At 50.5% G+C, this 46,307-nt stretch carries 44 protein-coding genes, 1 tRNA gene, 1 pseudogene and 1 riboswitch; of the genes and pseudogenes, 29 read left to right on the plus strand and 17 right to left on the minus strand.

What is annotated here, in order from left to right; genetic code table 11:
- Nucleotides 1–45 precede the first annotated feature (45 nt).
- Together PLA01S_RS28975 and PLA01S_RS28980 are read right to left on the minus strand one after the other, a co-directional pair.
- Entirely contained in the window at nucleotides 46–957 is a 912-nt protein-coding gene (locus PLA01S_RS28975; protein WP_127595536.1) for a hypothetical protein, read from the minus strand.
- Between the two features lie 523 nt (nucleotides 958–1,480).
- Nucleotides 1,481–2,374, minus strand: a complete 894-nt coding sequence (locus PLA01S_RS28980; protein ID WP_127595539.1) for a hypothetical protein — start codon at nucleotides 2,372–2,374, stop codon at nucleotides 1,481–1,483.
- Nucleotides 2,375–2,737: 363 nt separating this feature from the next.
- Here PLA01S_RS28980 and PLA01S_RS28985 point away from each other — a divergent pair, with 363 nt between their 5' ends.
- Entirely contained in the window at nucleotides 2,738–3,370 is a 633-nt protein-coding gene (locus PLA01S_RS28985) for an NAD(P)-dependent oxidoreductase (protein ID WP_127595542.1), read from the plus strand.
- Nucleotides 3,371–3,436: 66 nt separating this feature from the next.
- On the plus strand, nucleotides 3,437–5,185 hold the full coding sequence (locus tag PLA01S_RS28990) for an NAD(P)H-hydrate dehydratase (protein WP_127595545.1): 1,749 nt from the start codon (nucleotides 3,437–3,439) through the stop codon (nucleotides 5,183–5,185).
- 65 nt (nucleotides 5,186–5,250) lie between these two features.
- Here the strand turns inward: PLA01S_RS28990 and PLA01S_RS28995 are convergent, their stop codons facing one another.
- Nucleotides 5,251–5,706, minus strand: coding sequence for a hypothetical protein (locus tag PLA01S_RS28995; protein WP_127595548.1), 456 nt, complete (start codon nucleotides 5,704–5,706; stop codon nucleotides 5,251–5,253).
- Between the two features lie 56 nt (nucleotides 5,707–5,762).
- Nucleotides 5,763–6,671: an SDR family oxidoreductase gene (locus PLA01S_RS29000; protein ID WP_127595551.1), complete on the minus strand. Its 909-nt coding sequence runs from the start codon at nucleotides 6,669–6,671 to the stop codon at nucleotides 5,763–5,765.
- Nucleotides 6,672–7,338: 667 nt separating this feature from the next.
- On the opposite strand from PLA01S_RS29000, the gene ssuE reads away from it, so the two are divergent.
- The 8 genes and pseudogenes from ssuE (at nucleotide 7,339) to PLA01S_RS29035 (ending at nucleotide 14,171) form a co-directional block, all read left to right on the plus strand.
- Complete coding sequence (gene ssuE / locus PLA01S_RS29005; protein ID WP_100540023.1) at nucleotides 7,339–7,884, plus strand: NADPH-dependent FMN reductase; 546 nt, start codon at nucleotides 7,339–7,341, stop codon at nucleotides 7,882–7,884.
- Nucleotides 7,885–7,956: 72 nt separating this feature from the next.
- Entirely contained in the window at nucleotides 7,957–8,547 is a 591-nt protein-coding gene (locus tag PLA01S_RS29010; RefSeq protein ID WP_127595553.1) for a P-loop nucleotide/nucleoside kinase family protein, read from the plus strand.
- 136 nt (nucleotides 8,548–8,683) lie between these two features.
- Nucleotides 8,684–9,451, plus strand: coding sequence for an AAA family ATPase (locus tag PLA01S_RS29015; protein WP_246059919.1), 768 nt, complete (start codon nucleotides 8,684–8,686; stop codon nucleotides 9,449–9,451).
- A 324-nt stretch (nucleotides 9,452–9,775) separates the two neighbouring features.
- On the plus strand, nucleotides 9,776–10,189 hold the full coding sequence (locus tag PLA01S_RS29020; protein WP_127595556.1) for a MarR family winged helix-turn-helix transcriptional regulator: 414 nt from the start codon (nucleotides 9,776–9,778) through the stop codon (nucleotides 10,187–10,189).
- Between the two features lie 82 nt (nucleotides 10,190–10,271).
- Entirely contained in the window at nucleotides 10,272–11,690 is a 1,419-nt protein-coding gene (locus tag PLA01S_RS29025) for an MDR family MFS transporter (RefSeq protein WP_127595559.1), read from the plus strand.
- A gap of 307 nt (nucleotides 11,691–11,997) precedes the next feature.
- Nucleotides 11,998–12,795, plus strand: coding sequence for a DUF817 domain-containing protein (locus PLA01S_RS29030; protein WP_127595562.1), 798 nt, complete (start codon nucleotides 11,998–12,000; stop codon nucleotides 12,793–12,795).
- Nucleotides 12,796–12,962: 167 nt separating this feature from the next.
- Nucleotides 12,963–13,097, plus strand: a complete 135-nt coding sequence (locus tag PLA01S_RS32925; protein WP_256720505.1) for a hypothetical protein — start codon at nucleotides 12,963–12,965, stop codon at nucleotides 13,095–13,097.
- A gap of 133 nt (nucleotides 13,098–13,230) precedes the next feature.
- Nucleotides 13,231–14,171 (plus strand): annotated as a pseudogene (locus tag PLA01S_RS29035) (GNAT family N-acetyltransferase).
- A 115-nt stretch (nucleotides 14,172–14,286) separates the two neighbouring features.
- Here PLA01S_RS29035 and PLA01S_RS29040 read toward each other — a convergent pair.
- Both PLA01S_RS29040 and PLA01S_RS29045 read right to left on the minus strand, forming a co-directional pair.
- Nucleotides 14,287–15,318 (minus strand): ribonucleotide-diphosphate reductase subunit beta, encoded by a 1,032-nt coding sequence (locus PLA01S_RS29040; protein ID WP_127595566.1) that lies wholly within the window; start codon nucleotides 15,316–15,318, stop codon nucleotides 14,287–14,289.
- A 592-nt stretch (nucleotides 15,319–15,910) separates the two neighbouring features.
- A complete protein-coding gene (locus PLA01S_RS29045) occupies nucleotides 15,911–18,244 on the minus strand; it encodes a ribonucleoside-diphosphate reductase subunit alpha (protein WP_127595569.1) in 2,334 nt (777 codons plus the stop codon).
- A 195-nt stretch (nucleotides 18,245–18,439) separates the two neighbouring features.
- Nucleotides 18,440–18,672: riboswitch (cobalamin riboswitch) on the minus strand.
- Between the two features lie 360 nt (nucleotides 18,673–19,032).
- Between PLA01S_RS29045 and PLA01S_RS29050 the strand changes: the two genes are divergently transcribed.
- Complete coding sequence (locus PLA01S_RS29050) at nucleotides 19,033–19,338, plus strand: MTH1187 family thiamine-binding protein (protein ID WP_127595572.1); 306 nt, start codon at nucleotides 19,033–19,035, stop codon at nucleotides 19,336–19,338.
- 108 nt (nucleotides 19,339–19,446) lie between these two features.
- A tRNA-Thr gene (locus PLA01S_RS29055) sits at nucleotides 19,447–19,518 on the plus strand.
- 91 nt (nucleotides 19,519–19,609) lie between these two features.
- Here the strand turns inward: PLA01S_RS29055 and PLA01S_RS29060 are convergent.
- Nucleotides 19,610–19,891 carry a tyrosine-type recombinase/integrase gene (locus PLA01S_RS29060; protein ID WP_127595575.1) on the minus strand — a complete coding sequence of 94 codons (282 nt, stop codon included), beginning with the start codon at nucleotides 19,889–19,891 and terminating at the stop codon, nucleotides 19,610–19,612.
- A 55-nt stretch (nucleotides 19,892–19,946) separates the two neighbouring features.
- Here PLA01S_RS29060 and PLA01S_RS33130 point away from each other — a divergent pair, with 55 nt between their 5' ends.
- A complete protein-coding gene (locus PLA01S_RS33130) occupies nucleotides 19,947–20,174 on the plus strand; it encodes an N-acetylmuramoyl-L-alanine amidase (protein WP_371860471.1) in 228 nt (75 codons plus the stop codon).
- Nucleotides 20,175–20,176: 2 nt separating this feature from the next.
- On the plus strand, nucleotides 20,177–20,362 hold the full coding sequence (locus tag PLA01S_RS33135) for a stalk domain-containing protein (RefSeq protein ID WP_371860472.1): 186 nt from the start codon (nucleotides 20,177–20,179) through the stop codon (nucleotides 20,360–20,362).
- Between the two features lie 714 nt (nucleotides 20,363–21,076).
- On the opposite strand, the gene PLA01S_RS33140 is transcribed toward PLA01S_RS33135, so the two are convergent.
- From PLA01S_RS33140 to PLA01S_RS29090, 4 genes are all read right to left on the minus strand, one after another.
- Nucleotides 21,077–21,289: an integrase core domain-containing protein gene (locus PLA01S_RS33140; RefSeq protein WP_127595578.1), complete on the minus strand. Its 213-nt coding sequence runs from the start codon at nucleotides 21,287–21,289 to the stop codon at nucleotides 21,077–21,079.
- The gene (locus tag PLA01S_RS29075) at nucleotides 21,204–21,761 is read right to left on the minus strand and encodes an IS3 family transposase (protein WP_246059923.1); all 558 of its coding nucleotides are present in this window, start codon (nucleotides 21,759–21,761) and stop codon (nucleotides 21,204–21,206) included. The genes PLA01S_RS33140 and PLA01S_RS29075 overlap by 86 nt, the downstream gene beginning before the upstream one ends.
- Nucleotides 21,677–22,075, minus strand: coding sequence for a helix-turn-helix domain-containing protein (locus PLA01S_RS32740; RefSeq protein ID WP_246059921.1), 399 nt, complete (start codon nucleotides 22,073–22,075; stop codon nucleotides 21,677–21,679). The genes PLA01S_RS29075 and PLA01S_RS32740 overlap by 85 nt, the downstream gene beginning before the upstream one ends.
- Nucleotides 22,076–22,593: 518 nt before the next feature.
- Nucleotides 22,594–24,402, minus strand: coding sequence for a laminin G domain-containing metallophosphoesterase family protein (locus PLA01S_RS29090; RefSeq protein ID WP_164817544.1), 1,809 nt, complete (start codon nucleotides 24,400–24,402; stop codon nucleotides 22,594–22,596).
- A gap of 889 nt (nucleotides 24,403–25,291) precedes the next feature.
- Between PLA01S_RS29090 and PLA01S_RS29100 the strand changes: the two genes are divergently transcribed.
- Entirely contained in the window at nucleotides 25,292–26,020 is a 729-nt protein-coding gene (locus PLA01S_RS29100) for an N-acetylmuramoyl-L-alanine amidase (RefSeq protein ID WP_127595590.1), read from the plus strand.
- Nucleotides 26,021–26,280: 260 nt separating this feature from the next.
- Here the strand turns inward: PLA01S_RS29100 and PLA01S_RS29105 are convergent, their stop codons facing one another.
- Nucleotides 26,281–26,613 carry a hypothetical protein gene (locus tag PLA01S_RS29105; protein WP_071222114.1) on the minus strand — a complete coding sequence of 111 codons (333 nt, stop codon included), beginning with the start codon at nucleotides 26,611–26,613 and terminating at the stop codon, nucleotides 26,281–26,283.
- Nucleotides 26,614–26,877: 264 nt separating this feature from the next.
- Here PLA01S_RS29105 and PLA01S_RS29110 point away from each other — a divergent pair, with 264 nt between their 5' ends.
- The 6 genes from PLA01S_RS29110 (at nucleotide 26,878) to PLA01S_RS32200 (ending at nucleotide 32,593) form a co-directional block, all read left to right on the plus strand.
- Nucleotides 26,878–28,623, plus strand: coding sequence for an ABC transporter ATP-binding protein (locus tag PLA01S_RS29110; protein ID WP_127595592.1), 1,746 nt, complete (start codon nucleotides 26,878–26,880; stop codon nucleotides 28,621–28,623).
- Nucleotides 28,620–30,425 carry an ABC transporter ATP-binding protein gene (locus PLA01S_RS29115; RefSeq protein WP_127595595.1) on the plus strand — a complete coding sequence of 602 codons (1,806 nt, stop codon included), beginning with the start codon at nucleotides 28,620–28,622 and terminating at the stop codon, nucleotides 30,423–30,425. The genes PLA01S_RS29110 and PLA01S_RS29115 overlap by 4 nt, the downstream gene beginning before the upstream one ends.
- A gap of 142 nt (nucleotides 30,426–30,567) precedes the next feature.
- Nucleotides 30,568–31,125 (plus strand): hypothetical protein, encoded by a 558-nt coding sequence (locus PLA01S_RS29120; protein WP_127595599.1) that lies wholly within the window; start codon nucleotides 30,568–30,570, stop codon nucleotides 31,123–31,125.
- A 211-nt stretch (nucleotides 31,126–31,336) separates the two neighbouring features.
- Entirely contained in the window at nucleotides 31,337–31,612 is a 276-nt protein-coding gene (locus PLA01S_RS29125) for a phage holin family protein (protein ID WP_127595602.1), read from the plus strand.
- A 115-nt stretch (nucleotides 31,613–31,727) separates the two neighbouring features.
- Nucleotides 31,728–32,246: a DinB family protein gene (locus tag PLA01S_RS29130; protein ID WP_127595605.1), complete on the plus strand. Its 519-nt coding sequence runs from the start codon at nucleotides 31,728–31,730 to the stop codon at nucleotides 32,244–32,246.
- Between the two features lie 191 nt (nucleotides 32,247–32,437).
- Nucleotides 32,438–32,593 (plus strand): hypothetical protein, encoded by a 156-nt coding sequence (locus PLA01S_RS32200; RefSeq protein WP_006208027.1) that lies wholly within the window; start codon nucleotides 32,438–32,440, stop codon nucleotides 32,591–32,593.
- Between the two features lie 51 nt (nucleotides 32,594–32,644).
- Here PLA01S_RS32200 and PLA01S_RS29135 read toward each other — a convergent pair whose 3' ends face one another.
- Complete coding sequence (locus PLA01S_RS29135) at nucleotides 32,645–32,875, minus strand: hypothetical protein (protein ID WP_071222107.1); 231 nt, start codon at nucleotides 32,873–32,875, stop codon at nucleotides 32,645–32,647.
- Nucleotides 32,876–33,451 carry a 5' nucleotidase, NT5C type gene (locus PLA01S_RS29140; RefSeq protein WP_071222106.1) on the minus strand — a complete coding sequence of 192 codons (576 nt, stop codon included), beginning with the start codon at nucleotides 33,449–33,451 and terminating at the stop codon, nucleotides 32,876–32,878.
- Nucleotides 33,452–33,740: 289 nt separating this feature from the next.
- On the opposite strand from PLA01S_RS29140, the gene PLA01S_RS29145 reads away from it, so the two are divergent.
- From PLA01S_RS29145 to PLA01S_RS29155, 3 genes are all read left to right on the plus strand, one after another.
- Nucleotides 33,741–35,993 (plus strand): ATP-binding cassette domain-containing protein, encoded by a 2,253-nt coding sequence (locus tag PLA01S_RS29145; protein WP_127595608.1) that lies wholly within the window; start codon nucleotides 33,741–33,743, stop codon nucleotides 35,991–35,993.
- A gap of 290 nt (nucleotides 35,994–36,283) precedes the next feature.
- Nucleotides 36,284–37,960 carry a glycoside hydrolase family 13 protein gene (locus PLA01S_RS29150; RefSeq protein ID WP_127595611.1) on the plus strand — a complete coding sequence of 559 codons (1,677 nt, stop codon included), beginning with the start codon at nucleotides 36,284–36,286 and terminating at the stop codon, nucleotides 37,958–37,960.
- Nucleotides 37,961–37,999: 39 nt separating this feature from the next.
- A complete protein-coding gene (locus PLA01S_RS29155; protein ID WP_127595614.1) occupies nucleotides 38,000–39,061 on the plus strand; it encodes an NAD(P)-dependent alcohol dehydrogenase in 1,062 nt (353 codons plus the stop codon).
- 129 nt (nucleotides 39,062–39,190) lie between these two features.
- On the opposite strand, the gene PLA01S_RS29160 is transcribed toward PLA01S_RS29155, so the two are convergent.
- The gene (locus PLA01S_RS29160; RefSeq protein WP_127595617.1) at nucleotides 39,191–40,039 is read right to left on the minus strand and encodes a hypothetical protein; all 849 of its coding nucleotides are present in this window, start codon (nucleotides 40,037–40,039) and stop codon (nucleotides 39,191–39,193) included.
- The gene (locus tag PLA01S_RS29165; RefSeq protein ID WP_127595620.1) at nucleotides 40,036–40,554 is read right to left on the minus strand and encodes a sigma-70 family RNA polymerase sigma factor; all 519 of its coding nucleotides are present in this window, start codon (nucleotides 40,552–40,554) and stop codon (nucleotides 40,036–40,038) included. Before PLA01S_RS29165 ends, PLA01S_RS29160 begins: the two co-directional genes overlap by 4 nt.
- A gap of 326 nt (nucleotides 40,555–40,880) precedes the next feature.
- On the opposite strand from PLA01S_RS29165, the gene PLA01S_RS29170 reads away from it, so the two are divergent.
- From PLA01S_RS29170 to PLA01S_RS29190, 5 genes are all read left to right on the plus strand, one after another.
- Nucleotides 40,881–42,131 (plus strand): MFS transporter, encoded by a 1,251-nt coding sequence (locus tag PLA01S_RS29170; RefSeq protein ID WP_127595622.1) that lies wholly within the window; start codon nucleotides 40,881–40,883, stop codon nucleotides 42,129–42,131.
- 521 nt (nucleotides 42,132–42,652) lie between these two features.
- Nucleotides 42,653–42,973 (plus strand): PadR family transcriptional regulator, encoded by a 321-nt coding sequence (locus PLA01S_RS29175; protein WP_071222099.1) that lies wholly within the window; start codon nucleotides 42,653–42,655, stop codon nucleotides 42,971–42,973.
- A 70-nt stretch (nucleotides 42,974–43,043) separates the two neighbouring features.
- On the plus strand, nucleotides 43,044–43,385 hold the full coding sequence (locus PLA01S_RS29180; RefSeq protein ID WP_100540048.1) for a DUF1048 domain-containing protein: 342 nt from the start codon (nucleotides 43,044–43,046) through the stop codon (nucleotides 43,383–43,385).
- Between the two features lie 168 nt (nucleotides 43,386–43,553).
- Entirely contained in the window at nucleotides 43,554–44,315 is a 762-nt protein-coding gene (locus PLA01S_RS29185; protein ID WP_127595625.1) for an ABC transporter ATP-binding protein, read from the plus strand.
- Nucleotides 44,316–45,065 (plus strand): ABC transporter permease, encoded by a 750-nt coding sequence (locus tag PLA01S_RS29190; RefSeq protein WP_127595628.1) that lies wholly within the window; start codon nucleotides 44,316–44,318, stop codon nucleotides 45,063–45,065.
- A 268-nt stretch (nucleotides 45,066–45,333) separates the two neighbouring features.
- Here the strand turns inward: PLA01S_RS29190 and PLA01S_RS29195 are convergent.
- A partial coding sequence (locus PLA01S_RS29195; RefSeq protein WP_127595632.1) for a WIAG-tail domain occupies nucleotides 45,334–46,307 on the minus strand: 974 nt, incomplete at its 5' end.

Raw genomic sequence — 46,307 nt, forward strand, 5'->3', positions numbered from 1 at the left:
AAGTCGGCACGGGCTGTATCTCGTAATATTCATATCGCTGCTATCTTATCTGGACCGCAGAGGGCTGTTGCCGATCTCCGGCTCGCCTGCGCCTGTTGTTTCGCTTAGAGGATCGTGGTCTCCCGTAGGATGAAGGAATTGTTCCATTAGCTCCGGGTGACCGGCATAGGGCCGCTCACGCCGCTGGCGGGTGGCCGTCACCCGGAAACCCGCTAGATACAACAAGCATTGGGTAGCCAAAACGTAAGGCGAGGCTTCGTTCCAGATCAGATTAAACAGGGCTGAGGCCACAATCAGCAGATGCAGCACGGTATAGATAGCGCCATGCGTTCTTCTTCTGGAATCCATCAACAGTCGGTAGAAAGAAATCGTGGCAATCATGTTGGAGAGCCATAGACACCATACTTCAGGGCTTGTCCAGGTAGAGGATTGCCTTAGTTCTTGGACGAGAAGCGTCGTCCACAGGATCGCGGCACCCAGTGAAAGGGCAGGTACGGCAGGTTTCAAGAGCAGCCACAATCCCATACCCCAACCGGGTTTCTCGAGCCGCCCAACCAGCTCGTCGCGCTCCTTCATAAGTCTGTTGATCTCGCGGTCCACCAGCTTGTGAAGCGTTGTTAGTCTGGATTCATCGCGATCACTTAGAAAGGTATCAATCTGTTCGTGGAGCTCCCGAGTCAACAGGTCAGCGGATTTGCATTCCTGCAGAAGCCGGATCAGCAGATCTTCGGGGACAGCCGTTCGGGTCGGTCGATTGATAAGGGTTCCCAGAGGCCCAGCCAGTCTGGTGTAAATCGTCAAGGACTGACGAATGCGAGCAAGCGAATCCTTGCGTGCACCCAATAGCCGGGATGCACTGTATATGTACAGGCCCGAAAATACCGCAGTGGCAAGAAGCACGGCCACGAGCGTGTCCGGTGAGCCAAAGATATCAACCATCCATTCCGTAAGGGACAAGCGGATCCCTCCTTCAATATTCTACCTTTCACTATTGCACAACAAGGGAGGGATTTCAAGGGAATGAATGACAAGGGAGAGAGAATTGATCAAGTTTCAATCTCTCATTTGCATAACGGAAACATTTTTGTGTTTGGATAACATTTTGAAGGGAAGTACATATCATATACAAACAAGATCATGCATTCCAGATGAAAGGGGAGAAGCCGCATGACGGAAGTACAGATAAGCAAGGCGCCATTCCGGCGGGTAAAAATCACGCTTGGATATGTACTGCTCCTCGTCTTAACGGCTTGATCATATACAAATGATGGACGACGGACAACCAAGGTGCTTTTAGTCGTGAATGTACCGAGTATACAGGAAACATGAGCGTAAAAGAAACTATTCCCCCGGTAAACATAAAATTGTGAAGGGCGGCAGGGATTAAGGTTGGCACCTTTCTATAGGAAAGCAGATACAAAAAAAACAAGGCTGCTCCAGGCAGCCTTAGTTGGTAAGGAAACGAAGTTCAAAAGTTGAATCAACGCTTAGAGTCATATAATGCCTTCCAGTACCTGTAGTCGTGAATGGCGAACCCGGAGAAGGAAGGGTGCTTTTCGGCTTTGGTGCATACCTTGCTCAGCTGTTCCTCCATATAGGACGTGCCTTCCTCAAAAAAGGTAATGTAAGCTCCCTCATTGCTCGATTTGGTCTCTACGGCAATCAGAGCTTCCTTGCCAAGTTCATCGGCTTCCTTAAGCTCGGCAGCAGCAACGTTATAAATGTTATCTGCTTGATCACGATAGGCCATAATGACGACCTGGTCGAACTGCTGGATCATCCACCGGCTGATTGACATCGACTGGTCCGGCAGCTGGTAGCCGTGCAGCCAGAATGTCATGTCGGAACCGATGGGCAGATTCAGTGTGTGCGCTTCATGGACCAGATAGCGGACGCTCGCTTGCCATTGCTTGACCAAGGAGGCCTGGTTTGTTTTCCACTCGCTCAGCACATGCGGCTCGATATCGACATGAATGCCGGTGAAGCGCTCATTCGGTGCAGCGGAAGCCTGATATTCAGCGGTCCACTGAATGAAAGTCTCCAATCGGTGACGCTCCGTTTTCAGTGCCCAGTTAGGCGCGCCGCCAAGGACATGAACCGCGATCCCCTGTTTACCTGCTTGGCGGATAAAGCTGCGGTAATATTCGGGCCGAACATCGCGGTTCATCTGCAGATAGAGCACATTGACTCCTTGATTGGCGGCAAAATCAAGAATGTCGTCAGCCGAATCTTGAATCTGCGGCGTATCCCAGAACCAGGTTGCCTTCTGGCGGGGTTCGGCCGAAGCGGCATCAGGCTGAAGGGACAAGCTGCTTAGCAGCAGCAGACTGCCTGCGAGACAGAGGGCCAGCCAGCGGACGTATTTTTTTTTCATAATAGGGATATTCTCCTTTACATTACGATTCCAGCATAGCTACATGACAAGTTTCGTCAAGAATATAAGAAGGGTATAAGGATTAAAGTTGTTATTCCAGATGTATACTTTCGTAAATATGCAGTTATGTATTCTATCGGTGAAAATAATATGGTGATACATAGGTCTAAAGGTCTATTATTTTGAGGAAAAATGAACGAATGGAGTTTGAAGAGGTCTGCATGGGGATAAGTAAATAGGAGGTGCGACAGCCCGAACGGCTATAGACGGCACCAGGTGTTTATAATACTACTTAAGATTCAAGAAGAGCCATTCATCACCAGGGGTGATGTAGTATAATTTTTAAGCGAAGGAGCGATGAACATGAAGGTAGCATTAATTGGAGCAAGCGGAACGATCGGGAGACGAATTACGGAGGAAGCGCTGCGCCGGGGGCACGAAGTCACGGCGGTATTGCGAAATCCGGATCGATTGGATTCAGAGCATGAGCGTTTAAACAAAGTCAAAGCGGATGTCATGGATCCTTCATCATTAGAAGAGGCGATTCAAGGGCATGATGCTGTCATAAGCGCTTTCGGTCCAAAGTTCGGCCGGGAAGAGGAACTCGTGGCAGCCGCACGGACGATTGTGGAGGGAACGAGACGCGGCGGCGTAACCCGTCTGTTGATCGTTGGCGGCGCTGGCAGCTTGATCGCCGACAGCGGCGTACCGCTTATGGATACCCCGGAATTTCCGGAGGAGATCAGGCCGCTTGCCCGTGCGCATGCGGATGCTTACGATCTGTACAAGGAAAGCGATCTGGATTGGACGTATGTCAGTCCGGCGGCCATCATCGAGCCAGGGAAACGTACCGGACAGTTCCGGATCGGCATGGATCGTCTGGTGACCGACGAGAGCGGAAGCAGCCGAATTTCGGTTGAGGATTTCGCGGTAGCCGTGATTGATGAGCTGGATGATCCGCAGTTTATTCAGTCCCGTTTTACCGTTGCTTATTAATCGACAGGCATCCTGAGTCGCCAGAGTGTTTGTGTGGGATATATCGAAGCAAAGGGGAGAGCTTGGATGTATGTTGTGACGTCTGAACAGATGAGGGCACTCGACAACCATACCATTCATCAAATCGGCATTCCAGCGATTGCGCTGATGGAAAATGCGGGTAAAGCGATTGCTGAGGAAGTCCTGAAGTTATGCCTGGAGCGTGATAGAGCGAGCCGTTCCCTTTGCGCAGCAGCTGCTGTAACAGCAGGAAAGGCTCCGTCCTTCATGCCGGAGGACGGGCGGGGGGAACAGCGGCTATCCTTACCGGAGGATTCGGCAGCGGCGGAGGCTCCTACCTCCGGGAATGACCGTGCTCTGGAGATGAGCCGCCCGTCGCCTGTCATCGACGGAGAGGCTCGGCTGCCCACAGCGCTGGCGGCGCGTGAGCACTGGCTCGCTCTGGTGGGCAAGGGTAATAACGGCGGCGACGGGGTGGTCGCCGCCCGGCATTTGCGTGACGCCGGTATACGCGTCACGCTGCTCTATGCCGCTGAGCCGTCGGCGTTAGCCGGCGAGGCGGCGGTGCAGCGGGATGCCGGGGCAGCGCTCGGCATACCGGCTCTGGTTCACGGCCGTGATGCCGTGGACTACGGCGCGTACACCGGCATCGTGGACGCGCTGCTCGGCACGGGCGCGACGGGCGCGCCCCGCGGTGCTTACGCCGCACTGATCCAGGCCGCCAATGACAGCGGCCTGCCGATTGTGTCCGCGGATATTCCGAGCGGACTGGACGCTGATACCGGCGCGCGGCACGAGCCGTGCATCTTGGCCGCGGTGACGGTATGCCTCGCCTTCCTGAAGCGAGGCCTTGTGCAGTACCCCGGCGCCGGGGCGGCGGGCCGGGTGGTGGTCCGCTCCATCGGCATCCCAGCCTCGCTGTGCCGGGAGCAGGGCGTCCGCACGCATCTGCTCACCCCGCATGTCCTTCGGACCGAGCTGGGTGCGGACGTATCGCGCCACCGCTCGCCGGACGGACATAAGGGCACCTACGGTCACGTGCTGACCGTAGGGGGCAGCCGCACGATGAGCGGCGCAGGCCTGCTCGCTTCCCGGGCAGCGCTCCGCGCCGGCTGCGGCTTGGTGACCTGGGCGCTCCCTGCAAGCTTGGTGCTGCCGCTGAGCGGAGCCGCACCCGAGGTGATGCTCGCCCCCGCCACAGGCGAAGAGAGCGGCGGCTACTGGGATGAGGCCTCTGCGGAGCAGGTGCTGGAACTCGCCAAAACCCGCGATGTGCTGGCCGTAGGTCCGGGATTAGGCCGTTTTGAAGGAGATGCCAGATGGCTTCGCCGGTTGTGGGAAGAATGGGAAGGGCCGCTGGTAGTGGATGCCGATGCACTGAATATGCTGTCCGCCGCCGGTGATTTCGGCACCTGGAAGCCGCGCGGTGCGGCAACGGTCCTGACCCCGCATCCGGGGGAGATGTCCCGGCTGCTGGGTATCCCCACCGCTGAGCTGCAGCGGGACCGGATCGGTGCCGCCGCAGGATTCGCGACCGAGCACGGAGTTACCCTCGTGCTCAAGGGGGCGCATACCGTCATGGCTTCGCCGGACGGACAAGCCTACATCAACACCACCGGAACCTCCGGCATGGCGACCGGAGGCACCGGGGACGTGCTGACCGGCATCATTGCCAGCCTGCTGGCGCAAGGATATGCTGGTCCGTCTGCTGCCGCGCTTGGCGTGTGGCTGCACGGCCGTGCCGGCGAGCAGGCCGCGCGGCACCGGGGACATCCCGCCTCGGTCATCGCCGGGGATGTCATCGAAGCACTTTAAAGCAAAGAGCAAGGGCCCTCATCGGAGGGCCCTTTTTTCATGGAAGGAAGCTGCAGGCTCTTGAATCAGATCACCCAGCACAACAGGGGAACGGCCAAGGCAAAGAACGGGGTGGCCAGAGAATTGCTGGAGAACGTATGCTTCCCCCACAAGAAGATCAGCAGGGTTAAGGCTCCCGCTGCTGCGCGAAGCCAGAGCTGCTCCGGATTCCCGCCTGTAAATAAGGCAAAGAACAGAAAACCGACCGCCCCGTACACGGCGGCTTGTTTACCCTTATGCAGGGAAGGCAAAAACGAGAGAATGGCATCTGCCGCAAGAGACGCGGTCAGCGCGTAACCGTATACCCAGTGCTCTTGCGGCAGATAGAGGCCTAACCATTCCGAAGCTCGATCAGCGCCGGATGGCCACACCCAATCGAGCAGGCTCAGCAGCAGCACAACGATGCCGGCGCTGGCCAGCTTGTTTAATGCATAAAACCCCATGTCCATCCGGCCGGACCGTTTGGGAATTCCCGTGTTCATGGTACACATCCTCTGCTTGTTATTCATAGCTCCTTAGAACGCTTATGGCACCGCTGTTAACTGGTTACCATCTGTCCCCCATTGACGTGAATAGCCTGACCCGTAACAAAAGAGGAACAGATGGACGACGCCAGGTATACATAGGCGGGTGCCAGCTCATAGGGCTGGGCGGCCCGCTTCATCGGTGAATTCGTTCCGAATACGGCCACCTCTTCGGCTGAGAAGCTGGATGGGATGAGCGGCGTCCAGACCGAGCCGGGAGCGACGGAGTTGACGCGGATGCCTTGATCGACGAGCGAAAGGGCCAGGGATCGGGTAAGGGAAACGATGGCGCCTTTGGTTGATGCATAGTCGATGAGCTCCTTAAATCCCTCATAGGCGGTAATGGAGGCCGTGTTGATGATCGACGCCCCGGATTTCATGTAGGGCAGCGCAGCCTGGATCATGAAGAAGAAGGGAAAGATATTCGTTTGATAGGTATGGTGCAGCTGTTCCTCCGTGATGTCCAAGATGCTGCGCTGTACATACTGGACAGCATGGTTGTTCACGAGAACATCGAGCTTGCCGAAGCGGGCTATCGTCTCGTTTACCACGGCTTCGCAGTTCCTTTTGTATCGCAGGTCGATCTTCATTAAGAGGCAGCGTCTGCCGAGCGACTCAATCCGTTGCTTCGTCACTTCCGCATCCGAAGTCTCATATAAGTATGGGATGACCAGATCGGCACCTTCCTTGGCAAAAGCAATGGCGGCCGCTTTGCCGATGCCGCTGTCCCCTCCGGTGACAATGGCGATTTTGCCATCCAGTTTACCGCTGCCCCGGTAGGCGGGATCCTCGCTGATCGGACGCGGCGACATCAGGCTTTCAAGGCCCGGCTGGCAGTTTTGATGCTGGGGAGGGAAAGCGATGGGCTGTTCCTTGCATTCGGTTTTGGAGCCTACGTATGGAATGGGCTGCTGGGGATTCATTTCATTCCTCCTTTGGTGTACAGGGTGTTTTCGTTAAACGCCGATGCTTTATCTCTATGCATTCGCCCAGTCGGGGGTGCCGTTTATGATCAGAATAGGAGAAAGGTCGTGCGTAAACGCGCGGGTTACAGATTTTCCACGCTCTTTTTCGAGTGAATGTGGTAAAATACTTCCAATTGCAGCGAATGACCAAGGGAGGACGGTCACCTGACAAAACCCGTCGAACGTTCGAATTCCGCCTGTGGGCAGGCCGCATTTTTACATACGGGTGTTATTGGGAATGGATGAGGAAGAGTGGCGGTAATATCGCCAGTACGCGAAGCCCTGAGCCGCTGCGAAATCCAGTATTCGGACACTCAACCCGGTTGAGGCGCTAAGTGTAATGGTTCACGAAAGGCTAAGGTTCAATTGCGGTGTGGCTGCATTGACAAAAGCGCGAACACATTGATACGATGATACTAATTCTGACAAGTTTGCTCTGATTTATATTGGTTAACATCGGATTTAAGAGCGACTGTTTACGGAAGACTTTGCCATACCTTGTAAGTCTTTTTTATCTAAAGATGCAGGCTATGGCCGTCTGACTCTAAGCCGAGAGGACCTTACATAGCGATCTTATGGAATGGATGAGATGGCGACACTATAAGATAAGCCGAGGTGAATGATTATGGCGAAAGCTGTTATTATTAACGGGAGTCCCACAGCCGGATCCCGATTGAATGCGGTTATGGATTTTGCGGAGCAGGCATTAACTGCTGCGAATTTCGAGGTTAGCCGGATCGATGTGGCCGGACTTCCGCCTGAGGATTTGATTCATACCAAGTTTGAGAGTGAGCATATTGTCAAAGCGAACGGGCTTGTGGCCGAGGCCGATGCCGTGATTGTGGCAAGTCCGGTTTATAAAGCTTCGTTTACCGGTGTTCTGAAGACATTTTTAGACCTGATTCCGCAAAAAGGATTGGCAGGCAAAATCGTGCTTCCCATGTTCATTGGCGGCAGTCTCGCGCATTTGCTGGCGATTGATTATTCGCTCAAGCCCGTGCTCTCCTCGATCGGAGCCCGTCATATTCTGGGCGGCGTGTACGCCGTGGATGCCCAGGTGGCACGTACCGAGGATGGCGGATTTGATGTAGCGGAAGTGCTTCAGGAACGCTTGACCTCCGCGATGGAGGAATTAATTGAAGAAACCCGTTACCGGACAGAACGTGTTTAAGGATGGCATGAGTGAACGGAAGGGATATGGAAGCGATATGGAAGCGATAGAGATCATATGGAGGGATACCATTTGCAAAAGCTAGTGTTTTTTGTCGGCGTGGCCGGTACAGGCAAGACAACCGTAGCCAAGAAGCTTGCAGTCCGCATACCGGCTGCATTTCTCGACCGTGATACGGTAGGGGGACGCTTTGTTGAGAAGTTCCTGGAAAGTAACGGACTGGATCCGAACGATCGCGACTCTTCCTTCTATAAAGAGAATCTGCGCGATCTGGAATATGATACGACCAAGGATATTTGCATCGAGAACCTGGGTGCCGGACAAAATGTCTTTATGATTTCTCCGTTTACCGCGGAGCTCAAGAACCGCGAATGGATTGAAGAGGTCATCGCATCCGCGGGATTAACGAAGAACGACGTTGACGTGAAGGTTATCGTGGTTGCGCTCAAGGACATGGATTTGCAGAAGGAACGGATCATTGACAGACAGACCGAGCGGGATCAGTGGAAGCTGGATCATTGGGACGACTTCAAGAAGCGCGTTGATTTCGTTCCGGAAGTGAACTGGGACATTCCGCAGACGTCCATTAAGGTTTTTGATAACAGCGGCGATCTGACGGAAGAGAAGGTTGAGGAGCTCTATCAATTTATCGTAAGCGAATAGTTTGTCGGAACAACAGCATTCGATATAGTTAAAAAAGTGCGTCATTCCAGGTGCCGGTGAGCCCTGTGATGGCGCATTTTTTATGTTATATAGTAGACTAGTAATTATAGGCTTCAAAATCAAGGAGGGAAAGCGCTTGGATAACGCTGCAATGCTTGCCTATCTACGAAGCGTTGTGTTAATGAGGGATCGTGTCCCGTCATTTCATGAATATCCTTTTAATTTGCCGGCTGTTGCGGCTTTGGACGGGCTCCATTTTCATCCCAAGGTCACTTATATCGTAGGCGAGAATGGTATGGGCAAATCCACGCTGCTGGAGGCGATCGCCACGGCCCTTGGGTTTAATCCGGAAGGAGGAACGATGAACTTCTCGTTCTCAACCGAGGAGACGCATTCCAAGCTTCATGAGTATATACGAACCGTTCGAGGCGTACGCAAACCGCGTGACGGGTTTTTCTTTCGTGCGGAGAGCTATTATAACGTCGCGACGAATATTGACCGGTTGGATGCCGAATGGAGCTTCGGCCCGCCCATCAAAGATTCCTACGGCGGCAAATCGCTTCACCAGCAATCGCATGGAGAATCGTTTTTTGCCACTTTTTTGAACCGGTTTTGGGGGAATGGCCTGTATATTATGGACGAGCCGGAAGCGGCGTTGTCCCCATTTCGCCAAATGGCGCTGCTCAGACGCATCCATGACCTGGTCCAGGAAGATTCGCAGTTTATTATTTCCACGCATTCGCCGATTGTTATGGCCTATCCCGATTCCGTCATCTATAAGCTGACTTCCGAAGGGGTGGAAGAGTCGAGCTTGGAGGAAACGGATCATTATATGATTACGAAGGAATTTGTGAATCGCCGGGAAGCGATGCTTCATGAATTGTTTGCAGACGATGAGGATTAGCCATAATATAAGGGTTCCGAAGGCATAAGCTGCTTACCGGGACCCTTTTTTGTATAACGGAGGATTAGAGTAGGTGAATCGTTTTGAAGGACATACCTTGAGGGGACGTTCCTGAAAGGTGTTTTCTTTATGGATTAAAGCAGCTGAATTCCCACTAATAAACTTTGAAATATCTAACTAATTTAGCGAAAAACCATGAATTAAGTAGGGAATTCAGAAATGAAAACATGAAAATGGTGTTTACAAGTTAGAATCATTGAACTAAAATAAGGTTCGAGGTGAAATGCCCTGGAGAACGGAAGAGAAGCAAGCGTAGAGAGACTCATGGACATGTATCGTGAGTTATCGGATAAAATGACGAGGCATCGGGTCGTATCTTTTTTGAGTCACTTGAGAAAGAACGATTTAACGATGAATCAGTATAAAATCTTAAGTTTGATCGAGCAGCAGGGTCCGCTGCTTCCCAACCGATTGGCTGAGCTTATGGAGCTTAAGGCTGCAACGATCACGTATTTGGTGGACGCTCTGGGACAGCGGGGATTGGTGGTTCGAACGCCAAATCCCAGTGATGGACGCAGCCACTATGTCAATCTTACGGCAGGAGGCCGGCAGCTTGTGCTCGATGCGCGCAGCGAGGGGGATTATGCCGTCATGGAATCCTTCAAGCAGCTGGATGAGGACGAGGCGGATAACCTATATATTTTGCTTCGATTGCTTGGCAAAAAATTATTTCCATAACCTAAGACCATGCTCTTTCGAATCCCGCCTCCAGCTCTGTTAACCAGATCCGGGCGGGGTTACTTTGTTTAGGAGGCTTCATGTGAATACACAAGATAAATCTTCATTTTGGCTTATTATGAGCGCTATCTTTTTCGGTAATTTTCTGGCGGTGCTCAGCATCACCACCATTAACGTGGCCTTTCCGGTGGTAATGGAGCAGTTCGATGCCACGCTGAGCACCACCCAATGGCTGATGGCCGGGTACCTGCTGGCAACGGGAATTGTGGCTCCTATCGTAGGTTACATGGGGGACCAGCTCAGTTATAAGAGGCTGTTTGTCCTCGCATTGATGGGTTTTACGCTCTCGTCACTGTTATGCGTCGTTGCTTGGAATATAGAGACCTTGATTGCGTTCCGGATTACGCAAGGCGTGTTCGGCGGGATGATTATCCCGATTACGATGACCATCATCTACCAGGTATTCCCCCGGGAGCGGCAAGCCTATGCCATGGGTCTATGGAGCCTGGCCTCCATGCTGGCACCGGTGATTGGACCGACACTTGGCGGATGGCTGGTACAATATTTTGGGTGGAAATCGATTTTCATTCTAAATATTCCGATTGGCCTGATCTCGATGGTCATCGTTAGCAAGTTCATTCCATTTTACCGACTGACCGGGAAGAAGACATTCGATTTCCTCGGATTCTTGACGGTGGTGGCCGGCAGTACTCTTTTACTGCTCTCCTTCAGCCATGGTAACGACTGGGGCTGGGGATCCTGGAAGACGCTGTCCCTGCTCCTCTCCGGGATCTTACTGCTGCTGTTCTTCATCAAGTGGGAACTGCGGATTTCATCCCCGTTATTGCAGCTTAAAGTATTCAAATTCCCCCGATTTCGGTACAGCTTAATCCTGAACTGCATCGTGACGATATCCCTGTATACGGGAACCTTGCTGGTGCCGCTCTATTTACAGACTGTGCTGAAGCTGTCTCCGATGGATACGGGACTGATCATGCTGCCGGGCGCGATTGTCATGGCAGCTGCGTCGCCGATTATCGGTAAATTTTATGATCGGATCGGTCCGTTCCGGCTGGTGATCACGGGAGTTCTCATCATTGTGGCAGCCACGCTCGCTTTCAGCGGAATCGGCACCAACACCTCGGTTATGTACATTGCCTTGCTGCAGTTGGTTCGCTGCCTTGGCATTGCTTTATGCAATATGCCGTTAACGAACGCAGCGATGAGCGCGGTGTCCAGCGAATATTCAGGTCACGCATCGTCCATCACGAACTGGGCCCGCCAAGGGCTCGCTTCGTTATCCATCGGCATATTCAGCGCGCTGGTGGTATCCAGAACGTCCTATTACATGGGCGTGGGGGCTTCGACCCAGCGTGCCGCGACAACGATGGGCATTGATGACGTGTTTATGATCGGAACGATGGTGGCGGTTATTGCCATACCTCTTACATTTTTGTTACGGGTCAAAAAGAAAAAATCGGCTCACCCTGTCGCGCTCTGACCCGGCGTTCGTCGGCCATGTGGAGAAGAGGATCCTTCGAGCTGTTGAAGCTTAGCGCAAGACAGGGTAACCCGAAAGGGATCAAGCGATTGAACGGGGTTGGTTGAACTCATCATTGGCGTTATGCGCAACCCCAAGCATGGTCAAAAAGGACGTAAACCGATGAGAGAGCGGCTGAATGGCCGCTCTCTTTTTTTCACCTTACGCCCGTCAATGGCTTGGACTAATTATGACAACGCTGTTCTTTTATTCCATTCGCGGTCTGTGGTAGGGTGAAGTATACGAATGCAGGTGGTAGGAGGAACTTATGGAATTTATACGGAAGCTGTGGATTTTCGGTTATCATCAGGCCTTGTCCTGCATATTTCCGGTTATAATCTTCGGCGCGCTGGGACTGACCAAGGTGGTTGAGATTCCCGGTTTGGCGCGGTATGACCTCATCCTTCTCATATGCGTCTTGGCCCAAATCGGGATGCTGGTGAGCAAGCTGGAGACATGGGATGAGCTGAAAGTCATCTGCGTATTTCACGTCATCGGTTTGATGCTGGAGCTGTATAAAGTGCATATGGGCTCGTGGTCTTACCCGGAGGAGGGCTGGAGCAAAATTGGCGGGGTCCCGCTGTACAGCGGCTTCATGTACGCCAGTGTAGCCAGTTATATATGCCAGGCTTGGCGTCGAATGAATTTGCGCATTACCGGCTGGCCGCTGCCTGTGCTGACCGTGCTGATCAGCGCAGCGATCTATGCCAATTTCTTTACCCATCACTACGTGTGGGATGCACGCTGGCTGCTCACGGCATTATTATTCGTGGTTTTTGGCAGAACCATGGTGTATTTTGACGTGGACGGAAAAACCCTGCGGATGCCGCTGGTGCTGTCGTTTCTGCTGATTGGCTTTTTCATCTGGATTGCTGAGAATATTTCCACATTTCTCGGAGCCTGGACTTATCCGGGTCAGGAGCGGACATGGAATCTGGTGCATATCGGCAAAATCAGCTCGTGGTTTCTGCTGGTCGTGATCAGTGTCATCATTGTCGCCCAGCTGAAGCATCTGAAGCAGGGCAGAGGACCGGCCAAAAACAATCCGAAGGGAACGGTCATGTGAATCCAGTTGAATTTGATCATTCATGCCAAATCATGTATCCTATGGTTAATTAGATGATGTAAAGCTTAAAGCTAACGTTGCGACTCGAGCTGTAAGGCGAGAGATTTTTGCATGAACATAGATGTTTAGCATAGATGAACCGCGCAAAGCAGAAGGGGGGTATTCACATGAAAAAAAGATCATTGGCGTCTTTGGCAAAAGGCATGGGATACTCCACCGCTGTTTTCTTTGATCCGTCCGATTATGGGAGAAGTGTGTCCAAAATCGGATATTCAGCGATCAAGGATCCTTCCATTCGGTGACCGGATGAGGATGCAGTGGAATTGAACACCACAGGTCGCTTGCTTGTGGTTGCATAGATCGGCATGTACACCACAGGTGCGCTGTGGTGTTTTTTTGCGTTTCTAAATGATTCGAACAAAGGAGAGGTATACCATGTTCATGCAAGGGAAACAGATTTATGTCAGGTCGGTAGAGGAATCGGATGTAGAGGCACTGCTGAAGCTTGAGGTAGATAACCGGGATTTTTTCCAACGGTTCACGGGCTTAAGAGGAGACGAATTCTACACCAGTGAAGGACAACTCGAACGGATTCGAAAGGCCCGGGAATCCAGCAAGGCGGATCAGGGGTATCTCTATGTGATTGGACTGCGGGACACCGGAGTGTTGATCGGCGAGATTATGCTGACCGAAGTGGTGCGGGGGAATCTGCAGAGCTGCTGGATCGGTTATTTTCTGGACCAAGACCATAACGGAAAGGGCTATATGACCGAGGCGGTTCAATTGGTAGTGAAGGTTGCCTTTCAGGAATTGAAGTTTCACCGGATTGAGGCTGGCGTGATGCCGCACAACCTGGGCTCGATCCAAGTGCTTTTGAAAGCCGGATTCCATAAGGAGGGCATTGCCAGGAAAAACGTAAAGATTAACGGAAAGTGGGAGGACCATCAGACGCTGGCTATTTTGAATGAAGCCGATGAGGAGCAGCCGTCTCCAATTCAGCGGTATAATCCGCCTGTTATCGCCCCGCCGATCGGGCCTTATACCCATGTAACCCAGGTTCCGAGAGGGGCCGGGCTGGTGGTCTTCTCCGGTCAGGTTGGAACCGATAGGGAGGGGAACTTGCCGGAAGATATGAAGCAGCAGGTGGAGAATACCTGGCGAACATTGAGCGGTTATTGGCTACGGAAGCGATGTCGGCGGATCATATCGTCAAAATCAACATTTGGGCGGCTCAGGAGGTCGACTGGGATCACTTCCACCAGGTATGGGAGAAATTCCACGGGGGGAAAGCGCCGGCCATGACGATGGCCTACGTGCCGGCACTGGCGATGCCGTCCATTCAGGTAGAGATCGAGGTATGGGCAGCGAAGGGATAGCACTTATAAACCGTAAGTAAGAGAAGTGGACTGTGGCCGATCATATGTAGTAATAAAAAAACCTCCGTAGATTCCTGTTAAGGGCTCACGGAGGTTTGTGTATATGGAGTGGAGCTTATAGATCGTCAAAACCGTTGTCGTCGCCAACTTTGCCGTAGTTACGGGATTTAGCTTCGAAGAAGTCGGTCTTCGTTGCGTTGAGGGCTTCATCGGAGAAAGGCTTGATCCATGGCATGCAGTTAACGTCCACGCCTTCGTAGGCTTTTTCCAGACCCATCATGGTGATGCGACGGTTCGCGATGTACTTGATGTAATCGCCCAATTCGTTCAGATCGATGCCGCGCACATTGCTGAGCGTGTAGTGAGCCCAGTTGGTTTCGAGCTCGACGGCACGGTCGATGGTGCGGTACAGGTAGTCGATGTTCTCTTTGGAGTTCAGCTCAGGGAAATCCTTGAGCAGCTGCTTGAACACTTCGGCGAAGAAGTAGCAGTGCTGGTTCTCGTCACGCTGAATATAGGAGATCATCTGGCTGGTTGCCATCATCTTCTGGTCACGAGCCAGGTTGTAGAAGAAGGCAAACGTACTGTAGAAGAAGATACCTTCCAGGATCAGGTCAGCTACCATCGCTTCGAAGAAGGACTGCGGCGACGGATTGTCACGGAAGTTTTGATAGATGTCCGAAATGAACTGATTGCGCTCCAGCAGAACAGGATCATGCTTCCAATATTCGAAGATTTCCTTCTGTTCCTGATCCGAAACGATGGAAGAGAGCACATAGGAATAGGATTGGTTGTGAACCACCTCTTGCTGACCGATGATGGCCGAGATGGCTTCGAGCGACGAATCCGTGAAGTAACGCTTCACGTCGCTGACAAACATCGTCTGCATGGAATCCAGAACAGCAAGCAGGGAGATGTTGATCTTGAAGGTGCGCTGCTCTTCAGGGTCCAGGCGAGGGAACTGCTGCGCATCCTTGGACATCGGAATCTCGTCTGCGATCCAGTGGTTTAGCAGCAGGACCTTATATAATTTATACATATGAGGCATCCGAATGTCGTTCCAGTTCAAGATCCCGGAGCATTCACCTTCAATGACGCGAGTGGAACGGTTGGGTGCTTCGGTGTTAAATATCTTTTGCATTTGCATGCCGATTTTCTCTCCTTGTATATCATGATAGGGCGGGGGAAAGAGACTTGCTAGCCTATTCGAGGGACGGGTATCCACTCTCCAGCCGCTGTTGTCCGCCCTTTGCTTGAATGTATTTAATGGTATCAAAGGGCTCCCAAAGGCGGACGTAAACTCTTCCGCTTGGATACCCTTACCCTTGTAGTCTTCTTTGTGTAGTCTATATCAAATGTGTAACGCGGAATGGCCCGCGTACAGCCGATAGATGTTTTGGTCCCTGCACCGCATGAGAAGCGATTCCCAAGGAGAGAGCGATCCCAGCAGGCAGTAACTCAATTAAACGCACGAAGTAACTCAAGGTCCCTGCACCGTACGAGAAGCAATTCCCAAGGGGAGAGCGGTCCCAGCAGGCAGCAGCTCAACCATCGCACGAAGTCACTCATTAGCCTCCGCACTAAATTCCAGCGTTCCCGAAGGGAGAAAGCGCTCCTAGCCACCAAAGTAACGTAGAAGCGCCTCATTCACACCATACACACCTTGTGGGTGTCCAGAGGGCAGAGCCCTTGGGGCCCTCCCTTGGAAGGGAGGGTTTGGGTGGGTTCGAAATTAATGGTTAGCTAGCACAGCTTTCGCACTCTTCAATCGTCAGCGCACGGCTGCGTACATAGTACGTGGACTTGATGCCGGCTTTCCAGGCATGCAGGTGCAGCTCCAGGAATTCCGAAGCCCGGATATCAGGGCGGACATACAGGTTAAAGCTTTGCGCCTGGTCAACGTGACGCTGACGGGCGGCAGCCATTTTGATGGACCAATGCTGGTCGATCAAGAAAGCCGTTTTATAGTACCAGATCGTTTTTTCGGACAGATCCGGAGCCGGGTTGGCCACTTTATAGGTGGTTTTTTCTTCATAAGACAGAAGTTCGTACAATGGATCGATGCTCGCCGTGGAACCCGCGATGATCGAAGTGGAGCCGTTCGGCGCGATGGCAAACAGCCATGCGTTACGGACACCGTTCGCTTGTACTTCTTGCTGCAATTCGCGCCATTGTTCGGTGGTTACGAATTTGCCTTCATGCTCGCCGTCGGTGTAACCGCGGAACGTGAAGTACTCGCCGCTCTCCCAGTCGGAGCCTTTGAACTTCGGATAGTGGCCTTTTTCCTTGGCCAGCTCCATGCTGGATTTAACGAGCAGGTAGTTGATGTGCTCATACAGGTTGTCATTATAGGCAACGGCTTCGTCGGATTCCCAGCGGATGCCTTCCAGCGCCAGCAAGTGGTGCAGACCGAAGGTACCGAGACCGACCGCACGATATTGGCTGTTGGTGTATTGAGCTTGCAGAACTTCAATATTGTTAATGTCGATGACGTTATCCAGCATGCGAACCTGGATCGGAACGAGACGCTCCAGCACACCGGCAGGTACAGCACGAGCCAAGTGGATGGAGTTCAGGTTGCAGACAACGAAATCGCCAGGGATTTTGGAAATCACGATCCGGGTTTGGCCGTCTTTCGTAACCAGCTCCTCTTGCTCAACGACCGTCGGAGATTGGTTCTGCATGATCTCGGTGCACAGGTTGGAAGAGTAGATCATGCCATGCGCAGAGTTCGGGTTCGCACGGTTGACCGTGTCGCGGTAGAACATGTACGGCGTGCCCGTTTCAAGCTGGGATTTCATGATGCGCTTCATAATGTCGATGGCTTGTACCGTAATGCGCGGCAGCAGCGGGTTCGCCACGGCTTCAGCATACTTTTGGCGGAATTCGCCTTCGCCTTGACCTTGATCATAGAAGTCTTCCAGACCCAGCGGACGGCCGTTCTCGTCTTTCCAGCCCATGATTTTCTTCACTTCATGCGGACAGAACAGGCTCCACTCTTCACGTGCTTCTACAGCCTCCATGAACAGGTCAGGCAGACATACGCCGTGGAACACGTCATGTGCTCTCATACGCTCGTCACCGTTGTTCAGCTTCAGGTCGAGGAAGGACAGAATGTCTTTGTGGAACACATCCAGATAAACGGCGATGGCGCCTTTACGAGTTCCCAATTGGTCTACGCTAACAGCGGTGTTGTTCAATTGGCGAATCCAAGGGATAACGCCGGAGCTGGTGTTCTTGTGACCGCGGATGTCAGAGCCGCGTGCACGGACTTTACCGAGGTACACCCCGATGCCGCCGCCCATTTTGCTGAGACGGGCGATATCCGTGTTGGAATCGAAGATTCCTTCCAGGGAGTCGTCCACGGTATCGATGAAGCAGCTGGAAAGCTGGCCGGCTACTTTTTTACCTGCATTAGACATGGTCGGCGTAGCAGCCGTCATGTACAGGTTGCTCATGGCCCAGTAGGCTTCTTTGACAAGGTCAAGACGCTTGTCGGCAGGCTCGTTGTGCATGAGGAACATCGCGATGACCATATAGCGTTCTTGCGGAAGTTCCATGACGCGACCGTCAAAGTCGTTTGCCAGGTAACGCTCAGCCAGCGTCAACAGACCGATGTAATCAAACAGCAGATCGCGGCTTGGATCGATGCATTCGCCGAGCTCTTCGATTTGTTCTTTGGTGTAGCTGGTCAGAAGATCCTCGCGATAGATGCCTTTCTGTACAAGCTCTGTAATGAGCGGATAGAAGGCACCGTACGGTTCCTCCGGATAGGCTTTGTATCGGCGGTTGGTGGCCGCTTTTTTATATAAAGAGGTCAGAAACGAACGCGCAGCTGCAAACTTCCAATTCGGTTCTTCCTTGGTTACAAGCTCAAGGGCGGACATCGTGAAGGCGCTGCTGATTTCTTCGCCGGTAACTTGCTCACCGCGCAATTTGGCATTGACGCCGCGAAGCAGACGCTCCTTATCGAGCATGTCCAATCCTTTTAGAGTCCGGTCGGCATAGACGGAGAGACGAATTTCATCAAAGGCGAGCTGACGGTTGTTCGGTTTAACTACGAGCTGGGGCATGAATAAATTCCTCGCTTTCTTCGGGGGAAATATGAAAAAGGACATCAAAAAAACATTTTCTAAAACCCGCGGGCAGGCTTGAAAATGTCCGTGCGCTGTGATTCGAAAATGACGTTTGCCATAAGCCCGTGAACGGGCAAGATGTTATGTACAGACGCAAGTTTAACGAACACTTACCTAAAACCCCGTAGGTTGGTGTCTATCTGTATATAGGCAGGTCTCCTGACTTGGGCTTCTTCCCTCGACATTGCCTTCCCCGGGACCTTGCTCCGGTTCCTCGGTGGCATATGTCGTATAGGGATGGCAGATGTTCATAAACAGCCTAAGAGCCCTTACAGTGGCGGGACCGTGATGGATTTACACCATGCTTCCCTATTAAGCCGGACTGCCTTATAGGTTGATCCGGCACCTACATACACTATATTTGGTTGTTGTTAATCTAATTTAACCCAATATATTGTGTTTGTAAACCATATTCTTAAAATTGAACGCAAAAAGAATTATAGCAAACGAGCGGTCATTGTGCCAGTTAAGAAACTGCCAAAAGGCCATAACATTTCCTGAATTGTGACCAAATGCGACCTTTTCTGCGCTGATACCACGTATATTATCGTTTTGACAAAATAAGATGTATTCGTATGGACGAGACGAGGAAGGAACACCATATCTTGTGTGAAGCTAAAGGCGGACGGACTTTGATATGAAGGGCTAGAATTGTTATGATAACTGTATCCGGAAGTTTAAAGCATTCCATATAGATGAGATGGGAACGAGGGAGGTTTTAAAAGATGGCTATAGCGGAGGTAACGGTGATTCCGATCGGAACCGCAACAACGAGTTTGAGCTCTTATGTTGCCGAGATGCAGCGTATATTGAAACAGCAGGATGGAATATCCTATGAGTTGACTTCGATGAGTACCATCATCGAGGGAGAGCTTAACATGATCTGGCGGGCGATTGAGGCTTTACATGAAGCGCCTTTTCTGTCCGGTGCCCAGCGCGTATCGACTTCCGTGAAGATCGACGACCGCAGGGACCAAGTTTCCTCGAGCAAACAGAAGATCCAGTCCGTGCAGGAAAAATTGGGCGGGTAATGCCGCCATTTTCGGAGGATATTTCCGTAAGAAAAGGACTTGCATTTTGTTGCTGAAGTATTATAATAATTTTTGTTGTTTCTTGAGGAATAACATCGAACCACATTTGCTGGTGTAGCTCAGGGGTAGAGCAACGCACTCGTAATGCGTAGGTCGGGGGTTCAATTCCCTTCACCAGCATCGTCATAAAGTCAATAACGGCGCGGTTTTCCGGTATTCGGGAGCTGCGCCGTTTTTGTTAAATAACCTACTTCTAACATTTTTCTAACCTTTAGTCGAGTAAAGTGAGCTTTTCGTCCTCGATTTGGTTCCCTAAGATCGAGTCACCGATTGTATTAAGACCAGCTTCTTGCAAGTTGGGTAGCACGTGGGAATAGGTATCTAAAGTTACATTAATAGAAGAATGGCCCAGACGTTCCTGAACGATTTTAGGGTGTATACCTGCTTTTAGAAGAAGCGTAGCGTGGGTATGGCGGAGGTCGTGAAATCGAATTCTCGGAAAATCCGGGTGTTCCTTAATAATTGTATCCAGAATGCTATAGTAATTCCTCATGAGGTTTCGCGGTCCAAGAGGGGTACCCACACTTGTTTGAACTGCGTCACGATCTATGCAGAACGTACTTCACACCGAGATCATGGCGGCGCTTAAGCCGTTTGGCGTTATCGATCGTGGTCAGAAAGCCGCAAACTTGCATATGGTCCGTGAATCTAAAATGCCAGCAGTCTTGACCGAGAACCTATTCATTGATGTGGCAGCCGATGCGGCCAAGCTTAAGCGACAGGAAGTTATCAATGCACTGATTACTGGTCTGTCATGGGGATCGATAAATACCTAGGGTTGAAGAAAAAGGAAGGTGCAGCTAAGGTGAGTGACATAGTAAAGGTGTTTGCTTATGGCAAATCAATTAAAGACGGTATGCTTATTGATGGCACTGTCTATGTACCTCTGAGGGCAGTTGCAGAAGCCAGAGGGGATAAAGTTTCTTGGGATAATGCAACCAAGACGGCAATGATAACAAAATAAAATTGAAGCTGGTGTAATAGTCCAATCATATTGTATAGAATTCTCATAATTTGAAGAAGTACTTCTGTCAAAGTTCGGAGGATGCAGTAAGTATGAGTTTGCCTGGGGATTTAGATTTAAACGTACCGTTATTTATCGTTACGGGGTGTAGCGGCTCTGGGAAATCAACATTATCCCGGGTGACAGGTAAGCTTATGAGCAACTTTGCAGTATTCGATATGGATCTGATTGTAAAAAATGATGATTATCAAAGTGCGTGTAATGACTGGATAAAGATCGCTTGTTGGTTTGGGTACCACGGGAAAAGTACTATTTTGTTCGGGAATGTCCCTATACCATACGATATCTCGCTTTCTGAGCATACACCTCTGTTCAGAGATGTTAGGTATCTTCATCTTCACTGTAGCCATGAGGTACGAACGCAAAGATTGCTGTCAAGGAACCTGAATTGGACACCAGAAATTATAAAGTCAGAGCTTTATCTGGCCGATCTAATGCTTGAGAGGTGCCAGATTGCAAACCCTATAACCCCAGTTATTGACACGTCAAATCATTCAGTCGAGGAATCTGTAAATAAAATTTTTGAGTGGGTTAGATCCTGATTTGAAATGAACTAAAAACTGTAGTAAGAAAACTCAAATCGGAAGGCATCGATAAAAGGAACCTTGTTGGCTTAGTGGTCAAGACCCCATTTTGTGGACATTGGAAAAACACCTAAGCTGCAAACTGGCGTCGGTACTCTACCGGCGTCAGTTTGTTTAATTTCCGCTGCGGTCGTCTCTGGTTGTAAAATCGTATGTATTTTTCAATTCGGTTTTGTGCCTCTGCCAGATTTCGGATATTATAAGGGTAGAGCCCTTCCGTTTTGAGATGCGAGAAGAAGCTTTCCATGGAGGCATTGTCTAGGCAATTGCCCCGACGAGACATGCTGATTTGGCTGGTAGGCCACGATCTCGTTGTTGAATAAATCTTTGACTGCCGAAAGATACAGCCAGCGCTCACCTACCCGGTATTGCGTCACATCTGTTACCCATTTCTGGTTCGGTTTTTCTGCTGTGAAATTTCGCTTCAACAGATTCTCCGCCACGCGTTCCCCCGCATGGTACGCCGTGTTAAAACGGCGTTTGCGGCGAATGTTGGATTGAAGTCCGAGCTTTTGCATCAGACGCAATACTTTCTTGTGGTTCATCCATATGCCCGCATCCTGCCACAAGAACAACTGGATTTGGCGGTAGCCGTATTTCCCTTCGTAGCGCGCATACACCCGACGAATGAGCAATGCAGCTTCCTTGTCCCGGTCCATATGTTTGCGCTTCAGATAGGCGTAGTAGCCGCTACGTGAGACCTTGAAGAGTTTGCAAAGGCTGCTGACGGGGTAGCTAGAGGCAGCAATTTCAATGACTTTATACTTCTGTTCTTCACCTCCTGCATCCAGATTTCCAAGCACTTTTTTAGCATTTCGTTTTCCCGCTTGAGCTTTTGAACATACCGATCTTGGTCGATGTATGCTTCCCGTCGACCTCGCTGATCCACCAGTCCAAACTCGCCCTGTTCCCGAAATTTCCGCATCCATTTCTTCATCCGCTGAGGATCATTAATCCCCAAGTGTTCATTAATCTTTCGGTAAGTCCATTCCTCGATAACATGCAGACGAACCGCCTCTTTCTTGATCTCTTCCGAATACGTTTTATACTTTTGTCCCTTAATTGCCATACAAAAATGCACCCCCTAGAATTTCATCGGATAAACCAGGGGTTTATTCCAATGTCCATTCTAAGGGGTGCACTTCACTATGCTGGCAGGGATTTTTTTGTTTGAATGGGGGGAGCAATTTGCATGATTATTTTTGAAATTTGGAACAGCGGTCTTATCCTTGTTATTGGTTTGGTTGGTCCTTAATTATTTTCCGGAGTTAGATGACATTGATGTAAACCCACCAATACCGGGTACCGTTGTCGAATTGGAATTTCCAGCGGATAGATATCCTGAGACAGCGGATCACATAAAAAAGGCTATTGAATCCGGCAGCTCGATTACAGCGGGTTGAATTTCATTTACAACATATCCCATATGGTTATAATTGCCTCCAAGAATGAATTTCCCGTAGCTTTTATATATTGATCATCCTTAGCAGTAGCAACTCAAAAATCTCTGGAAGAAGAGATTAGAATAAAAGCGAGCAGGAGCGCTTCAAGCGCCGGGAATCATCCTGGCGCTTGAAGTGCCTCTAGCTATGGTAAGAAATCTTTTTTCTCCAGTGCATGGTCGACGATACGAATTTCGCTGATCCATCCGTTAAATACGCCGTCCAGCTTATTGGCATACTGGCTCGCGCCGATAATCCACGGTTTGCCGGTCGTGGCAATGCCCCGCGGCTTCGTGTCGGGGTTGCGCAGTACTTCCACGCCGTCGATATACATCTTCGTTGATTGCCCGTCGTTGACCAGCGCGATATGGTGCCAGCTGTCGTTCATTTCCCAGGACCAACTCGTTTGCTCGCTTCCATAATTGAGCGGGAAGGACGCCCATTGAATTTCACGTAAGCTTGAGACAGCCAACGTTGCTAGCGGTGCCTCGGCGTCGCCTTCTTTCTTGCCGACGTCTTGCCCGGTGCCGTACCGGCCCAGAATGCCCATCCAGGAGTGCTTGTCGGCGTCAAAATCAGGCCCGATCTTCACGACCGCTTCAATCGTATATCCGTTCGGGAATGTCAATGCATTGATAGGTGCTTGATCGGACGTTTGCAAATACGAGCCGTTCTCTTCCGATTTGTTGTTGAAGAAGCGAATGCCCGAATTGCTTTGCGGATTTTGCGCATTTCCTTTGTACCAGACCAAATCGCCTGGCTTGGCGTCGCCTTCGTCGATACGGTACAAATCGTTGCCTTTGCCGGAAAGATCCTTGACCGCTGCTCCGTTGCCTGCTACGGCTTGTCCTTCGCCGGCCGAACGATTGTCCATTTGCCAGTAAGCGACAGTACCTTCTACTTTCGGTACTTCCTTATTGACAGAAATGATGGGCTGAAATCCGGAGAAGCGTTCTTCAAAGTCCAACGTAACTGTAAAATCGTTAAAATCGTCTACTAATCTCTCCTCATCGAACGGGGTTCTATCTTTCTCCGACATTCCCATGACCCATGGAGAGAAGGAAGAAGTATGAATGCGGTTTTTCTCCATATCGAATTCAAATGTTCGTAACATTCCGTTGCCGCCATGGAAGGCGCTCTGATAATCAACGACCATCATAACGACGTCGTGACCTTTGTTGTTTTTCTTGACCGTATGAGCATAACCATGATGATGACCGTTTACGGTCAGGAAGATTTGATCGTTCTTCGCGATCAGCTTGTCCCATAGAAATTGCCCGTGATCTGTCATGACGGCTGATTTTTTGTCGTTGGAAATGTTCAGCAGTTGGTGGGTGAACACCATGACCGGGTACGTTGGATGTTTGTCGATTGCTTTTTGAGCCCACTTCAACGTCTCTTCGGACGCTCTCCAATCCAGGAAGAGTGCCATGTACTTTTTCCCGGCTCCATCAAAAATATAGTAGGAATTAAATCCGTCCTCGGAATGGCCGGTAAAACCCGGAATGTTCTTCATCCGGTCTGTCGAAAAATAGTTCAAAAACGGTTCCTTGGCCAAATCCCGCTCGTTGTCGTATTGCTGCGAGTTGAGCACGTCATGGTTTCCTGCCAAAAAACCGTACGAAAGCTTGGCTTTATCAAGTACTTTCATCGCTTCGTCGGCGTTGCGCCATTCGTAATCTTCATCAGCACGATCGACCAAATCTCCTAAATGTGCGGTGAAAACAATATTTTCTTTTTGCGCGTTCTTTGCAATCCAATTCGTTTGCGACAGCCAAAGCTCGTTTTTGTAGCGCGCATACTTTTGCGTATCCGGCAGTATGGCCATCTTGAAGCTATTGTCGGTATCTGGGGAAGTGGCCGGACTTGCGGACGCTTCGAAACCGGACAGCAGTGCCGCAATCATCGTGACCGGCAACAGCAGCGCGAGTATTTTCTTGAATTTCTTCTTCATTTTGTCATATCCCTTCATCGATGTAATGGGTTGTGATAGGGACATTGTACGGAATGTGTGTTACCGGGATGTTAGGAGAGAAACCACTTTGTGTAAAGTGTGAATAATGGTCCGTGCTGATTAAATTTTCATTGGCAGTCAGCTGTCTGTCGCTTCCAGTGTGGACCCATCGGCAGTATATCGATCTCGGGAAACGGCGAGCACTTGGCCGCTAAGCTATATAAGGAGTGTTCAAAGAATCATAAGGAGAATGCCTAATACTAGAAAAACAGATCCAAAAACGATCCAGAGAAGTCCACTGGATTTGATATATTGAATGTAGTCCGAACTTGGTTCAGACTCGTACTTTATTCTCCAGATTCTATATAAGGAACCCCATGTGGGTTTGCGTATTCGCAATAAACCACGTATAAGAAAAACGACAGCAAACAGGATAAGTACAAAACCAGACATATAATCAGCCCCTCACCAAAGGCTCAATGAAAATAAATGGTATTCATCCCGATTCATTCGGTTTGCCATTTCTTCGGGATATCTGAATATTAATAGACCAAGCCAATATGAATGGCACCGACGAAACCGTAGAATCAATCCTTACATGACAATACGCAAATTTCAATTTGGAGTTCCATTAAATGTAAAAGTGAGAGGCTTGTACCTATGCTCAAAAGGTACTTGAAACTGTATCTAGGCCGTTCAATATAGGCTCAAGCAAACACCGAATGCACCAGAGTGGAGTATCTTATATATTATACTCGTCCTTGCAGTAGGACTTACAGTTGCTTGCCTAATATAAGCGTGGAAGCATTAGTGGAAGGAATTGCTGCAGTTGCCTTCGCTGTAATGGATCACCGGGCTATTCAACAACCTACAAAGGCGGTGAATGATCGTGAAAAAGGTTTGGATTGACGCAGGGCATGGCGGGAAGGATTCCGGAGCAACCGGAAACGGCCTACAGGAGAAGGAAATCGTGTTAGCGGTGTCTCTTGCTGTGAAGAAACGATTGGAAGCGGAATATGGCGATGTCCAAGTACTACTCTCCCGGTCTTCAGATGTGTTCCTTGAATTAGCTGAACGGACTCATAAGGCAAACGCCGCTGGCGCCGATATCTTAGTTAGCATCCATTGTAACGCGGGTGGCGGTGCCGGGGGCTTTGAGTCATATCGATATACCTCGGCAAACTCTGGTTCGGTAAAATTGCAGAACGTTATTCATACGGAGGTCATGAGTGCCATTAAATCCTTCGGAGTCATCGATCGGGGGGAGAAGGCCGCTAACTTGCATATGGTCCGTGAATCTAAGATGCCTGCTGTCTTAACCGAAAACTTGTTTATCGATGTGGCGGCTGATGCAGCTAAGCTGAAACGGCAGGATGTTATGGATTCTATTGTGCTCGGACATGTGAATGGCATTGCTAAGTATTTGGGGCTTCAGAAGAAAGAGGGGGCTGTTACGGTGGAGGATAAAGTAAATGTCATCGTAAACGGGAAGCAGATCGCGGATGGCAAGCTTGAGAATGGCGTGACCTATGTGCCGCTTCGGGCCATCGGTGAGGCATTAGGCGCCAAGGTGGTCTGGGATAATAAGACCAAGACGGCTACAGTTACAACCGAATAAACACACCCGATTATTTTGAGATAGGAAGGATAGTTCTCCTCCATGTACATGCAAATCACCATTTGGTGGGGGGAGTATATTTTGTGCCCCATCGAACAATTTATGTCCCTTTAATCATAATTTAAGCTCCCATTAATATTCGGAGCATATGATAAAAGCACCCCTTAAAAAATATATCAGAAGCCCCTCTAACATCGGTTAGAGGGGCTTCTTTGGTTATCTTTCCTCGCCTGTGCAAAGGCGGATGTTGGAATGAATATTTAGAGTCCCAGCCATTTGGTGATATAAGCGGATACGGCTAGCTCCTGAAAATCCTGCCAGCTGCGAAATGGGGTATGTTCAACGATAAATGGGTTAATCGTGTGTCCTTGTATGAATTCGTCAAACTCTTCATCTGTGCTTCCCTCATAACCTGCAGCTTTCAGCAAGTGACCGATTGAAGAAAACTTGGTATGTCTTTGAATAAATGATTCCGAGAACAGTTCTTCCACGGGCACTTCTTGTTTCATGTCCGAGAGCCTTGCGGCATTTTCGCGAATTTCTGATAGCTTCTCTTCATCCAGTCCGTCTAATCCACTGATCCCAGTATTCATTATGCCCACCTCCAAAAAGTTGCACGTCACTCTATTATACATATACGAGTATGCTGAATTATCGGATTCGCTTTTTTTTGAAGCAGGTATTGACTTGCTAGATTTATATAGGAAAGAGAAGGATTTACATCATATTATAATTATTCTTTACCTAGGAATGGCTGTGGATTTCATGTAGACTGGTAATGATTTACTGCCGCCACGCCTTGCTAAAATGGGGAGTGGAGGTCCGTATATACTTGCTTGCATATGGGGGTGGGCACTGTGCCCAAACAAGAAAAGGTTTCGATGTCATGGCTGCTGCGGTATTTAAAACCGGTTAAAGGACGGCTGATACTGCTACTCGTAATGCTCCTGACGTCGACGGGGTTGCAGCTTCTGAATCCGCAGATTGTCAAACGGTTTATTGACACGGCAGCCGAAGGCGGCGTTATAGCCACGCTGATTCAGCTGGCGGGTTTGTTTCTGGTCGTGGCTGTCTTTAACCAGCTGATTACCGTGGCTGTCAGCTATATGGGGAACGATATTTCATGGCGCGCGACCAACCGGCTTCGCGGCGATCTCTTGAAGCATTGCTTGCGGCTGGATATGCGATTTCATAATGTGAAAACGCCCGGCGAGATGATTGAGCGGGTTGACGGCGACGTGACGAATATTTCGAATTTCTTCGCGATGTTCATCGTGCAGGTAATCGGAAGTTTTGTGCTGCTTGCCGGCATACTAGGATTTATGTACACGGTGAATCTGCCGATTGCGATTGTCATGACGGTGTTTACACTGCTGTCCATTTTGTTCATGGTGTTCATCCGGAATATGGGCGTCAATTCTTCGAAGAATGAACGTGAAGCCAGCGCTTCGCTGTTCGGATTAATTGAGGAACGCATCGCCGGCATTGAGGATGTACAGGCGAACGGCAATGTGCCGTATGTGATGAATCGGTTTCACCGCATGATGCGCAGCGTTTTCCTGAAAGGCAGAAAAGCCTGGATGCTCCGCGTCGTCCCTTGGAACACCACGGTGATTCTGTTTGCTCTTGCGGTTACGGCTGTCCTGTTACTAGGAGTCCGCTATTATTTGATCGGTGAAATTACGCTGGGGACTCTGTTCTTAATCTATCAATATACGCAGATGCTGAATGACCCGATCGAGATGCTGGGTGACCAGGTGCAGGAGTTCCAAAAAGCAAAATCCGGAATGCTGCGCTCCAGAGAGCTGTTGTCCAACAAGAGCGAGATTGTGGACGGAGAGCAAGAAGAGCTCCCGGAAGGAGCGCTCGGTTTGGAATTTGAGGGCGTCAACTTCAGTTATAACGAAGATAAACCGGTGTTAAAAGACATCAACTTTGAAATCAAACCAGGCGAACGCCTGGGCATTATCGGACGTACCGGCAGCGGAAAGTCGAGTCTCAGCCGTATTCTGCTTCGATTGTATAACATCGACAGCGGTGTGATCCGCGTTGGAGGGACCGATATTACGAAGCTGAAGCTGCCTGCGCTTTACCGCCGGGTGGGGATGGTCACACAGGACGTGCAGCTGTTCGATGGCTCGCTGCGTGACAACCTGACGTTGTTCGATACCGGCGTGTCGGATGCGTTCATTCTGGAAACGACCGAGCGTTTGGGGCTTCGGCAATGGATCGATGCGCAGCCGGAAGGGCTGGATACGCATTTGACCACAGGCGGAGCATCGCTATCCGCGGGGGAAGCGCAGCTATTCGCTTTAACCCGGGTATTTTTGACGCAGCCGAGCCTGGTGATTCTGGATGAACCGTCTTCACGCCTAGACGCCGCAACGGAAACGATGCTGCAGTCCGCCGTGGATCAACTGATGAGCCGCTGTACGGGGATCATCATCGCGCACCGGCTGGCTACGCTGGAGCAGGTGGATAAAATTATGGTGCTGGGTGACGGGCGAATGATGGAATTCGGCGCACGGGAAGCACTTGCACAAGATCCGGCATCACATTATGCCAGACTGCTAAGCACGGGCAGAGAGGAGGAACTGGCATGACCATCACGGGTTTTATAGGGCGTCTCTTTCGATTCAGGCCTTCATTATTTTTAATCAACGGTCTGTTGTGGTGCATATTTCATTCCTTGCCGTTATTGATCGGGCTTGGGATGCAGTGGTTTTTTGACCGGGCCACAGCAAGCTCCACGGATTATGTGTGGCTGGCTGTACCCTTGATCTTTATTGCCGTTGTAAGGGTTGCGCGGGTAGGGACGTTTTTTGCGGCCTTCTATCAATGGGTAACGTATATTTACCACATTCAGGCCATTCTGCGCACGAACATGCTGGCCGGGATCATGCGCTGGCCGGGGCGGAATTTGCCGGCTTCTCCAGGGGAGGCCATGAGCCGCTTCCGCGATGACGTGGATGAAGTTGTGGAATACGTGGAATCCTGGGTGGATTTCTGGGGACGCCTCGTCTTTGCGCTCGTGTCCGTTGCCATTATGGCGAGCATTAACTGGAAGATCATGCTGGTGGCCGTGCTGCCGCTCGTGGTGGTCACGCTTCTGAACAATTTGTCTGGCAACCGAGCGCGTCGTTACGGGCTAAAGAACCGGGAAGCTACGGGGCGCATTACCAGCTTTATCGCGGAAACCTTCGGTGCGGTTCAAGCCTTGAAGCTCGGGCAGGCCGAGGATCATGTTCATGAGCGCTTCATGAAGCTGAACGAAGACCGCCGGCAGGCGGCGCTGAAGGATAATCTGTTCAAACAATGGATGCGATCCTTGAATCAGCATGTGCTCAGCATCTGTACGGGACTGATTCTGTTGATGTGCGCTGCTGAGATGCAGGCCGGGCATTTTACCGTCGGGGATTTCGCTTTGTTTACGTCTTATCTGGCCAATATCGGCTTCAGCATTTCCTTATTCGGTTATATGGTATTCCAGCACAAGCGGCTGAAGGTTTCCTTTGACCGGATGCGCTCGCTGTTTCGCCCTGGCGAGGAAGACCGGATTATTGAGGCACGGGAAACGTATCTGAACGAAGAGCCGCCGGAACTGCCCGTCATGCACAGAGAACCGGGGAAGAAGCTGAAGGAGCTGGAAGTCAAGAATTTATCGTACCATTATCCGAATTCGGAGAATGGCATATCGGATATTCATTTCCGCTTGGAGCGCGGCAAGTTTCTGGTGGTGACCGGACGAATCGGGGCGGGAAAATCGACGCTTGTCCGGACATTGCTGGGACTGCTGCCGAAACAGGAAGGGACGATCCGCTGGAATGGGGAAGAGGTGGATCCGGCAACCTTCCTTATGCCTCCACGGGCGGCATATACTCCGCAGGTTCCGCGACTGTTTAGCGATCCCTTGAGAGAGAACATCGTGCAAGGGAAGAAAGAGCGAACGGGGGAAGCTCTGGAGCGGGCTGTCCGTCTGGCCGTCATGGAGAAGGATATCGCGAATCTGGATCAGGGACTGGAGACGTTTGTCGGGCCGAGAGGCGTGATGCTGTCGGGCGGACAAATCCAACGGGCGGCTACGGCACGCATGCTGATCACGGGCGCGGATTTATTCATTTTTGATGATCTGTCCAGCGCGCTGGACGTGGAGACGGAGCAGCTGGTATGGGATGGGTTGTTCAAGGAGCGGGACGTCACTTGCATCGCGGTATCGCATCGCAGGGCAGCTCTTTCGAAGGCCGATCATATCATCGTCATGAAGGATGGCCGGATCGAAGCCGAGGGCAGCTTGTCTGAGCTGCTCGCCACGAGCGAAGAGATGCAGCTGTTATGGCAGGGCGAGCAGTCCGCTGTCGAGGCTCAGGCCGTCGTAGAGGACGGAGCTGAGGTTAGCAAGGTATAACATCAAGTTTGGTTTGGAATTGGGGATGTTAGAACAGGTTTCGAGCAAGGCAGCTTCCGTTGGTGTGGAGGCTGTCTTTTTTTGTATAATATACATGGAAAATAATGGGTAATTCATTCTGATTTATCAGGGGGAGTTCTATATGAAGAATCGCAAATTCTTGGTAACCTTCGGTTATAACCTGGACCATAGCAATATCGATTACCTGGTCTCAGATCGCCTGTCCCGCCATAAGGGCTGGATTCAGAAGGATTACTTCGATCCGGTGCTGCACAAAGGTGCTGCGTTTATTCTAAACTACCAGATCATCGACACGAATGTTGCCAGAGTCTCACAGCGGTATTACTTGGATGATTACCACGTCACGGAAGCCCAACTGCAAGGCTTTCTTTACTCGCTAAACAAGCTGAAGGGCACGCATGTGTTGTGCAATCCCACGAAGCAGGGACATCACTGGACCGTGATCGACGAAATCGAGTACAGCTGTTATGCCTATCAGACATTGGATGGAAGGGATCTCCGTTTTATAGAATACAATAACGATACCAGGGCGGATGCCAACATGAAGAAGGGGATACCTCGGATTCCCGAGCATCAGCGTTACCTAACCTTTCCCTCAGACTGCAGTCAAGAAGAGAAGGATCGGCGGTTGACCGATTGGTTCAAAGGGATAATAGATGCGGGCAGGCAGCAGCCTTAAGTGTCACCGCCATTCATAAAGGATATTTACTGTGTATTTCCTCTACCCGGGAATACGCAGATTTGTGCTGCGTCTGTTCATCGTCAAACCTATCGTAAATTCCATTCCACAGATTCTATTATTTTGCTTGCGAGAATAAGGATATAAATACAAGCCGATCGATAGGCTCGGGGAATAGGATGTAGAAGATGAATGGAAAGGTGGGTTTACCATGGAATGGAGCGTCATTTTTCAATTGATTGACCCGCGGCTCTTCATGGTCGTTGCTGCCTGTTGGGTAATCGGATATGTGCTGAAGCAAACGCCCAAGGTTCCGAATTGGAGCATTGTATATCTGGTTATGGTCGTATCGATTCTGCTCACAACCGGCTTGATCGGGTGGAGTGTGGAAAATATCATTCAAGGCATACTCGCTGGGGCGTTTGCGGTATTCGGGCATCAGGCCGTTAAACAAACGGCGGAGGCGATTGCGACTCGAAAGAAGTAAGAATGGCTGAATGGCCCCGAGGATGATTTTTGTTTAAACCGAACTTTACCTGGCACACTTACGCTTGAGCCTGTTACTCTTAGATTCATGAGATAATTTAAGGGAGCGTGAAGATTTGCAGAGGAAAACGTTGACGGTTGAGGCACTGCCTGGGTTTGAGCCGGAGATCGGCCGCTGGATATGGGGACTGGAGGACATACGCCGAACGATATTGAAACGGCTGGAAGGGGTCCACCATGAACATTTGAACCATAGGGCAGACGGCCGACAGTCCATCGGCTCGCTGTTGTACCATATTGCTCTCATTGAAGCGGACTGGCTGTACGTCGAGGTGCTTGAATCCGATTGGGACCCGAAAATAAAGGCATGCTTCCCCTGGGATGACCGTACCGAGGATAACCATCTTTCTGAAGTGCCGGATCAGTCACTGGATGAACATCTTCACCGCATGCAGAGGGTACGTCATGAATTGCTTGCCCATTTCCAAGGCATGGACCTCTCGGACTGGAGGAGAGTCAGACAACTGGAACCGTACGATGTGACGCCGGAATGGGTCATCTATCATCTGATTGAGCATGAGTCCCATCATCGGGGACAAATATTTCAGCTGTTAAGAGAATTGGAGCAAGTTTAAGGATCGATGGTCCACTCAGAAGAGACTATGGCCTTCGGGGCTAAAACCGGAGCCTTTTGAGGTCACTGCTATAAGCGTTATAATTGCCCGGGGCAGGGAGCATTCCTTGCTCTTTTTTTGTATATCCTGCAACGATCCAGCTTGTCCAAACGTAATAAGCAGATAAAGAGTACGGTATCGGAGGAGATAGGATGAATAATGAATTCTATGTGGGATGGGGAACGCTGGCTTTAATTAACGCCGGATTGGCTCAAGGAAAAAACAGAACGGGATTAAACTGGTTTCTGCTATCCCTGCTGCTAGGTCCGCTCGCAACCCTGTTTCTTGTCCTGTCAGCTAAAAGGTAATTTGAGCAATAAAAGAGCCGCTTCCCGGCAAGGGAAGCGGCCTTTATCGTATTACATCCGTTGAAACATAGCGGTGTCACGGCTGTAGTGTGTCAGGTAACCTGTCTCTTCGTTGCGGATGCGGACGACATCCGGTGTGTAGCATTCAATGTAACCTCGCTCGATCTCCACATATACGCTTGCGGGATCCTCTTCCCATACGGAAACCACCGTTTCCGATAATGCGGCCGCGAAAAAATGGATGTCTTGCGATAGGTACCGGCTATTGCGGTCTGTATTCATTTATTTCATATCCCCTTGATGGTTAGAATCGGATAAAATGCGGTCTACTAACTCGTTCATTCCCTTCCAGGAATCCTTCAGAATAAATTCATGCTGAATATGCGCGTTCCACGGACGCGGAATCAGTATGGTTTGTTTTCCGGCTTTTCTGGCGGCAATCGCATTATGGGGACCATCGTCAATCAGAAGATCAAATTCCACTAAATCCTTGCGCTTGGCCACGAAAAAATTCTCGAACGGAATAAATGGCATATGCCGCTGCAGCCATCTCCACTTCTCGGGCACCGAGGAGGGACGGGCTGCGGTAACAACAATGACGTCATAATCATGCGTCATTCTGTGGACTTCGTCAATCGTATATTCATCAAATAGTTCAAGTTCTTCATATAAGCCCGGCTTTCCGAAGAAAAACTCTTCCGAGCATTCAGGATGCCAGATTTGATGCAGGTTATAATCGGTAATCTGATCCAGCGTCAGCTGAGGATCTTTGTACTGTAGATTATGATAGTGAATGGCCTTGGGTATGAGATGGCAGATGGTATCATCCATATCGATGGCGACTATTTTTTTGCTCATAGCGTCATTACTCTCCTGTAATCATGAATTCTAAGAAACGATGATGTTCCGTAATTGTAAGGGACAGGATGCTTATTGGCAAACCGAAATCAAAAATGGGAGGATGTAACATTTTCTTTCCCCTGACTCATTATAAACTAAGTATAGCATTAATAGGGCTAACAACCTTCCTGATATTTCCCGCTTACGGGAATATCCTAAAAATAGATGCCTTCATCCATTATGACAGTACATGTCATGATTGCCCTTCTATAATAAGAACACTACAGGGCATAAGGGAGGAACGGCCATGGTTCAAGAATATATCAACATCCGTGGAGCCAGGGAGAATAATCTGAAGAATGTTTCGCTGCAAATTCCAAAACGAAAAATCACGGTCTTTACCGGCGTATCCGGCTCGGGTAAATCGTCCATCGTGTTCGATACCATCAGTTCCGAAGCTCAGCGATTGCTGAACGAGACGTTTACCGCTTTTGTCCGTAACCGACTTCCACGGCATAGCCGACCGGACGTGGACTCCATCGAGAATTTGTCGACCGCCATCGTCATCGACCAGAAGCGGCTGGGCGGCAACTCGCGTTCAACGCTCGGCACGATCACCGATCTGTACGCCGTTCTCCGTCTGCTGTTTTCGAGGGTGGGGCAGCCATTCGTGGGTTACTCCAATGTGTTTTCTTTTAACGATCCGCAGGGCATGTGCCCGGAATGCCAGGGAATCGGGAAGAAGGTGGAACTGGATCTGACGAAGCTGCTGGATACGACCAAGTCCTTGAATGAGGGAGCGGTCCGATTTCCTGTTTTCTCAGTGGATAGCTGGTATATGAAAAATTATACTATGTCTGGGTTCTTTGATAACGACAAGAAGCTGGCCGACTATTCGGAAGCCGAATGGGATCTCTTCCTATACGGCAAGGAGGGAAAAGTGACGTTCCCGTCCAAGGGGGGACCGGTACAGTCCGACTTCGAGGGCCTCGCGCTGAAGTTCAACCGGCTGTATATTCAGAGAGACAGCAGTGAATTGTCCGAACGCACCTTAAATCACGTCAAAAATTTTATTACGAATGGCACATGCCCGTTATGCGAGGGAACACGGCTCAGTCAAGCGGCATTAAGCTGCAGGATCAACGGATATAATATCGCCGAGTGTGCGTCTATGGAGATTGGGGAGTTAAGAGAGGCCATCCTGAATATCAAGGAGCCGGTGGCTGCCAGTATGGTGGCCAGCTTGGCGGAGCGGCTGCAGCACTTGATGGATATGGGGCTGGATTACTTAACGCTGAATCGGGAGACGACCACGCTCTCCGGGGGTGAATCGCAGCGGGTGAAGATGGTGAGGCATTTGGGCAGCAGTCTGACGGACATGATGTATGTTTTTGATGAGCCTAGCGTTGGTTTGCATCCACGGGATGTTCACCGCCTGAACAACATGCTCAGGAAGCTTCGGGACAAGGGCAACACGGTGCTGGTCGTAGAGCATGACCGGGACGTGATTGAAATTGCCGACCATGTGGTGGATGTGGGGCCGAATGCCGGTACCCGGGGAGGAGAAATTATCTTCGAGGGCACGGTTGAGCAGCTGTGCAGCCAAGCATCCACGTTAACCGGGCAGTACATGAAGCGCTGCATGCCGATGAAAGAACAGTTCCGCGTACCTACAGGGCAAATGCGCATTGCCAATGCCAATCATCATAACCTGAACAATGTGACGGTGGACATCCCGGAAGGTGTATTGACTGTGGTCACGGGCGTAGCGGGGTCAGGGAAGAGCTCGCTCATTCACCATGCCTTCCTGTCCCGGCATCCCGAGGCTGTTGTCATCGATCAGTCCGCCGTCAGCACCTCGATCCGTTCCAATCCTGCTACCTACACGGGGATTATGGATGACATCCGGAGCATGTTTGCCAAAGCTAATGATCAGAGTCCATCCCTGTTCAGCTTCAATTCCAAAGGGGCTTGTCCAGACTGCCACGGTCTCGGGTTCATCTATACGGACCTGGCGTTTATGGAAGGCATTAAGTCTCTGTGCGACACCTGTGACGGCAGGCGCTTTAAGGATGATGTGCTGCAGTATAAGCTCCATGGAAAAATGATTACCGATGTGCTGGATATGACCGTGCTGCAGGCGCTTGATTTTTTCGAGAAAAAAGAAATCAGGCGGCGGCTGGAAGCCCTGCACGATGTCGGCTTGCACTATCTAACACTCGGACAGCCGCTGAGCACCCTGTCCGGGGGCGAAAGCCAGCGCATCAAGCTGGCCAGCGAGCTGCACAAGCAGGGAAAGATTTATGTCATGGACGAGCCGACGACCGGGCTGCATATGTCGGATGTCGGGCATTTGCTGGACATGATGAATCGGCTCGTCGATAACGGCAGCTCGGTGATTGTCATCGAGCACAATCTGGACGTGATCCGTCAGGCGGATTGGATCATTGACCTCGGACCCGAGGGCGGCAGCAGGGGAGGCCGGGTCATGTTCGAAGGAACGCCTGCTGAACTGATCACGGCAGAACACTCCTTGACCGGGAAGTATGTACGGGGGTAGTGGGGAATCACGGGAGTGAGCGGCCGGTCCTTACCGGAGCGCGACCAAACCCATGCAGTATGCTGCATGGGAGCTGGCACGAATTCGTTTCCGTAGTTTCATAGTAGACTTGCAATGGCCGTACCGCATATCCCCGCGGTACGGCCATTCTATGGTTGTTAGGCTTATAAGATCGCTTAAACGGCAATACTGTATGCTGCGACAGACTAAGTTGGTTAATGAAGTACGTGTAATGACTCGGTCTGCATTCCTAATAAGCAGCATTCTTATTGTAAACGGGGGATACGACAATGCAGAAAGTATGGTGGAAAGAAGCCGTTGCTTACGAGATCTATCCGCGCAGTTTTATGGATTCGAATGAAGACGGCATCGGGGATCTGCAAGGAGTTATATCCCGTCTGGATTATTTGAAGGATCTTGGGATTGATGTTATATGGGTATGCCCCGTCTATCGATCGTCCAATAACGATAACGGTTACGATATCAGCGATTATCAGGATATTATGACGGAGTTCGGATCCATGGCCGACTTCGATCAGCTGCTGGCCGAAATCCATAACCGCGGCATGCGGCTTATTATGGATCTGGTGCTCAATCATACCTCGGATGAACATCCGTGGTTTATGGAATCCCGTTCCTCCCGAACCAATCCGAAGCGGGATTACTACATTTGGCGGGATGCAAGGGATGGGGCCGAGCCGAACAATTGGGAATCCGTCTTCACCGGTTCCGCTTGGGAATATGACGAGTTAACGGATCAATATTATCTCCACCTCTATTCCAAGAAGCAGCCTGACTTAAATATGGAGAATCCGGCGGTCAGGGATGATCTGGTCAGGATGATCCGTTGGTGGCTGGATAAAGGGATTGACGGTTTTCGCGTGGATGCGATTACCCATATTAAGAAGCTGCCGGGTTTGCCGGATATGCCCAATCCGAATCACCTTCGATATGTCGATTCGAATCCAGGACATCGGAATATAGAGGGCATCCATGAATTTCTTCAGCAATTCAAACGCGAGGCGTTCGCTCATTATGACATTATGACGGTTGGCGAAGCGAGCGGCATTCCGATAGCGGAAGCAGACCGCTGGATCGGGGAAGAGAACGGGTCGCTGAACATGATTTTTCAATTTGAGCATGTCAATCTTGATTTCGGACTCGAGGGACGCTGGGATTATGCGGTCTGGGACTTGGCCGAATTGAAGCAGATTATGCATAAATGGCAGACGGGCCTTGAAGGCGTGGGCTGGAATGCCCTTTACATGGAGAATCACGATCAGCCGCGCTCCGTATCCCGTTTTGGCGATCCGGTCCACTATCATAAGGAATCGTCCAAGATGCTGGCTACTTTTTTTATGCTGATGCAGGGGACGCCGTTTATTTACCAGGGGCAGGAAATCGGAATGACGAATGTCGAGTTTGCGGAGCTGAGTGATTATCGGGATGTGGAGATCTACAATTATTACCGCGAGCGGCTACTGGACGGGAAAGACGTGTCCGAGACGATGCGCAGAATCGCGTACCGGGCTAGGGACAATGCAAGAACGCCGATGCAGTGGGATGACACGCTCTATGGCGGCTTCTCAACGGTTGTGCCGTGGATCCGCTGCAATCCGAATTACCATGAAATCAACGTAGAGCAGCAGCTAACCGATCCCGATTCCATTCTGAATTACTATAAAGCCTTGATCCGACTGCGCAAATCCAGTGAGGCGCTGATCTACGGAAAATATGAAGCCGTGCTTCAGGAGCATCCGGAAATTTTCGCTTATTCCAGGTCATTAGAGAATGAGACGTACTTGATTGTTCTCAACTTCTATAGCGGAACGCCGGATTTTCAAATCCCGGCAGAATGGCGTGAGCATCAACCGGAAGTTGTACTCTCGAATTACGAGCGCTCGGACCGAAGTTTCGACGAATTCGCTCTACACCCTTATGAAGCGATAGTTTATCGTGTAAACTAAGTGAGTAAGCGATTTCTTGAGATGAGAGGTGAATGCAGCTTGTCACAACCAAACATGATGTCTGCAGCCGTTCTAGATCGCCCTTTATCCATTGGGATAAAGCAGGTTCCCATTCCGGAGCCGAAGCCGGATGAAGCCTTGATTCAGGTGTATTGCATCGGCATATGCGGTTCGGATGTGCACTACTATGAGCATGGACGGATTGGCAGGTATGAGGTGAAGGAACCGTTGATTCTGGGACATGAGCTTGCCGGCGTTGTCGTAAGGACGGGGGAGAAGGTAAGAAATGTCTCCGTCGGTGACCGCGTGGCCGTGGAACCGGGCGTTACGTGCGGGCGCTGCACTTATTGTAAAAGCGGACGTTACAACCTGTGTCCGGATGTTGTATTTATGGCGACCCCGCCGGTTGACGGAGCTTGGGCCGAATACGTCGCGGTGCGAAGCGACTTCCTGTTCTGGCTGCCGGATGAAATGTCCTTTGAGGAAGGCGCTTTGCTTGAACCGCTGTCCGTAGGACTTCATGCCGTACGCCGCGGGCGTATCCAGCCAGAGGACCGGGTGCTGGTGCTCGGACTGGGGCCGATTGGCTTGCTTGCCATGGAGGCGGCCAAAATGTCCGGAGCCTCACAGATATTTGGCAGCGACGTCGTGGAATACCGGCTTAATCTGGCCCTTCAAATGGGAGCCTCCGGCGTGATCAATCCGATGGGCGAATCCGTTCCGCAGCGATTGGACGAGCTCACGGGAGGCGACGGAATCGATCTCATTATCGAAACATCGGGCAACGCCGGGGCCATCGCGGATTCGATCGGTTATGTGAACCGAGGGGGCCGCATCGTGTTTGTAGGCCTGCCAACAAAGGATGCCATTCCGGTGGATATCGGTGCTTTGGTTGACGCCGAGCTGGATGTATACGGCGTGTTCCGCTACGCGAACACGTACCCGGCGGCTATTCAGATGCTACAAAACAAGGGCAGTCGCATACGCGATATCATCACCCACCAATTTTCCTTGGATCAGATCGAGGAAGCCATAGAGCTTGCCCGCACGCAAAAGGACACCAGCGTAAAAGTCATGATCTATCCTCATCAAAACGCATAACATTCTTCGCTGCCGGGAGAGTCGCTTCGGGAGTTTGCGGTACAATCGCACCAAAACAACGTCATGGATCATCACAAAGAAAGCACCGCCCCAACACTTATCGGAGCGGTGCTTTCTTTGTGTTACTGGTTAGTCCGGGCGCTCATTGCTCATCCAGCTGTCGATGCGAAGATCATTGCTGTAGGCCTCGCGCGACGAAATTTCGCTGAGCTTCTGCTCGGCAGCCTCGCGAGTATCGAAACCGCCGATGACCGCAATGAAGTCGCCGCTGGCCGTCTTAATGAAAGTCACGCCGTCCTCCATATAAATCTCTTCCAGAATAGCAAGGGATTCCCCTTGCGGCATGGCTTCACTGCGAATATAGAAGACCTCGCGCGGGGTTACCGGCTCACCGGTCGAAGTGAGCTTCAGCTCAATATAGCCGGGATCTCTATATTCGGATACGGTATGCTTCACGCCGTCCTTCAGTTCAACGACAAAACGCATGGCCGAGTCGTCCAGAATCACATTTTCATAGACATCCTTTACCAGCGGGAGAGCCAGCATGTCTTTCTTGAGGGTTTCATAATCAAAGTTTCGTACGCCGTTAAACGTGAAGATCAGACGGTTTGGCGCATCCCGATGATCCACGGTGTAGGCCGGGACGCTGGAAACGGAATTGCCTTCCTGATCAAATTGAATCTTAAATACGTCCTCGGAAGCTTCCGTGCCCACGGTAACGCCGTCGGTCCGTTCGCCTCCGCCCCCGAACTGCAGAACCTGAACGATGCTGCCCACCACGGGGACTTTGGATAAGGCGTTTGCCACCGTCGGGATGTTGACGACGAATAACAGGGCAACGGCTGCTGCAACAACGGAGGAGTATCTCATCAAGCGCATGGATCGTTTACGGGCAGCCGCCTTTTTCATTGCTGCGTCCATAACGCCGGTTAGCTGGGCAGGGATCTCAATGTGTTCATAGCGTTCTTTTCCTGTCATAGACGATCGACCTCTCCCTCGATTAAATATGATTTTAATTTTCCGATAATGCGGTAGAACCTGGTCTTGACCGTGTTTTCGGACAATGCCAGCATATCCGCCATTTCTCTAAAGCGCAGGTCCTCAAAAAACTTCAGAATAATGTAGGTTTTCTCTTCTGGCATCAGTCTGTCCAAAGCATCATATAAATCCATTTTCTCTTCCAGCGGTACGGCATGCTCTGCGGCCGCATAGTCTTGCGTTTGGTCCTCCATATAAGCTACCCGCTTCTTGCGACCGAGATGGTCGATGGCAGCGTTAATGACAATCCGGGTCATCCAGGATTCAAAATACTGCGGCGTGTTCATCCGCTCATAAGCGAGATATCCCTTATAGGTTGCCTCGGAGACGATATCCAGTGCCTCCTGCTCATTTTTGACATAGCAATAGGCTACCCGGTATAACTTGCTTTTGCATTTCTCCATATTTTCGCTGAACTGTGTTTGCTTCGAGTCTTTCGCTCTCAGTTCACTCACCCCTAACTACTAGCGCTAGTATTTTATGTCATGGCACGAATTCGTTTTGATCTATTCCTGGTTTAATGGGTTGGATCATGCTCAAGTACTTGAGTGCGCTTGACTGATCATTAGACCGTGGAGAGGGCCAAATAGTTTTAGCCGGCATAAAAAAGTTACGGGTTGGTGAGATATACCATCTGATTCACTTGAAAAAATTAATCCGTGAACTTAACAGAAGTCTTTAACGGTGTTACTATATTAACCATATAAAATGTACGGAGGTCAGAACATGTAGGTTTTTCTACCCTAACCAACACAACTAAATACAGAATTGGGGTAGAAAGATGAAGAGGAAATCTTTTCGGTATCTCTGGATAGGTCAGGCGCTCGCCAATAGCGGCGATTTGTTTTACATTGTCGGCCTGATGGCAATTATCTATGGGATTACGGGATCCGCCATGTTGATGGCCATGATACCATTTGTCACGACGATGGCACGGTTTATAAGCGGGAGCTTTGCGCCCGTGTTGATGGATAAATACAGCCTCAAGTCGCTGCTTGCTTCATCGCAAATCGGGAAAACGGCCGTGTTGTTCCTATTGTTAGCGACCTACTATGTGCTGGGAGAGCAGGAGGTGACGGTCTATGCGATTCTCGGATTCGTATTCCTCATCTCTTTGCTCGATGGTTGGGCCGCGCCCGCAAGCCATGCCATGCTGCCTCGGCTGGTGGATGCCGCCGAGCTGACGAAAGCGAATAGCTTTGTTGCCACCGTGGATCAGCTAATTCAACTGGGAGGATGGGCTGTTGGGGGACTGCTGGTCGTAGCCTTGGGCGGAAGCAACGTGATATGGCTGACCTTTGCCTTGGCCCTGGCAGCCGCTGTCTTCATGAAGCTTATAGAGGATCGGTATGAATCCACCCAGGAACAGAAAGAGAAGGCGCGCGTTTCGAATTGTTGCTCCATTCAAGAAGGCTGGACACTCATTTGGAAACAGCCTTCTCTTCGGGCGATTCATGTGATTTATGTATTGGAGACGATGGCGGGCGTGATTTGGATCGCAGCGACCATCTACGTGTATGTAGCCGATGTGCTGCAAAGGGAGGAGGCTTGGTGGGGATATATCAACGCAAGCTTTTTCCTGGGACTCATGCTGGGTGGACTGTTTGGAATGAGAAACGCGGGGCTGATCGACCGCAATATCCGCAAATTCGTCATCTGCTCTTCCTTCGGCATTAGTATCATGACGTTCGGTTTCGGATTGACCTCGGTGCCTTGGCTTGCCCTGGTGTTCTCGGCAGGCTTCGGCGTTTTTGAACAGCTTAAGGCAGTTTCGCTTCAGACTACACTGCAGCGGGGCGTATCTGTCCATTTATTGCCGAAAGTGTACGCAGCTCAAAGCGCGCTTGTTTCGCTAGTATTCGGCTTATCTACCCTGTTGTTTGGGTTCATAACCGATGAATTCGGCGTTCGGGCTACGTACATCATCGCTGCCACGGTGTTGTTCATCTCGGGATGTTACGCAGTACGGATACGAACGAGATTGCCGGCGTTAGGGGAGGGGCCCGAACAAGTACGGATCGGCATCGAATAATCAATAAACAAAAGGCGAGCTTAACGCTCGTCTTTTTTGCATGCATAATTGATCCGGACGCAAGTAACTGCAAGCATCGCAAGACGGTTCATGTCGACATAAATGAGACGTTCGAATATGTCCCAAACACAAAAAGCAATCATACTTTCCAAAATCCAGCGTCATCAAGCGTTGCATAATCTTACGGTTTACGGAACGTGAAACTTAAATAAATCGCGCGGCGATACTGGGTTTAAAAACATTCGAAAATCCGGTTGACAATCCATCTACTACGTATTACGATATACCTGTAGTAGGTCACACTGAATACCGGCACCACTGAATAGTGAGGTTGCAAAAAATATTTTAGAGAAATTGTTGACATCTCCAACTACTTAGTAATACAATGTACATGTAATGAGTAATACTTAATAGCTTGTTTTTCCAAATGCTATTAAGTAAAAATTTCCCTTAGTACTATGTTATACTGAATATTGGTAATACTAATTAGGGGAGGGACGAAATAGAGGAGGCTTTCGAATATGGAAAATTTAACTGAAATGCTGAAGGGTTCGCTGGAAGGCTGCGTGCTGGAAATCATCAGCCGTCGTGAAACCTATGGCTATGAGATTACCCGCCGCCTGAACGAGCTTGGGTTTACCGAAGTCGTGGAAGGAACGGTCTACACCATACTCGTGCGGCTAGAAAAGAAAAAACTGGTGAACATTGAAAAGAAACCGTCAGATATGGGGCCGCCGCGCAAGTTTTACTCACTTAATGAGGCTGGCCGCCAGGAACTTGAATTGTTTTGGGAAAAGTGGGATTTTTTATCGTCGAAAATCAACGTATTGAAGTCAAACTAGCTTCATAAGATATTCCGTCCGATATTTTGGGGTGTCTTGTTCAGCTTTAAATAAAAGGAGGAAAAATAATATGTTGGAAATGTTCAAAAAAATGATTGGTGATAAAAAAGAGTACAAGATGATGATGGCACGGGTCGAAGCCCTGCCAGAGGACTACCAGTTTGTATTTAAGAAAATTCAAAACTACATGTGGAATTTCTCAGCGGGCAACGGGATGGATATGCTGCACATGCAGTATGAATTAATTGATTTGTTCGAAGCCGGTGCGGCGGAAGGCAGACAAGTGCTGGAAATCACCGGGGACGACGTGGCGTCCTTTGCCGACGAACTTGTGGCAAACGCTAAAACCTATGTAGCCAAGTATCGGGAAGATTTGAATCAGAGTATCATGAACCGATTGGGAAAAAAATAAATTCAATAGATCATACCGACTGATTAGCTGGTTACAAATGTGAATTGCCGCCTTCGCTATTCAGTTCATTTTTAACCCGGTAGTAAGTTATACAGATTATCAGTCAGACTAAATAGTGGAGTGTAGGCAATCTAGCTTCCAAGGCACTTATTATAAGGAGGAAAAAATATGAGAAATGAAGCGATTTCTGTAAAAGGGTTAAAAAAATCCTTTAAAGACAAGGAAGTCTTAAAGGGGGTGGACTTCGAGGTGCGGCGTGGGGAAATTTTCGCGCTGCTGGGCTCAAATGGAGCAGGCAAGACGACGACAGTCAACATCCTCTCGACGCTGATGAAGCCCGATGGCGGCGAAGCAGGTATTTGCGGCTTTGATGTCCAGCGTCAACCGGATCATGTTCGCCAGAGCATCAGCCTGACAGGGCAGTTCGCAGCTTTAGACGGTATGCTCACCGGGCGGGAAAACCTGATGATGATCGCCAAGATGCGGGGAGTTTCCAATCCAGCACAAGTCGCCGACAATCTGCTTGCAAGATTCAGCCTGACCGATGCGGGGGGCCGCCGGGCAGACAAATATTCGGGCGGGATGAAGCGCCGGCTTGACATCGCCATGAGTCTGATCGGAACACCGGCCGTCATTTTTCTCGACGAACCGACGACGGGGCTTGACCCCGAAGCGCGGATTGAAGTCTGGAATACCGTCAAGGAGCTCGCCGGCGGCGGCACGACCATCTTGCTGACGACCCAGTACCTGGAGGAAGCAGAACAACTGGCGGACCGTATCGCCATCCTGCACGGCGGAAAAATCATCACGACCGGTACCCTTACCGAACTCAAAGAGATGTTCCCGCCGGCGAAAGTGGAGTACATCGAGAAGCAGCCGACATTGGAGGAAATTTTCCTCGCGATCATCGGCAAAAAGGAGGAGATTTAAATGAAAAGCAAAACAGGGGTATTACTAGGGCGTTTAATGCGCAACATCATGCGCAGCCCGGATACGATTATCACGGTGGCGATTACGCCGATTATGATGATGCTGCTGTTTGTCTACGTATTTGGCGGCGCCATAGAGACAGGCACGAACAACTACGTCAATTATTTATTGCCGGGAATCTTGCTGATGGCTATCGCATCCGGCGTCGCTTACACTTCCTTGCGGCTGTTTACGGATGTAAAGAGCGGGTTGATGGCGCGTTTCATTACGATGCCCATCAAGCGCTCGTCGGTATTGTGGGCTCACGTGTTGACCTCGCTTTTTTCCAATGCGCTTACTGTCGTGGTTGTTATCCTTGTCGCGCTCTTGATGGGCTTCCGTTCCAGCGCTAATATCCTGGATTGGCTCGCGGTCGCTGGGATACTCGGGCTGTTTACGCTGGCGCTGACCTGGCTGGCGGTCATTCCCGGATTGACAGCGAAATCTATGGAAGGGGCGACAGCCTACTCGTACCCGCTGATTTTCCTGCCGTTTATTAGTTCAGCCTTTGTCCCCACCGAAACCATGCCAAAAATTGTTCGTGCGTTCGCTGAGAACCAGCCTGTGACTTCAATCGTGAATGCGATTCGTGCCCTCTTGTATGAAGGGTCTGTCGGCAACGCAATCTGGATCGCGCTTGCCTGGTGCGTCGGCATCATGGTCATCGCTTACTTCTTCGCCAGTAAAACATTTAAACGCCAGTTAGGGTAAGTACACCAGGATGGGATTAACCATATCAATATCAGTCGCTGCGATGAATGTATTTGCTATCATATGAAAGGCTGCTTAAATTCCCGGGCAACCGCCGACGAAATCACAATTGGTATGATTGGTGCGGCTCGATCGCTTATCCCTTTTGGACTGTCCAACGTGGACTGTATCATGATTAGGAAAGAAAATGGATGCATTGACGTGCAAGAGGCCCTCCCGTGTCACGTAGGGGAGAGCCTCTTTTTGGATTGCTATGCTGTTACCGGTGTTACCGTGAAGGACCGATCGCAATCCAGGACATGAAGCCATAAGCAAGATTGCAGTTAGGCTGACGGGTTACTTCCAGAACGGCGGCATCCTCGCGTTGGGACTTCAACGAGATTTGGAATCCCGGATTGTTGCTCATCCCAACAATGATATAGTTTATTCCGCCAAAAGGCTCCTCAAATTGGACGGTAACCTCAGTCAGCACCTCAGCACCAAATACAAATGGAGTCATGCCGAATTGCTGTAGCTTCGGCTGGCCGGCTGCGCTCCGTATAGGAGTAAAGCCCAAATGTTCGGCCGTTACCGCACCCTGTGCCAATTGTTGTCCGGTAACCGCTCCTTCGGCCAGATGGGCGCTGGTGACTGTGCCATCGGCAAGCTTGCTGCCATCGATAGAGCCTTCGGCTAACGTGAAGTTATTGAAGGCATCCGGTCCGAGATGCTTGCTGCCGATGGCTCCGTCAGCAATCTGCGCGCCCGTTAGGGAGCCGTCTGCAACGTGCGATCCTGTTATGGTAGCATCAGCAATCTTGCTACCTGTAACGGCTCCGTCGGCTATCGAGAAGTTGTTGAAGGCATCTGGTCCGAGATGCTTGCTGCCGATGGCTCCGTCGGCAATCTGCGTACCTGTGAGGGAGCCGTCAGCAACGTGAGCGCCGGTGATGGAAGCTTCAGCAATCTTGCTGCCTGTGACGGATCCGTCGGCTAATGTGAAGTTATTGAAGGCATCCGGTCCGAGATGATTGCTGCCGATCGCGTCGTCAGCAATCTTCGCGCCTGTGAGCGAACCATCCGCAACATGTGAACCGGTGATGGTAGCCTCAGCAATCTTGCCGCCTGTAACCGATCCTTCGGCTAACGAGAAGTTGTTGAAGGCATCCGGTCCGAGATGCTTGCTGCCGATGGCTCCGTCGGCAATCTGCGCTCCAGTAAGTGAACCATCCGCAACGTGTGCGCCGGTGATGGAAGCCTCAG

This window comes from Paenibacillus lautus NBRC 15380 (assembly GCF_004000945.1).
Lineage (GTDB): Bacteria > Bacillota > Bacilli > Paenibacillales > Paenibacillaceae > Paenibacillus_AQ > Paenibacillus_AQ lautus.

Bases quoted from the DNA above. Each gene is read 5' to 3' on its own strand.
- PLA01S_RS28980 (WP_127595539.1), bottom strand. From the start codon at position 2,374: ATGAAAAAAAAATACGTCCGCTGGCTGGCCCTCTGTCTCGCAGGCAGT.
- PLA01S_RS28985 (WP_127595542.1), top strand. From the start codon at position 2,738: ATGAAGGTAGCATTAATTGGAGCAAGCGGAACGATCGGGAGACGAATT.
- PLA01S_RS28990 (WP_127595545.1), top strand. From the start codon at position 3,437: ATGTATGTTGTGACGTCTGAACAGATGAGGGCACTCGACAACCATACC.
- PLA01S_RS28995 (WP_127595548.1), bottom strand. From the start codon at position 5,706: ATGAACACGGGAATTCCCAAACGGTCCGGCCGGATGGACATGGGGTTT.
- PLA01S_RS29000 (WP_127595551.1), bottom strand. From the start codon at position 6,671: ATGAATCCCCAGCAGCCCATTCCATACGTAGGCTCCAAAACCGAATGC.
- ssuE (WP_100540023.1), top strand. From the start codon at position 7,339: ATGGCGAAAGCTGTTATTATTAACGGGAGTCCCACAGCCGGATCCCGA.
- PLA01S_RS29020 (WP_127595556.1), top strand. From the start codon at position 9,776: ATGGACATGTATCGTGAGTTATCGGATAAAATGACGAGGCATCGGGTC.
- PLA01S_RS29030 (WP_127595562.1), top strand. From the start codon at position 11,998: ATGGAATTTATACGGAAGCTGTGGATTTTCGGTTATCATCAGGCCTTG.
- PLA01S_RS32925 (WP_256720505.1), top strand. From the start codon at position 12,963: ATGAAAAAAAGATCATTGGCGTCTTTGGCAAAAGGCATGGGATACTCC.
- PLA01S_RS29040 (WP_127595566.1), bottom strand. From the start codon at position 15,318: ATGCAAATGCAAAAGATATTTAACACCGAAGCACCCAACCGTTCCACT.
- PLA01S_RS29045 (WP_127595569.1), bottom strand. From the start codon at position 18,244: ATGCCCCAGCTCGTAGTTAAACCGAACAACCGTCAGCTCGCCTTTGAT.
- PLA01S_RS29050 (WP_127595572.1), top strand. From the start codon at position 19,033: ATGGCTATAGCGGAGGTAACGGTGATTCCGATCGGAACCGCAACAACG.
- PLA01S_RS29060 (WP_127595575.1), bottom strand. From the start codon at position 19,891: ATGAGGAATTACTATAGCATTCTGGATACAATTATTAAGGAACACCCG.
- PLA01S_RS33130 (WP_371860471.1), top strand. From the start codon at position 19,947: ATGCAGAACGTACTTCACACCGAGATCATGGCGGCGCTTAAGCCGTTT.
- PLA01S_RS33140 (WP_127595578.1), bottom strand. From the start codon at position 21,289: ATGTCTCGTCGGGGCAATTGCCTAGACAATGCCTCCATGGAAAGCTTC.
- PLA01S_RS32740 (WP_246059921.1), bottom strand. From the start codon at position 22,075: ATGGCAATTAAGGGACAAAAGTATAAAACGTATTCGGAAGAGATCAAG.
- PLA01S_RS29090 (WP_164817544.1), bottom strand. From the start codon at position 24,402: ATGAAGAAGAAATTCAAGAAAATACTCGCGCTGCTGTTGCCGGTCACG.
- PLA01S_RS29105 (WP_071222114.1), bottom strand. From the start codon at position 26,613: ATGAATACTGGGATCAGTGGATTAGACGGACTGGATGAAGAGAAGCTA.
- PLA01S_RS29115 (WP_127595595.1), top strand. From the start codon at position 28,620: ATGACCATCACGGGTTTTATAGGGCGTCTCTTTCGATTCAGGCCTTCA.
- PLA01S_RS29120 (WP_127595599.1), top strand. From the start codon at position 30,568: ATGAAGAATCGCAAATTCTTGGTAACCTTCGGTTATAACCTGGACCAT.
- PLA01S_RS29125 (WP_127595602.1), top strand. From the start codon at position 31,337: ATGGAATGGAGCGTCATTTTTCAATTGATTGACCCGCGGCTCTTCATG.
- PLA01S_RS32200 (WP_006208027.1), top strand. From the start codon at position 32,438: ATGAATAATGAATTCTATGTGGGATGGGGAACGCTGGCTTTAATTAAC.
- PLA01S_RS29135 (WP_071222107.1), bottom strand. From the start codon at position 32,875: ATGAATACAGACCGCAATAGCCGGTACCTATCGCAAGACATCCATTTT.
- PLA01S_RS29140 (WP_071222106.1), bottom strand. From the start codon at position 33,451: ATGAGCAAAAAAATAGTCGCCATCGATATGGATGATACCATCTGCCAT.
- PLA01S_RS29145 (WP_127595608.1), top strand. From the start codon at position 33,741: ATGGTTCAAGAATATATCAACATCCGTGGAGCCAGGGAGAATAATCTG.
- PLA01S_RS29150 (WP_127595611.1), top strand. From the start codon at position 36,284: ATGCAGAAAGTATGGTGGAAAGAAGCCGTTGCTTACGAGATCTATCCG.
- PLA01S_RS29160 (WP_127595617.1), bottom strand. From the start codon at position 40,039: ATGACAGGAAAAGAACGCTATGAACACATTGAGATCCCTGCCCAGCTA.
- PLA01S_RS29170 (WP_127595622.1), top strand. From the start codon at position 40,881: ATGAAGAGGAAATCTTTTCGGTATCTCTGGATAGGTCAGGCGCTCGCC.
- PLA01S_RS29175 (WP_071222099.1), top strand. From the start codon at position 42,653: ATGGAAAATTTAACTGAAATGCTGAAGGGTTCGCTGGAAGGCTGCGTG.
- PLA01S_RS29180 (WP_100540048.1), top strand. From the start codon at position 43,044: ATGTTGGAAATGTTCAAAAAAATGATTGGTGATAAAAAAGAGTACAAG.
- PLA01S_RS29185 (WP_127595625.1), top strand. From the start codon at position 43,554: ATGAGAAATGAAGCGATTTCTGTAAAAGGGTTAAAAAAATCCTTTAAA.
- PLA01S_RS29190 (WP_127595628.1), top strand. From the start codon at position 44,316: ATGAAAAGCAAAACAGGGGTATTACTAGGGCGTTTAATGCGCAACATC.